Annotated in this window: 58 protein-coding genes and 1 pseudogene (1 of these 59 cut by a window edge); 35 read left to right on the forward strand and 24 right to left on the reverse strand. The window is 64.1% G+C overall.

The features are described 5' to 3' along the window. The first annotated feature begins 141 nt into the window (after positions 1-141). Genes RAD16_RS11935 through RAD16_RS11945 form a run of 3 tightly spaced genes read left to right on the forward strand, consistent with a single transcriptional unit; the run spans position 142 to position 3,112 of the window. Positions 142-525: an Hsp20/alpha crystallin family protein gene (locus RAD16_RS11935; protein WP_194466963.1), complete on the forward strand. Its 384-nt coding sequence runs from the start codon at positions 142-144 to the stop codon at positions 523-525. Between the two features lie 8 nt (positions 526-533). Further along, complete coding sequence (gene lon, locus RAD16_RS11940) at positions 534-2,951, forward strand: endopeptidase La (protein ID WP_458158062.1); 2,418 nt, start codon at positions 534-536, stop codon at positions 2,949-2,951. Between the two features lie 5 nt (positions 2,952-2,956). Continuing rightward, entirely contained in the window at positions 2,957-3,112 is a 156-nt protein-coding gene (locus RAD16_RS11945) for a hypothetical protein (RefSeq protein ID WP_458158063.1), read from the forward strand. A 70-nt stretch (positions 3,113-3,182) separates the two neighbouring features. Here RAD16_RS11945 and RAD16_RS11950 read toward each other — a convergent pair whose 3' ends face one another. The 4 genes from RAD16_RS11950 to RAD16_RS11965 all read right to left on the reverse strand — a co-directional run bounded on the left by RAD16_RS11950 (position 3,183) and on the right by RAD16_RS11965 (position 7,334). After that, the gene (locus RAD16_RS11950; protein ID WP_008139488.1) at positions 3,183-3,485 is read right to left on the reverse strand and encodes an HU family DNA-binding protein; all 303 of its coding nucleotides are present in this window, start codon (positions 3,483-3,485) and stop codon (positions 3,183-3,185) included. A gap of 346 nt (positions 3,486-3,831) precedes the next feature. After that, the gene (locus RAD16_RS11955; protein ID WP_458158064.1) at positions 3,832-5,064 is read right to left on the reverse strand and encodes an acetyl-CoA C-acetyltransferase; all 1,233 of its coding nucleotides are present in this window, start codon (positions 5,062-5,064) and stop codon (positions 3,832-3,834) included. Positions 5,065-5,309: 245 nt separating this feature from the next. After that, positions 5,310-6,773 (reverse strand): GH1 family beta-glucosidase, encoded by a 1,464-nt coding sequence (locus RAD16_RS11960; protein ID WP_458158065.1) that lies wholly within the window; start codon positions 6,771-6,773, stop codon positions 5,310-5,312. 153 nt (positions 6,774-6,926) lie between these two features. Next, positions 6,927-7,334 (reverse strand): hypothetical protein, encoded by a 408-nt coding sequence (locus tag RAD16_RS11965; RefSeq protein WP_458158066.1) that lies wholly within the window; start codon positions 7,332-7,334, stop codon positions 6,927-6,929. 158 nt (positions 7,335-7,492) lie between these two features. On the opposite strand from RAD16_RS11965, the pseudogene RAD16_RS11970 reads away from it, so the two are divergent. Next, positions 7,493-7,912: pseudogene (locus RAD16_RS11970) on the forward strand (GntR family transcriptional regulator); the annotation flags it as partial. A gap of 23 nt (positions 7,913-7,935) precedes the next feature. Here the strand turns inward: RAD16_RS11970 and RAD16_RS11975 are convergent. The 5 genes from RAD16_RS11975 to RAD16_RS11995 all read right to left on the reverse strand — a co-directional run bounded on the left by RAD16_RS11975 (position 7,936) and on the right by RAD16_RS11995 (position 13,005). Next, complete coding sequence (locus RAD16_RS11975; RefSeq protein ID WP_458158067.1) at positions 7,936-8,205, reverse strand: hypothetical protein; 270 nt, start codon at positions 8,203-8,205, stop codon at positions 7,936-7,938. Positions 8,206-8,385: 180 nt separating this feature from the next. After that, entirely contained in the window at positions 8,386-8,619 is a 234-nt protein-coding gene (locus tag RAD16_RS11980; protein WP_458158068.1) for a hypothetical protein, read from the reverse strand. Continuing rightward, positions 8,616-8,915 carry a hypothetical protein gene (locus RAD16_RS11985; protein WP_458158069.1) on the reverse strand — a complete coding sequence of 100 codons (300 nt, stop codon included), beginning with the start codon at positions 8,913-8,915 and terminating at the stop codon, positions 8,616-8,618. The genes RAD16_RS11980 and RAD16_RS11985 overlap by 4 nt, the downstream gene beginning before the upstream one ends. Before the next feature lie 105 nt (positions 8,916-9,020). Then, on the reverse strand, positions 9,021-11,483 hold the full coding sequence (locus RAD16_RS11990) for a TonB-dependent receptor (RefSeq protein WP_458158070.1): 2,463 nt from the start codon (positions 11,481-11,483) through the stop codon (positions 9,021-9,023). Positions 11,484-11,646: 163 nt separating this feature from the next. After that, a complete protein-coding gene (locus tag RAD16_RS11995) occupies positions 11,647-13,005 on the reverse strand; it encodes a histidine kinase (protein ID WP_458158071.1) in 1,359 nt (452 codons plus the stop codon). Between the two features lie 209 nt (positions 13,006-13,214). Here RAD16_RS11995 and RAD16_RS12000 point away from each other — a divergent pair, with 209 nt between their 5' ends. Further along, entirely contained in the window at positions 13,215-13,835 is a 621-nt protein-coding gene (locus tag RAD16_RS12000; protein WP_458158072.1) for a response regulator, read from the forward strand. Between the two features lie 75 nt (positions 13,836-13,910). Next, positions 13,911-14,756 carry an S-formylglutathione hydrolase gene (gene fghA, locus RAD16_RS12005; RefSeq protein WP_458158073.1) on the forward strand — a complete coding sequence of 282 codons (846 nt, stop codon included), beginning with the start codon at positions 13,911-13,913 and terminating at the stop codon, positions 14,754-14,756. A 209-nt stretch (positions 14,757-14,965) separates the two neighbouring features. On the opposite strand, the gene RAD16_RS12010 is transcribed toward fghA, so the two are convergent. Further along, positions 14,966-15,538 (reverse strand): DUF3280 domain-containing protein, encoded by a 573-nt coding sequence (locus RAD16_RS12010; RefSeq protein WP_458158074.1) that lies wholly within the window; start codon positions 15,536-15,538, stop codon positions 14,966-14,968. A gap of 59 nt (positions 15,539-15,597) precedes the next feature. On the opposite strand from RAD16_RS12010, the gene RAD16_RS12015 reads away from it, so the two are divergent. The 6 genes from RAD16_RS12015 (at position 15,598) to RAD16_RS12040 (ending at position 20,451) form a co-directional block, all read left to right on the forward strand. After that, positions 15,598-16,779, forward strand: a complete 1,182-nt coding sequence (locus tag RAD16_RS12015) for an ABC transporter substrate-binding protein (RefSeq protein WP_458158075.1) — start codon at positions 15,598-15,600, stop codon at positions 16,777-16,779. Between the two features lie 8 nt (positions 16,780-16,787). Beyond that, the gene (locus RAD16_RS12020) at positions 16,788-17,756 is read left to right on the forward strand and encodes a YVTN family beta-propeller repeat protein (RefSeq protein WP_458158076.1); all 969 of its coding nucleotides are present in this window, start codon (positions 16,788-16,790) and stop codon (positions 17,754-17,756) included. Beyond that, positions 17,753-18,559, forward strand: a complete 807-nt coding sequence (locus RAD16_RS12025; RefSeq protein ID WP_458158077.1) for an ABC transporter ATP-binding protein — start codon at positions 17,753-17,755, stop codon at positions 18,557-18,559. Before RAD16_RS12020 ends, RAD16_RS12025 begins: the two co-directional genes overlap by 4 nt. Then, entirely contained in the window at positions 18,556-19,404 is an 849-nt protein-coding gene (locus tag RAD16_RS12030; protein WP_458158078.1) for an ABC transporter permease, read from the forward strand. Before RAD16_RS12025 ends, RAD16_RS12030 begins: the two co-directional genes overlap by 4 nt. Beyond that, positions 19,401-20,015: a hypothetical protein gene (locus RAD16_RS12035; protein ID WP_458158079.1), complete on the forward strand. Its 615-nt coding sequence runs from the start codon at positions 19,401-19,403 to the stop codon at positions 20,013-20,015. The genes RAD16_RS12030 and RAD16_RS12035 overlap by 4 nt, the downstream gene beginning before the upstream one ends. A 136-nt stretch (positions 20,016-20,151) precedes the next feature. Further along, positions 20,152-20,451 (forward strand): copper-binding protein, encoded by a 300-nt coding sequence (locus RAD16_RS12040; RefSeq protein ID WP_458158080.1) that lies wholly within the window; start codon positions 20,152-20,154, stop codon positions 20,449-20,451. Positions 20,452-20,714: 263 nt separating this feature from the next. Here the strand turns inward: RAD16_RS12040 and RAD16_RS12045 are convergent, their stop codons facing one another. Then, positions 20,715-21,272, reverse strand: a complete 558-nt coding sequence (locus tag RAD16_RS12045) for a PQQ-dependent catabolism-associated CXXCW motif protein (RefSeq protein ID WP_458158081.1) — start codon at positions 21,270-21,272, stop codon at positions 20,715-20,717. Next, complete coding sequence (locus tag RAD16_RS12050) at positions 21,269-22,150, reverse strand: substrate-binding domain-containing protein (protein WP_458158082.1); 882 nt, start codon at positions 22,148-22,150, stop codon at positions 21,269-21,271. The genes RAD16_RS12045 and RAD16_RS12050 overlap by 4 nt, the downstream gene beginning before the upstream one ends. 129 nt (positions 22,151-22,279) lie before the next feature. Here RAD16_RS12050 and RAD16_RS12055 point away from each other — a divergent pair, with 129 nt between their 5' ends. After that, a complete protein-coding gene (locus RAD16_RS12055; protein ID WP_458158083.1) occupies positions 22,280-23,206 on the forward strand; it encodes a quinoprotein relay system zinc metallohydrolase 2 in 927 nt (308 codons plus the stop codon). 73 nt (positions 23,207-23,279) lie between these two features. Further along, complete coding sequence (locus tag RAD16_RS12060) at positions 23,280-24,095, forward strand: quinoprotein dehydrogenase-associated SoxYZ-like carrier (RefSeq protein ID WP_458158084.1); 816 nt, start codon at positions 23,280-23,282, stop codon at positions 24,093-24,095. 13 nt (positions 24,096-24,108) lie between these two features. On the opposite strand, the gene RAD16_RS12065 is transcribed toward RAD16_RS12060, so the two are convergent. Continuing rightward, positions 24,109-24,468: a hypothetical protein gene (locus RAD16_RS12065; protein WP_458158085.1), complete on the reverse strand. Its 360-nt coding sequence runs from the start codon at positions 24,466-24,468 to the stop codon at positions 24,109-24,111. An 87-nt stretch (positions 24,469-24,555) separates the two neighbouring features. Here RAD16_RS12065 and RAD16_RS12070 point away from each other — a divergent pair, with 87 nt between their 5' ends. From RAD16_RS12070 to RAD16_RS12090, 5 genes are read left to right on the forward strand one after another with little or no spacing between them, the layout of a single operon-like run. After that, positions 24,556-25,536, forward strand: coding sequence for an ABC transporter substrate-binding protein (locus RAD16_RS12070; RefSeq protein WP_458158086.1), 981 nt, complete (start codon positions 24,556-24,558; stop codon positions 25,534-25,536). A gap of 1 nt (position 25,537) precedes the next feature. After that, entirely contained in the window at positions 25,538-26,275 is a 738-nt protein-coding gene (locus tag RAD16_RS12075) for an ABC transporter permease (protein WP_458158087.1), read from the forward strand. Further along, positions 26,265-26,993, forward strand: a complete 729-nt coding sequence (locus RAD16_RS12080) for an ABC transporter ATP-binding protein (protein ID WP_458158088.1) — start codon at positions 26,265-26,267, stop codon at positions 26,991-26,993. Before RAD16_RS12075 ends, RAD16_RS12080 begins: the two co-directional genes overlap by 11 nt. Before the next feature lie 47 nt (positions 26,994-27,040). After that, positions 27,041-27,838 carry a pentapeptide repeat-containing protein gene (locus RAD16_RS12085; protein ID WP_458158089.1) on the forward strand — a complete coding sequence of 266 codons (798 nt, stop codon included), beginning with the start codon at positions 27,041-27,043 and terminating at the stop codon, positions 27,836-27,838. Between the two features lie 28 nt (positions 27,839-27,866). Next, entirely contained in the window at positions 27,867-28,214 is a 348-nt protein-coding gene (locus RAD16_RS12090; protein WP_458158193.1) for a hypothetical protein, read from the forward strand. A 150-nt stretch (positions 28,215-28,364) separates the two neighbouring features. Here the strand turns inward: RAD16_RS12090 and RAD16_RS12095 are convergent, their stop codons facing one another. The 4 genes from RAD16_RS12095 to RAD16_RS12110 form a co-directional block, all read right to left on the reverse strand. Beyond that, complete coding sequence (locus RAD16_RS12095; RefSeq protein ID WP_458158090.1) at positions 28,365-28,574, reverse strand: hypothetical protein; 210 nt, start codon at positions 28,572-28,574, stop codon at positions 28,365-28,367. Positions 28,575-28,811: 237 nt separating this feature from the next. Further along, positions 28,812-29,717, reverse strand: a complete 906-nt coding sequence (locus RAD16_RS12100; protein WP_458158091.1) for a hypothetical protein — start codon at positions 29,715-29,717, stop codon at positions 28,812-28,814. Between the two features lie 24 nt (positions 29,718-29,741). Beyond that, the gene (gene pqqA / locus RAD16_RS12105) at positions 29,742-29,822 is read right to left on the reverse strand and encodes a pyrroloquinoline quinone precursor peptide PqqA (protein WP_012029362.1); all 81 of its coding nucleotides are present in this window, start codon (positions 29,820-29,822) and stop codon (positions 29,742-29,744) included. A 170-nt stretch (positions 29,823-29,992) separates the two neighbouring features. Beyond that, positions 29,993-30,385, reverse strand: coding sequence for an EF-hand domain-containing protein (locus RAD16_RS12110; protein WP_458158092.1), 393 nt, complete (start codon positions 30,383-30,385; stop codon positions 29,993-29,995). A 333-nt stretch (positions 30,386-30,718) separates the two neighbouring features. On the opposite strand from RAD16_RS12110, the gene RAD16_RS12115 reads away from it, so the two are divergent. From RAD16_RS12115 to RAD16_RS12140, 6 genes are all read left to right on the forward strand, one after another. Then, the gene (locus tag RAD16_RS12115) at positions 30,719-32,383 is read left to right on the forward strand and encodes a methanol/ethanol family PQQ-dependent dehydrogenase (protein ID WP_458158093.1); all 1,665 of its coding nucleotides are present in this window, start codon (positions 30,719-30,721) and stop codon (positions 32,381-32,383) included. Between the two features lie 10 nt (positions 32,384-32,393). Continuing rightward, entirely contained in the window at positions 32,394-32,750 is a 357-nt protein-coding gene (locus RAD16_RS12120) for a c-type cytochrome (protein ID WP_458158094.1), read from the forward strand. 8 nt (positions 32,751-32,758) lie between these two features. Beyond that, on the forward strand, positions 32,759-33,676 hold the full coding sequence (locus RAD16_RS12125) for a substrate-binding periplasmic protein (protein ID WP_458158194.1): 918 nt from the start codon (positions 32,759-32,761) through the stop codon (positions 33,674-33,676). A gap of 255 nt (positions 33,677-33,931) precedes the next feature. Beyond that, on the forward strand, positions 33,932-34,945 hold the full coding sequence (locus tag RAD16_RS12130; RefSeq protein ID WP_458158095.1) for an FUSC family protein: 1,014 nt from the start codon (positions 33,932-33,934) through the stop codon (positions 34,943-34,945). 109 nt (positions 34,946-35,054) lie between these two features. Next, a complete protein-coding gene (locus tag RAD16_RS12135; protein WP_458158096.1) occupies positions 35,055-36,044 on the forward strand; it encodes a Bug family tripartite tricarboxylate transporter substrate binding protein in 990 nt (329 codons plus the stop codon). Between the two features lie 137 nt (positions 36,045-36,181). Then, complete coding sequence (locus RAD16_RS12140; RefSeq protein ID WP_458158195.1) at positions 36,182-36,607, forward strand: hypothetical protein; 426 nt, start codon at positions 36,182-36,184, stop codon at positions 36,605-36,607. A gap of 52 nt (positions 36,608-36,659) precedes the next feature. Here the strand turns inward: RAD16_RS12140 and RAD16_RS12145 are convergent, their stop codons facing one another. Further along, complete coding sequence (locus RAD16_RS12145) at positions 36,660-37,631, reverse strand: helix-turn-helix domain-containing protein (RefSeq protein WP_458158097.1); 972 nt, start codon at positions 37,629-37,631, stop codon at positions 36,660-36,662. Positions 37,632-38,144: 513 nt separating this feature from the next. Between RAD16_RS12145 and xoxF5 the strand changes: the two genes are divergently transcribed. The 7 genes from xoxF5 (at position 38,145) to RAD16_RS12180 (ending at position 46,052) form a co-directional block, all read left to right on the forward strand. Continuing rightward, a complete protein-coding gene (gene xoxF5, locus RAD16_RS12150) occupies positions 38,145-39,953 on the forward strand; it encodes a lanthanide-dependent methanol dehydrogenase XoxF5 (protein ID WP_458158099.1) in 1,809 nt (602 codons plus the stop codon). An 80-nt stretch (positions 39,954-40,033) separates the two neighbouring features. Then, positions 40,034-40,552, forward strand: coding sequence for a c-type cytochrome, methanol metabolism-related (locus RAD16_RS12155; protein WP_458158100.1), 519 nt, complete (start codon positions 40,034-40,036; stop codon positions 40,550-40,552). A 61-nt stretch (positions 40,553-40,613) separates the two neighbouring features. Next, on the forward strand, positions 40,614-41,723 hold the full coding sequence (locus tag RAD16_RS12160) for an S-(hydroxymethyl)glutathione dehydrogenase/class III alcohol dehydrogenase (RefSeq protein WP_063688523.1): 1,110 nt from the start codon (positions 40,614-40,616) through the stop codon (positions 41,721-41,723). A gap of 34 nt (positions 41,724-41,757) precedes the next feature. Continuing rightward, on the forward strand, positions 41,758-42,321 hold the full coding sequence (gene gfa, locus RAD16_RS12165; protein WP_458158101.1) for an S-(hydroxymethyl)glutathione synthase: 564 nt from the start codon (positions 41,758-41,760) through the stop codon (positions 42,319-42,321). Positions 42,322-42,967: 646 nt separating this feature from the next. Then, positions 42,968-43,420 (forward strand): (2Fe-2S)-binding protein, encoded by a 453-nt coding sequence (locus RAD16_RS12170; RefSeq protein ID WP_458158102.1) that lies wholly within the window; start codon positions 42,968-42,970, stop codon positions 43,418-43,420. 1 nt (position 43,421) lies between these two features. After that, complete coding sequence (locus RAD16_RS12175) at positions 43,422-45,734, forward strand: molybdopterin cofactor-binding domain-containing protein (protein ID WP_458158103.1); 2,313 nt, start codon at positions 43,422-43,424, stop codon at positions 45,732-45,734. A 57-nt stretch (positions 45,735-45,791) separates the two neighbouring features. Then, complete coding sequence (locus tag RAD16_RS12180) at positions 45,792-46,052, forward strand: hypothetical protein (protein ID WP_458158104.1); 261 nt, start codon at positions 45,792-45,794, stop codon at positions 46,050-46,052. Positions 46,053-46,292: 240 nt separating this feature from the next. On the opposite strand, the gene RAD16_RS12185 is transcribed toward RAD16_RS12180, so the two are convergent. The 5 genes from RAD16_RS12185 to RAD16_RS12205 form a co-directional block, all read right to left on the reverse strand. Further along, a complete protein-coding gene (locus RAD16_RS12185) occupies positions 46,293-48,017 on the reverse strand; it encodes a methanol/ethanol family PQQ-dependent dehydrogenase (protein ID WP_458158105.1) in 1,725 nt (574 codons plus the stop codon). Between the two features lie 141 nt (positions 48,018-48,158). Continuing rightward, positions 48,159-48,812 (reverse strand): QcrA and Rieske domain-containing protein, encoded by a 654-nt coding sequence (locus RAD16_RS12190; RefSeq protein WP_458158106.1) that lies wholly within the window; start codon positions 48,810-48,812, stop codon positions 48,159-48,161. A 264-nt stretch (positions 48,813-49,076) separates the two neighbouring features. Beyond that, positions 49,077-49,541, reverse strand: coding sequence for a group III truncated hemoglobin (locus RAD16_RS12195; RefSeq protein ID WP_458158107.1), 465 nt, complete (start codon positions 49,539-49,541; stop codon positions 49,077-49,079). Between the two features lie 153 nt (positions 49,542-49,694). Then, positions 49,695-50,546, reverse strand: a complete 852-nt coding sequence (locus RAD16_RS12200; protein ID WP_458158108.1) for a 3-hydroxybutyryl-CoA dehydrogenase — start codon at positions 50,544-50,546, stop codon at positions 49,695-49,697. Between the two features lie 264 nt (positions 50,547-50,810). Continuing rightward, complete coding sequence (locus RAD16_RS12205; protein WP_458158109.1) at positions 50,811-52,289, reverse strand: FAD-binding oxidoreductase; 1,479 nt, start codon at positions 52,287-52,289, stop codon at positions 50,811-50,813. A 282-nt stretch (positions 52,290-52,571) separates the two neighbouring features. Between RAD16_RS12205 and RAD16_RS12210 the strand changes: the two genes are divergently transcribed. From RAD16_RS12210 to RAD16_RS12220, 3 genes are all read left to right on the forward strand, one after another. Then, the gene (locus RAD16_RS12210) at positions 52,572-52,793 is read left to right on the forward strand and encodes a DUF3551 domain-containing protein (RefSeq protein WP_458158110.1); all 222 of its coding nucleotides are present in this window, start codon (positions 52,572-52,574) and stop codon (positions 52,791-52,793) included. A 93-nt stretch (positions 52,794-52,886) separates the two neighbouring features. Then, entirely contained in the window at positions 52,887-53,399 is a 513-nt protein-coding gene (locus RAD16_RS12215) for a hypothetical protein (protein WP_458158111.1), read from the forward strand. A 273-nt stretch (positions 53,400-53,672) separates the two neighbouring features. Continuing rightward, positions 53,673-54,371, forward strand: a complete 699-nt coding sequence (locus tag RAD16_RS12220; RefSeq protein WP_458158112.1) for an ABC transporter permease — start codon at positions 53,673-53,675, stop codon at positions 54,369-54,371. Here RAD16_RS12220 and RAD16_RS12225 read toward each other — a convergent pair. Continuing rightward, on the reverse strand, positions 54,345-55,000 hold the 3' portion of the coding sequence (locus RAD16_RS12225; protein ID WP_458158113.1) for a substrate-binding domain-containing protein. 154 nt of this gene lie beyond the right edge of the window; 656 of the gene's 810 nt are visible here — the last part of the coding sequence; the start codon falls outside the window, past its right edge; its stop codon occupies positions 54,345-54,347. The two genes, RAD16_RS12220 and RAD16_RS12225, sit on opposite strands and share 27 nt — an antisense overlap.

Below are 55,000 nucleotides of genomic sequence, written 5' to 3' on the forward strand. Positions count from 1 at the left end.
CCGCGGCGTCGATGCGTCTGAGCGCGAGGGCCTCCTCTCGATCGAGGGGCCAGGCATGCCCAGGACGCACGATGCTGGAATTTGCGGGAACCATCACCATATCCCCGTTTTCCAACCGCAGCGCCTTCCCCGAGTTTTGCCATGCAACCCAAAAATCCCTTTGACTGGATGCTGTCCGAAGCCCTGGACCAGCTGACCCGCGCCGAACGGCTGCGGCAGCAGTTCGGCCGCCAGGACACCTGCTGGGAGCCGCCGATCGACGTGCTCGAGACCGAGCATGAGCTCTTGATCCTGGTCGCGCTTCCCGGCGTCAATCCGGACAATGTCGAGACGGTGATCCATGACGGCGTACTCGTCATCTCCGGCCAGCGCACGCTGCCGCCGGAGCTTCGCAACGCCCGCATCCACCGCCTTGAGCTGCCGCAGGGGCGTTTTGAGCGCCGCATTGCATTGCCCCTTGGCCGCTACGCCATCAGCCGCTTCGTGATGGACGGCTGCGTCGCACTGCGCCTCGCCAAATCCTGAGGTCGATCATGGCCACCGAACAGATGAATACCGCACAGACCAATTCCCAAAACACTTCTGAAAACGGCCCCGACGTGAAGATCCCCGAAGACGCACTGATCATCATTCCCGTGCGCGAGATGGTGCTGTTTCCCGGCGCCATCGCGCCGATCGCGATCGGCCGGCCGAAGTCCATCGCCGCCGCGCAGCAGGCGCTGCGCGAGCAGCGGCCGGTCGGCATCGTGCTGCAGCGCAGCCCCGAGATCGAGGAGCCCGGCCCGGACGACCTCTACCGGGTCGCGACCATCGCCAACATCGTGCGCTACATCACCGCGCCCGACGGCACCCATCACATCGTCTGCCAGGGCGTGCAGCGCGCGCGCATCCTCGACTTCCTGCCGGGGACGCCGTTCCCGGCCGCACGCATCCAGCAGATCCCCGAGCCGACCACGAATTCGCCCGAGATCGAAGCGCGCGCGCTGAATTTGCAGCGCCAGGCCATCGAGGCGATCGAGCTGCTGCCGCAGGCGCCGCCCGAACTGGTCGCGATGTTCCAGAGCACCACCGCGCCCGGCGCGCTGGCGGATCTGGCGACCTCGTTCATGGACATCAAGCCGCAGGACAAGCAGGAGGTCTTGGAGACCATCGACCTCGCCTTGCGTGTCGAAAAGGTGTCGAAGCACCTGGCCGAGCGGCTGGAGGTGCTGCGCATCTCCAACGAGATCGGCCAGAAGACCCGCGCCACCTTCGACGAGCGGCAACGCGAGGCGATCCTGCGCGAGCAGATGGCGACCATTCAGCGCCAGTTGGGCGAAGGCGACGGCAAGGCCGCCGAGGTCGCCGAGCTGACGGCTGCGATCGCCAAGGCCAACATGCCGCCGGAAGCCGACGCGCACGCCAAGAAGGAGCTGCGCCGCTACGAGCGCATGCCGGAGGCCGCCGGTGAATCCGGCATGGTCCGCACCTACCTCGACTGGCTGATCGAGCTGCCGTGGGCGCTGCCCGCGGAGAAGCCGATCGACATCACGGAAGCGCGCCGCATCCTGGATGCCGATCACTTCGGCCTGGAGAAGATCAAGAGCCGGATCATCGAATATCTGGCGGTGCGCAAGCTGGCCCCGCAGGGCAAGGCCCCGATCCTATGCTTCGTCGGCCCGCCCGGCGTCGGCAAGACCTCGCTCGGCCAGTCCATCGCGCGTGCGATGGATCGCCCCTTCGTGCGCGTCAGCCTGGGCGGCGTGCATGACGAGGCCGAGATCCGCGGTCACCGGCGTACCTATATCGGCGCGCTGCCCGGCAACATCATCCAGGGCATCAAGAAGGCGGGCGCACGCAACTGCGTCATGATGCTGGACGAGATCGACAAGATGGGTCGTGGCGTGCAGGGCGATCCCTCTGCCGCCATGCTGGAGGTGCTCGACCCCGAGCAGAACGGGACGTTCCGGGACAATTACCTGGGCGTGCCCTTCGACCTGTCGCGCGTCGTCTTCATCGCGACCGCCAACATGCTGGACCAGATTCCCGGTCCGCTGCTGGACCGCATGGAGCTGATCAGCCTCGCCGGTTACACCGAGGAGGAGAAGCTGGAGATCGCGCGGCGCTATCTGGTGCGGCGTCAGCTGGAGGCCAATGGCCTGACGGCAGACCAGGCCGAGATCGAGCCGGAGGCGCTGAGACTGGTCGTCAAGGGTTACACCCGCGAGGCCGGTGTGCGTAACCTCGAGCGCGAGATCGGCAAGGTGTTCCGCCATGCCGCGGTGCAGGTCGCCGAAGGCTCGGCCGCCAAGGTCGTGGTGACGACGAAGGACATCGGTACAGTGCTCGGCCAGCCGCGTTTCGAAGGCGAGATTGCGCAGCGCACCAGCATTCCCGGCGTGGCCACCGGCCTTGCCTGGACGCCGGTCGGCGGCGACATCCTGTTCATCGAGGCCTCGCGCGTGCCCGGCCGCGGCGGCATGATCCTGACCGGCCAGCTCGGCGAGGTCATGCGCGAGAGCGTGCAGGCTGCGCTGACACTGGTGAAGAGCAAGGCTCCGCAGCTCGGCATCGATCCCTCGGTGTTCGAAAAGAGCGACATCCACGTTCACGTCCCCGCGGGTGCAACCCCGAAGGACGGACCGAGCGCGGGCGTGGCGATGTTCACGGCGCTGACGTCGCTGCTCACCAATCGCACGGTGCGGAGCGACACGGCGATGACCGGCGAGATCTCGCTGCGCGGCCTGGTGCTGCCGGTCGGCGGCATCAAGGAGAAGGTGGTGGCTGCGGCCGCCGCCGGATTGAAGCGGGTGATGCTGCCGGCGCGCAACAAGCGGGACTACGACGACATCCCGAAGAGCGCGCGGGACAACCTCGAATTCATCTGGCTGGAGCGCGTCGACGAGGCCATCGCCGCAGCGCTCGAGCCTGCTGAAGCCCAAGTCGATGCGAACGTCGAAGCGGCGGAGTGAATGCGATGAAGAAACTGTTGGAAGAAGCGAAGCGTTCGCGGAAGACGCAGCGGCTGCGCCAGCTGCTCGGCCGTGCCATCGACCGGGTGCGCGATGCGCTTGCAGGACCCCAGCCGCGGCTTCAGCCGATCCCGGTCCGGGTGAAGCGCCGCAAGGGTTGAGCCCTCCGTCTCAGCCCTCGCGGCTGCCTCAAACAAAAGGCCCCCTCCATGCGAGGGGGCCTTTGCGTTCTTAGGCCACGGCGTCCTTGGCAGCCTTGACCGGGCGGGCGCGGACGATCTTCCGGGCCGGCTTGGCCTTGAACATCATCTCTTCACCCGTGAACGGGTTGGTGCCCTTGCGCGCCTTCGTCGCGGGCTTCTTGATGACCACGAACTTGGCGAAGCCCGGCACCAGGAACAGGCCGTTCTTCTTGAGCTCCTTGTGACCGACGTCGGTCAGCGTCTCCATGACGCTCTTGACATCGCGCTTGGAAAGCTCGGTGGCGGTCGCAATCTTTTCGATCAACTGCGATTTGGACATTTGGGCTGGCATCGTGTCTCCTCTGATTCGTTGCCGGTTGCATATTAGACCAACCGGCGAAGGCCTATAGCCTTCTGCACAGTTTTGTCGCGATTTTACGGGCTTTTTTGGCCCCCTGTGGCAAAAAACCCTGCATTTTAGCTGCTTCCTGAACGGAAGAGGCCTCGGGCAGCGGATTTTACCTTGTTTCAAAGGCCCGCACGCAACCTTGCTAAAGCTGATTCGCTGCTTTCGACAAGCGACGGCCGGCCTCTTTGTGCAGGCAGGAGCGCGTTTCACCCTAGAAAATAAGGCTAGATCGCATCGTAGCCGCTCTTTCTCCCTGTTTTTACGGGGAGAAAGAGGTGTAGGAGACAGCCTAGATGCGCTCGATAATGATGGCCGGCGCCATGCCGCCGGCGGCGCACATGGTGACGAGACCGCGCTTGAGATCGCGCCGCTCGAGCTCGTCGAGCACGGTGCCGATCAGGATCGAGCCGGTCGCGCCGATCGGATGGCCGAGCGCGATCGAGCCGCCATTGACGTTGACCTTGGCGCGGTCGAGCTTGAGATCGCGGATATATTTCTCCGCGACCACCGCGAACGCCTCGTTGATCTCGAACAGGTCGATGTCGTCGATGGTGAGCCCCGCCTTCGCCAGCACCTTGCGCGTCGCCGGCACCGGCGCGTTCAGCATCAAGGTTGGCGAGTCCCCCATGTTGGCCATCGCGACGACGCGGGCGCGGGCTTTAAGGCCATGCGCCTTGGCGTAGGACGGTGACGCCAGCAGGATCGCAGCAGCGCCGTCGACGACGCCGGACGAGTTGCCGGCGTGGTGCATGAAATCGATGTCGAGATCAGGATATTTTTGCAGGATGAGGCCGCGATAGGTCGTGCCCTTGTCGTCGAGCGCATAGTCGGCGATGGCGGGGAATGCGGGCTTCAGCGCCGCCAGCCCCTCCATCGTGGTTTGCGGCCGCGGATATTCTTCATGGTCGAGCGCGAGGCTGCCGTCCTCGCGATGAACCGGCACGAGGCTCTTCTTGAAGTGACCGTTTGCGATCGCATGCGCCGCACGCTTCTGGCTTTCCAGGCCGAGCGCGTCGACGTCCTGGCGCGTGATGCCTTCCATCGTCGCGATCGCGTCCGCGCAGACGCCCTGATGCGATTGCGGATGACGTGCGCGCAGGCGCAGATTGCCCGAGTCCATCATCATCGGACCGCCGCCGCGGCGCCCGTCCATCGACATCATCTCGCAACCGCCGGCGATGACGAGGTCTTCGCTGCCCGACTTGATCGAGGATGCCGCCATGTTGACGCTGGTGATGCCCGAACCGCAGAAGCGGTCGAGCGTCACGGCGCTGGCGCGCACGTCATAGCCGGCATCGAGCGCCGACATGCGGCCGAGATCGCCGCCTTGCGTTGCGACCTGCGCGCTGCAGCCCCAGACGATGTCGTCGACATCGGCGGTGTTGATGCCGGTGCGATCGGCCAGCGCGCGCAGCACGGTGGCACCGAGCTGTTGCGGATGAATGCCCGAGAGTGCTCCCTTGCCGGCCTTGCCGACGCCCCGCGAGGTGCGGCAGGCATCGATGATCAGCGCGTCAACCATTGGCGTTGTCCTCTTGTTATGAGTGTTGAGGCGGTTTTGAATCAGGGGGAGAGTGGAGTCAATGCGGGACTCCTCCCCTTCGCATCTGCGCGCTCGTGCGAGCGGCTGGATTTTACGCGCAGCGGAAAATCCAGGTGAAAGAGAGCTTCAGCAAGGACGGTGACGGACTTGCGGAGAGTCCCCCTCACCCGGAATTGCTACCGCAAATTCCGGCCTCTCCCCGCGTGCGGGGAGAGGCGAAGAGATCACGCCCCCGCCGCGTTCTTCGCGATCACGTTGCGGTAGTAGCTCGCGCTGAGCTTCGGCGTGCGCACCTGGGTGTCGAAATTGACGTGGTACAGCCCAAAACGTTTGTTGAGGCCGAACACCCACTCAAAATTGTCCATCAGGCTCCACAGGAAGTAGCCGCGCACCGGCACGCCCTCGGCGGTGGCCCGCTGGAGCTGGGAGAGATAGTTGCGCAGGTACATGACGCGATCGGTATCGTAGATCTTGCCGTCGGGCTGGACGACGTCGTCGCCGGAGGTGCCGTTCTCGGTGATATAGATCGCGTCCGTCTTCCAGATCTTTGCCGCCAGCTTCGGCACCCAATACATCGTCTCCGGCGCGATGCGGAGCCAGTCCGAGCTCATGTGGGGGAACGACTTCGGGATCGGCAGCGGCATGAAGCCCGCGCCTTGGTCGGACGGCACCACGTAGTTCTGCGGCGCGTAGATGTTGAGACCGAGGAAGTCGACCGGCGAGGAGATGATCTTCAGCTCCGCGTCGGTGTATTTCGGCGCGTCGGCGCCGGCATATTTCAGGAAGGCGTCCGTATACTGCCCCGTCATGATGACGTTGAGATAGCCGGCATTCATCTCGCGCAGCGCGATCTCGGCGGCGCGGACATGCTCGGACGTATCGAGGGCGGGAACGCAGACGTCGATGTTCTCGGCCGGTCCGACCCTGGTGCCGCGGCGCCCGCGCGCCCGTATCGCCTGCACGGCAATCCCGTGCGCAAGCGCGGTGTTGTGCCTGACCTGGTTGACCTCCGCTTGCGGCAGCGTCACGCCGGGCGCGTCGATGCCGATGCCATAGCCGAACTGGACGAAGCGGCCGCTCTCGTTCAGCGTGAACAAACTCCTGACGCGATCGGTCAGGCGCTCGGCGACATAACCCGCATAGTCGCCGAAGATCTTGCAGGTCTCGGTCGAGCGCCAGCCGCCAAACCGGTCCTGGAGCGATTGCGGCAGATCCCAATGATAGAGCGTCGCCCACGGCTCGATGCCGTTCTTCAAGAGCTCGTCGACGAGGCGGTTGTAGAAGTCGAGCCCCTTCGGATTCGGCTTGCCGTCGCCGTCCGGAAACACCCGTGGCCAGGCGATCGAGAAGCGATAGGCCTTGCAGCCGAGGTCCCGGATGAGCGCGATATCCTCCTTGTAGCGGTAATAGTGCTCATTGGCGCGATCGCCGGTGGTGCCGTCCTCGATCTTGCCGGGGATCCGCACGAACTTGTCCCAGATCGAGGCCCCTCGCCCGTCCTCGTTGACCGCGCCCTCGATCTGATAGGACGAGGTCGCCGTGCCCCAGACGAAGCCCGCCGGGAAACCACTACCGCCACTGCGTTGCAACGGCGGCTTGGCCTCCGCGATCTCCAGAGGAGTTGCCATTCCGGCTGCGGACAATCCCGCCAGCTTGGCAAACTGGCGACGCGAGACTTTGTCCGACATGTGATGCGGCTCCGAGGGTGATGCGCTGGCGGCGGCACAATGACGACTCGCAGCCGTTTTGAGAAGCGCCGGCACTGAAGTGTGAGAATGCAGAATTGCGCTGCCGGCGGAGCGGCATGTCGATGCAGGCGTGCGGCCAACTAGCGCCCGCCGTCAGCGGGAGCGCTTCGGCAGCTTCGGGAGCTTGTCGGGATTGAACGCCGGGATCGGCCCGGTTGGTTCAGGCGCCGCCGCCGGCTGTTCCGTCAGGATGAGCGTTCCCTCGAGGACGACTCCCGGCGCCTGTCCAGCCGTCGCCGTGTAAGTCGCGATCTTACCGGGGCACGTCCCCGATATGTCCAGTGTGAGTTCGTCATAGACGCCAAAGACCGTGGCACGTCCCTCGGTATGACGCTTCGTCGACACGGTCGCGATGAAGCGCTCGCCGTCGATCCGACACGAGCCGTGATACGTCATCAGGCTGTCGCGGCCCCATATCTGGCCGTCTGCGACATGGACGATGCCGGTGCCTTGGTCAAACGGCGTCTTGTACCACGCCGCGTAGGTACCGTCCTTCAGCATGGGAGCTGTCTCCCCTGGTATTCTCGTGCCGATCATCAGCACAGTTAGCGCTAAGAATGCGTTAATCGTGCGGCCCGTGCCAATCCGGATGATCCGCTTATGTCAGCGTGACGTCCCAATGATGACGCCTCTGCTGCGGCGCGATGCCGCTCTCTTGGTGCTGGGTCGAAGGCCTGGCGCTCCGCGAGTCCATGCAGAATGCGACCCAGAGCTGGGAAGAGGCCCTGCTGGTCGCGCATCACCGGCTCGACCGCACGCCGCGATCGCTCAAACCCGACACGTTCGAGGACAATCCGGATTGGGAGAAGGTGCACCGCGCATTCCACGCGACGCTGATTGGTCTTTGCGGTTCACGCCCCCTGCTCGGCTTCTGCGAGCAACTGGCCGACCGGCTCTATCGTTATCGCATGATGTCGATTGCGAAGGCCTATCCGGCGCGCAAGGTCGGTGCCGAGCACAGCGATATCCTTCAGGCGGTTCTTGCCAAGGACACCGACCAGGCCGTGCGTCTGCTTCAGCAGCATTATCAACGCACGGCCGACGTCATCTACTCCGATCTCGACGGACTGCTGGCGTAGCTCCGCCGCAAGCCAAGAGCGATTTACCGCCGCACGCCGACGCGGTTGACGCCGCCGTTCAAATTGGTCGCGCTCGCCGTGCCGGCGCGCACAGCAGCGCGTGCCACCGGACGCGGGCGAAGCACGACGCCGGCCCTGGCCACGCAGCTCGGCGGATAGTCGACGTACTGGCAATAGACCACCGCCCCGGCCGGTGTCGGACTAAGCGTGAGGCTCGCAAATCCCAGCAGCGCGCTGGCTGCGATGCCTGCAATGGTCACGGACTTGATCGAAAGGCGCTTGCTGCGATGCATGATGATCCTCCCCTAGGGCGCTTGCGAACCGACAGGCGACGAAAAGCCGCCGCAAGCGACGCTCGGTATGACGTGAGTACTGGAGGGAAGATGACGTTGACATAAATCAACGGCGGAGTGAGGTCAGGCGACGCACCTGCTTTCGGGGACTTTCCCGAACGGACAGGACGCCGCTTGATCTTACGGCACGTCGCCCCTGCTCCGGCTCCCGCCGATGCTGTGCGGCTTGTTGAGGAAGAACTCGCGATTGCCGAGAGCGGCCTCCGCGTATTGGTCGATCGCGACCTGGATCGCCTCGATATGCATCCGGCACCACCCCTCATAGCAAGACAGGCGCCGCACATGATCGAGTGCCCGGAGAAATTCCGGCGGCTCCTGCATGTCGGAGAAGTAGGTGATCCTCTCTGCTGTCATGCCCGCGCCACCTCCCGCGGCGGTGCAACGCGTCGCAACTCCAGACGAACGCGCGGTGGCATCGGCCGCCGGCGCGGAACGAAGAGGCTGGCGACGACGATCGGGTCGGTGTCGCCGAGCGCAGTCCGCTCCCGGACCAGCCCGCTCATCACGGTGCGCATCTTCATGACCTCCTCGGCGACGAAGGTGCAGTCCTCGTCCCGGTTGATCTGCTCATGCATGATGGCCTCGGCCTCACGCATGCTGACGCGCAATGCCCTGATAACTCTGCGGATTTCACTGATGCGGTTGTCCATGGCTGGCTCCTTGGCTGGACGCCCAGCATAAGAACAAATCATGAACATCTAGTCAATCGGCCTAAGGTAGAAGGTTGCGATGCCGACACCCCGTCACGGCCGCGATCAGAACGTCACCCGCATCCCCGCATAGAACGCGCGCGGCCTTGCCGGGCTCAGCGAGCGCGGGTCGGTGAACTCGGCGCCGCCATTGGTGAAGTTGGGCAAGGCTTCTCTGTCAAAAAAGGTTCCTAGCGTGGAGTAGCGGCGGTCAAAGATGTTATCAACGCGACCATAGAGCTGAACGTTCTTGGTGACCTGATAGGACGTGTGGAGATTGAAAACGGCGTAAGATGGCAACTGCGGAAACTGGTTCGACTCGTCGCCGACGAAGTATTGGCCCGAAACAAAGAGCGCATCACCACCAACCTTCCAGACATCGGTGACTGCATATTCGACGCTGGCCTTGATGAGGTGGCGAGGCAGGCGCGGAATCTGGTTGCCGGGCAAGACCTGGATATGTCCATCAGCATCGGCGAACGGGCTCTCCGAGCCAAGCGTCAGCGCATCGAGGAAGCGCGCATCAAGAAACGCATAGCTTGCCTGGAACTGCAGCACGTTCGACTTCAGGCTCACCTCGGCTTCGATCCCCTGCCTGCGGGTCCGGCCGACGTTCTGGAAGAAGCCGAAGCCCGTCAAGCCCGGGATCGGGGTCGCGACGATGTCATCGTAATTGGTGGCCCGGAAGGCGCCGATCTTCCATCCGAGCGAGCCAATGACCAATTCCTTCGTGCCGCGGAGGCCCGCTTCTACAGTTTTGGATACCACTTGCTGTAGCGGGGGATCCGCGACCAGGAATTGTCCGATGATACACGGCCTCGTTGGATCGGCGCAGCCGAGCTCGAGCGGCGTCGGCACTCTGTTGGCTTCGGAATAGCCGGCATAGGCGGTCACTTCGGGCGTGATCTTGAAGGTGCCGCCGATGATGGGATTGAAGCGATCGTATTGGTGATCGCCATTGAGCGCCGTGCCGAGTTGATCCATCAGGGAGATATGGGCCGCATTGAACCGTCCACCTCCGGAAACCGCAAAGCGATCCGTCACGTTGAACGTGTCCAGCGCATAAAGTCCCTGATACTGATTGACGGTGCGCAGCGACACCGGGCCAATTGATGTCGGTTCGCCGGACGCACCCAGGAATATCCCGCTGCCCGTGACGACATAGTTCGTGCCTACGGTTCCCAATTCGGTGCTACCCGTGAAGTGCGTGTTGCTGAGGTCGTAGCTTGCACCCATCACGAAGCGGTTCTCATGACCAAACAGCTGATCTGTGTTGGTCGCCTGCCCGGATATGCCGAACGAGGTCGACTTTGTGCTGGTGCGATCGATCTGGCCGAGAATGGCATCAGGCCCAAAGGTATTGTCGAGCTGCACGCCGTTCACGCCAAAGGCCGGGACGTCATCAACGCCAAAGCACAGCAGCGTTGGGTCATCGCAAGGCAGGGTATCGGTCGGGTTGCCGTCGACGGTGCTTTGCTTGAAGCGCCGCAAGCGTGCTGTGCCTTCAAAGGTCCAGGTCGGCGTCGCCTCCACCTTGCCGGTCAAATTGAGATAGGCGACCTTATTGGAGACGGTCTGTGGCGTCGTGTAGGTGGCGCCCCAATATTGCTGGAGCAATTCAGCCGGAACGGTACTGGGACCCGCCAGGGAATTGTTGGCGACGCCGCCATTGAGATGAAATTCGTTGCCTTCGAAGCGATATCCGACGTCGCCGTAGAAGCGCCGGACGTCCGATGATGAGAAATTGCGGAAGCCGTTGTCGTGAATGCCTTCGAGCGCGCCATAGACGGACCAATTTTTGTCGACCTGCTTGCCCCATTGCGCAGAGCCCTGAATGCGGCCGAATGAGCCGCCCATGATGTCGATCTCGGCACCCTGATAGTTGAAGCCGTTCTTCATCTGCAGGTCGATGGCGCCGCCGAGCGCATTGAGGCCGTACGCCGGATTGTTGGTCACCACGACGGCTGATCGGATAGCTGCCGTCGGAATCAGATCCCAATTGACGATATCGGAGAAGGCTTCGTTGATGCGTACGCCGTTCTGATAGACGGCCAGACCTTGTGGCGTCCCGGCCAGAGGTGAAGCGACGTAGCCGCGAAACTGTACATCTGGCTGGAAGGGATTCCCGGTCACCTCATTGATGCTGACGCCGGGCACGTATCGCTGCAGGGCAACGGCGATATCTGGCGAATTGGTGCGCCTGATCTGGTTGGCATCGACGGCGTTGATCGCCGATGGGACCTTGTCGACGTCGAGACCCCGGCCAGTGCCCGGCGCGGTCGGGTAGACGTAGAGGCGCGTCTTGGGACGGTTTGACGACGATACCCCCGCGCGCGCGACCGGTCGCGACGGCGCGCTGCGCCTTACGGTGGCCGGTGGTGCCGCCACCTCGACCGCCGGGAGATTCTGAACGTTGGTTTCCTCGTCCTGCGCGGCCCCGGCAGGCCCCGCGAAGATCAATCCCGACAGCAGCCCCGTCGACACCGGGGCCATCCACACATGACGCTTGAACAAAAGACGCTCGCCCATCCCAGCCTTCCCACCCGTGACCACCGGCTGTTGTGATTTTCGCCGTTTGGTCGAGACGAGTGTATGCGGCGGCAACAATCGCGCCAGCCACAAAAGGTCGGGCAATATCCGCACCCGTTTTCCCGACTAAATCGGGAATTTTTCCCGATTGCCTATGATGCGATCAGGCCGCAGCGGTCGGCACCAGCGCCTCGACGGTCAATCCGCCCTCGCCCGAGACGACATTGAGCGTGCCGCCGAGCGCCAAAATGCGCTCGCGCATGCCGACAAGGCCGAACCCGAGCTTCTGGCCCGGCTCCATGCCGCGGCCATTGTCGCTGACCCGCACCCGGGCGCAGAGGCGGCCGTCGCGCGTGAGCTGGTCCGCAGGTTCAATGACGACGTTGACCGCGGTCGCGCCGGCGTGGCGGAACACGTTGGTGAGCGCCTCCTGCACGACGCGGTAGATGGTGAGGTCGGCGGTCTCTCCGGTCGCCCCCAGCCGCGGCGAGATCGTGGTTTCGATGGTGACGTCGGGGTGCGATTCCCGCCACAGTCGCGACAGCGATTCGAGCGCCTGGCCGAGGCCAAGCTCGGCAAGGCCGACGGGCCGGAGCCGCTGCAGCACCCGGCGGGTGAATTGCTGGAGCGCGTTGATCTGCTCCAGCAAGGCGCCGCCGTGCTTTCGCACGGCGTCCGCACTCGGGGCACGCCCGTCCGCGAGCTTTGCCAACGCACTGGCATGCGCGCGCAACGAGAACAGATACGGGCCGAACTCGTCATGCAGCTCGCGCGCGATCTCCTTGCGCTCGATGTCCTGCAGCGACACCGTGCGCTCGGCCAGGCGCCGCTTGTCCTCGACCGCCTCGCCGAGCGTTGCGGCAAGATGGTTGAGCCTGGTGCAGATCGCCGCCAGTTCAGGCGCACCGCCCGGGGTAACGCGCGCGTCATAGTGCCCGCCCTCGATGTCGGCCATCGTCCCCGCCAAGGACTGCAGCGGCGCCAGCGCCCGGCCGACCACAGTCATCATCAGCAGGAACAATGCGAGCGCGATCACCGTGCCGACCTCGAGCTGGGTCACGATGGCATCCCAGATCTCGGCGATCTCGTCATCGGGATGCGAGGTGATGCGCAGCGAGCCGGGCTCGCCGTGGATCGAGACGGGCACGCTGACCGCGGTCTGCTCGGGATGAACCAGGTTGACGAACCAGGCCGGCGGGCCGCGCGTATCCTCGTCGGCATCGGGCCGGGGCGGCGTCAGCGGGTTCCCGCCGGAATCGAGCAGCGCGATGCTGACATGGCGCAGACGGCTGAGATCGCGCGCGATCTGGTTCAGCCGCGCATCCGGATCGGGTGCCTCGTTGAGGTCCGACACGATCATCTCGATAAACTCGCGCGCAAGCCGGATCACGCTCTGGTCCTCGGCCTGCACGCGAGGGCCTGCCTCCGCGACCTGGCGGCCGATGTTCACAGCGAGCCCGAGCGCCAGCAGCAACGCCAGCAACACATTGATGCGCGCACGCAAGGATAGGTTTTGCCACATTGGTCTCGTCCGTGCCCCGCGAAGGCTGGCCCGCGCCTGTCCGATGACGTTGACAGAGGCGAAGCGCCCGATATCTAATCGAAAGCGTACAGCAATCCCGGCCGGGTTGCATGAGGCGACATGAAACGCACGCGGCGTTCTCATTCGGTATCATGCGGCGCAAAACAGGCAAATCCTATCACAGGGAGCGGCTGTCACGGGGAACGCCTATGCGCATTCTGATCGTCGACGATCACCCCATTGTCGCCTCCGGCTGCCGTGCCGTGCTGGCCGACGAGGGCGAGATCGAGATTTTGGAGGCCGCCGACGCCGAGGACGGCGAATGCGTCTTCATCGTCGAGCGCCCCGACCTCTGCGTCATCGACATCAACCTGCCGACCGTCTCGGGCTTCGAGCTCGCGCGGCGCATCCTCGAGCGTGCGCCCGAGGCCCGCATCATCATGTTCAGCATGAACGACGACCCGGCCTTCGCCGCGCGCGCGATCGAATGCGGCGCCAAGGGTTATGTTTCCAAGACCGGCGATCCCGACGACCTCGTCGAGGCGATCCGCACCGTCGGCAACGGCGGCACCTACCTTCCGAGCGCGATCGCGCGCAGCATCGCCTTCGCAGGTCCCACGCTGGCGCAGAGCCCGCTGTCGAAGCTGAATGCGCGCGAGATGGAGATTTTGCGGCTGCTCAGCGCCGGAAAGAGCCTGTCCGAGATCGCCTGGCTGGTGCAATCGTCCTACAAGACGGTCGCCAACACCTCCTCGATCATGCGCCAGAAGCTCGGCGTGAAGACCTCGGTCGAGCTGGTGCGATTGGCGATCGACAGCGGCGTCGCCTGACGGTACGCACCGCCACAAATTCGGTCACACGAGAGTTGCAATGTTGATGTGGTTAGATGCCACGGAGCAAAAGGCATGACGATCCAGACTGTCTCGACCAATACATCCTATGGCGGCGTACAGGGCGTGTATCGCCATGCGAGCCAGGCGACCGGAACCGACATGGTGTTCTCGGTCTATGTTCCCCCGCATGCCGCCGGCGCCAAGCTTCCCGTGGTCTGGTACCTCTCCGGCCTCACCTGCACGCATGCCAACGTCACCGAGAAAGGCGAATTCCGCAAAGCCTGCGCCGAGCTCGGCCTGATCTTCGTTGCGCCTGACACCAGCCCGCGCGGGCCTGATGTGCCCGGCGATGCCAACAATGCCTATGATTTCGGCCTGGGGGCCGGCTTCTATGTCGACGCGACGCAGGAGCCGTTCGCGCGCAACTATCGCATGTGGAGCTACGTCACCGACGAGCTGCCCAAACTTGTGGCGGGAAATTTTCCCGTCGATGCCAAGCGGCAATCGGTGATGGGCCATTCGATGGGCGGTCACGGCGCGCTCACGGTGGCGCTGCGCAATCCGCATCGCTACCGCGCGGCCAGCGCATTTGCGCCGATCGTGGCGCCCTCACAGGTGCCCTGGGGCATCAAGGCGCTGACCGGCTATCTCGGACCGAACAAGGATGCCTGGCGCAACAACGACACGGTGGCGCTGATCGAGGACGGCGCGAAATATTCCGGCTTCCTGGTCGATGTCGGCGAGGCCGATAATTTCCTGAAGGAGCAGCTCAAGCCGGAGCTGCTGGAGGCCGCCTGCGCCAGGGCCAACATCCCGCTGACGCTGCGGCGCCAGCCGGGCTACGACCACAGCTACTATTTCATCTCGACCTTCATGGGCGATCATCTGCACTGGCATGCGGAGCGATTGAAGGGATGATTTTTGCGCGCCAAGTGCACGATGCCTTCTTCCTTCTCCCCTTGCGGGAGAAGGTGGCGCGAAGCGCCGGATGAGGGGTATCTATCCGCACGTCTCAATCAGAATTGGACTCGCGGAGAGATACCCCTCACCCGTCTCGCCGCTACGCGGCGAGCCACCCTCTCCCGCAAGGGGAGAGGGGTGCAGCGGAGCACGCGGAGGGAAAGAATCTACTCCCGCTTCCCGTAATTCGGCGCCAGCAGGCGGTTGCGGATCAGATAGCTCATCGTGCGCGACCAGGATTCATCAGTGTTGCCGCGCATGTCGGCGCTGGCTGCAGTGATCATGTTGCCGGTCTTCACGTCGCGCAGATAGATGTTGAGGTTGATGATCAGGTTCGAGACTTTCTGCACCATGCCGGTGATCTCGAGTTCAGCCCCCAACTCCCCCGCGAGCTTGAGATCGCAGCCGCCGCAGGCCTGTAAGTTCGCGTGACGGGCCGCGTCCCTGACCGGCGCGATATCGAGCACCCGGAACTTGCCTGACTCCGTCAGCTCCTTGCGGAGCTGCTCGCTGATGCGCAGCAGCCGCGCCTCCTCGGGCTTGGAGCCGTAGAATTCGCCGGGCAGGCTGGTGTCGATCAGCTCGAAATCGAACACCGCCAGCTTCGGCGGATCGGCAAGCGCGGCCGAGCCGGTCAACAGCAAAGCTATAAAACATATCAGCGCTCGCATGATCGTGATTCCCGACCTCGCGCGTGCGGGGACGAAATGCGGGGTTGCATGCCCTGACAAATCGGTCATGCTTTAGCAGAGACAATTCTCCACCGGCGGTCAAGCCGGGGAGAACGCCTGGAGGAAACATGATCCGATGGTTGGTCGGCCTGATCGGCTTGAGTCTCGTCGCGACGAGCGCGCTCGCGGCCGACCCGACCCAGATCGGCGTCGGCTATCTCGGCATCGCCGGCACCAGATCAACGCTGTCGCTGGTCGAGCAGCCCGCCGAGAATGACGGCGTCGCCGGCGCGCGCCTCGCCATCGAGGACAACAACACCACTGGAAAATTCCTCAACCAGCGCTTTACGCTGGAGGAGCGCCGCATCAAGGAGGGCGAGGACGCGGTGCAGGCCGCGACCGACCTCGCGGCGCGCAACGGCTTCATCATTGCCGACTTGCCGGCCGACGCGCTGCTGAAGGTCTCGGACGCCCTGCGCGACCGTGGCACGCTGCTGTTCAACGCCGGCGCCATCGACGAGCGGCTGCGCGAGGCCGATTGCCGCGCCAACGTCATCCACACTGCGCCGACGCGCGCGATGCTGGCCGATGCGCTCGGCCAGTACCTGGTGTGGAAACAGTGGAAGCGCTGGGTGCTCGTGGTCGGCTCGCATGACGAGGACAAGCTGTTTGCGGACGCACTCCGGCGTACCGCCACACGCTTCGGCGCCAAAATCGTGCAGGAGAAGACCTTCGATGACAAGGGCGGCGCGCGCCGCACCGATAGCGGCGTCACGCTGATCCAGCGCCAGATGCCGGTGTTCACGCAGCAGTTGCCGGCCTACGACGTGCTGGTTGCCGCCGACGAGAGCGAGGTCTTCGGCGCGTACCTGCCCTATCGCACCTGGGACCCCCGTCCCGTCGCGGGCTCGGCCGGCCTCGCGCCGCGCAGTTGGGACGCATCGCAGGATCAGTGGGGCGCAATCCAGATGCAGAACCGCTTCGTCAAGCTGAACGCGCGGCGGATGACCCCGCTCGACATGCAGGCCTGGATAGCGGTGCGCATGATCGGCGAGGCCACCTCGCGCACCAATTCCGGCGACGTCAAGAAGGTCACCGACTTCATCAAGGGACCTGATTTCTCGGTCGCCGCCTTCAAGGGCACAAGGCTGACTCTGCGCGACTGGAATCTCCAGCTCCGCCAGCCGATCCTGCTGGTCGACGGCCGCATGGTGGTGTCGGTGTCGCCGCAGGAGGGTTTCCTGCATCAGGTCTCCGAGCTCGACACGCTCGGCTACGATCGTCCGGAGAGCAAATGCAAGCTGAAATGAGGACTCAGATGTTACGCATGTGGCGCGTGGGGTTGCTGTCCGGAGTGGCGCTGGCGGCGGCGCCCGCACATGCGTTCATCGCCTATGTCTCGAACGAGAAGAGCAACACGGTCTCGGTGATCGACACCGATAGCTGGACCGTGACCAAGACCATCAAGGTCGGTCAGCGCCCGCGCGGCATCGATTTCACCCGCGACGGCAAGTTCGTGATGGTCGCGGTCGGCGATGACGACACCATCCAGGTGATCGACGCCAAGACGCAAAGCGTGGTGGACAGCCTTCCCTCCGGGCCCGACCCCGAGCTGTTCGCGCAGGATGCCGCCGGAAAGATCCTCTACGTCGCCAACGAGAACGACAACACGGTCACCGTGATCGACCTCGATAAGCGCACACGCCTCGGCGACATCCAGGTCGGCGTCGAGCCCGAGGGCATGACCATCAGCCCAGACGGCAAGACGCTGATCAACACCTCCGAAACGACCAACATGGCGCATTTCATCGACACCGCCTCGCGCCAGATCGTTGCCAACGTGCTGGTTGACGCCCGGCCGCGCTTTGCCGAGTTCAAGCATGACAGCTCGGAGGTGTGGGTGTCCTCGGAGATCGGCGGCACGGTGTCGATCATCGACCCCGCAAAGCACGAGGTGATCGGCAAGGTCAATTTCGAGATTCCGGGCTTGCGGAGAGAGGCCATTCAGCCGGTCGGCATCGGCATGACCAAGGACGACAAGACCGCCTTCATCGCGCTCGGCCCCGCCAACCGCATCGCCGTCGTCGACGTCGCCTCGCGCAAGGTGACGAAATATCTGCTGGTCGGACAGCGCGTCTGGCACATGGCCTTCACGCCTGATGAAAAATACCTGCTCACCACCAACGGCGTGTCGAACGACGTCTCCGTCATCGACGTCGCCGCGCAAAAGGTGATCAAGACCATTCAGGTGGGCGAGCTGCCCTGGGGTGTCACGATCGCGCCATGACCAGCCCAGCCCCCATCACCGAACCACAGGCGGCGCCACGGCCCGATCCGGCGGCGGTGCCGGCGCTGGCGATCGACCGCGTCAGCCATTCCTATGGCTCGCGCCGGGCGCTGATGGATGTGTCCTTCAACGTGCAGGCTGCGAGTTTCACGGCGCTGCTCGGCCTCAACGGCGCGGGCAAGAGCACGCTGTTCTCGCTGATCACGCGCCTGTTCGGCATCCAGACCGGCCGCGTCTCCATCTTTGGCCACGACATCAGCAAGAGTCCCGGCGAAGCGCTGCGGCTGCTCGGCGTCGTGTTCCAGCCGCGCACGCTGGACCTCGATCTGTCGCTGACGCAGAACCTGCTCTATCACGCCGCTCTCCACGGCATCAGCCGCCGCGACGCCGCCACGCGCAGCGCCGAGCTGCTCGCACGCATCGGGCTCGACGAGCGCGCCGCCAGCAAGGTGCGCGATCTCTCCGGTGGACAGATGCGGCGGCTGGAGATCGCGCGCGCCCTGTTGCATCGGCCAAGGCTGCTTCTGCTGGACGAGCCGACCGTCGGCCTCGACGTCAAGGCGCGCGCCGACATCATCAGCCATGTGCGCCAGCTCGTAACCGAGCAAGGCATCGGTGTGCTCTGGGCGACGCACCTGTTCGACGAGATCCTGCCCGGCGACGACCTCGTGGTGCTGCACCAGGGCAAGGTGCTGGCGCAGGGACCGATGAACCGCGTCATCGCCGAGGCCGGCGCGCAGGACGTCAACACCGCCTTCATGCGCCTGACCGGCGCGCAAACCATGCCGGGAGGCGGCGCATGAGCAGCATCACCACGCGTGAGGCGCAGCACGGCTTTTCGGCCTCGGAATACATGACCTGCCTCACCGGCATCGTCTGGCGCGAGGGCCTCCGCTTCCTGCATCAGCGCGAGCGCTTCGTCTCGGCGCTGGTGCGGCCGCTGGTGTGGCTGTTCATCTTCGCCGCCGGCTTCCGTCAGGTGCTCGGCATCTCCATCATCCCGCCCTACGAGACCTATATCCTCTACGAGGTCTATATCGCGCCCGGGCTGATGGCGATGATCCAGCTCTTCAACGGCATGCAGTCCTCGCTGTCGATGGTCTACGACCGCGAGATGGGCAATATGCGCACACTGCTGGTGAGCCCGCTGCCGCGCGGCTTCCTACTGTTCTGCAAGCTGCTGGCGGGGACCGCGGTGTCGCTGCTTCAGGTCTATGCGTTCCTGCTGATCGCCTGGTTCTGGGACATCACGCCGCCGCCATCAGGCTATCTCACCGTGCTGCCGGCGCTGGTGCTGTCCGGCCTGATGCTGGGCTCGCTCGGCATGCTGATCTCCTCCGGCATCAAGCAGCTCGAGAATTTTGCCGGCGTGATGAACTTCGTGATCTTCCCGATGTTCTTTGCCTCATCGGCGCTCTACCCGCTCTGGCGGGTGCAGGAGGGCAGCCCCTATCTTTATTACATCTGCGAGGCCAATCCGTTCACCCATGCGGTCGAGCTGATACGGTTTGCGCTGTACGGACAGGTCAACTGGATCTCGCTGGCGGCGGTGGCGGGCTGCACAATCGTCTTCATGATCGGCGCGATCTATGCCTATGATCCCTCGCGCGGGCTGGCGCGACGGGGGCCTGCGGGAGGCGAAGGATGACTTTTCGGGTTCTGGCCATGGCGGTTCTGGCACTAGGGCTCGCGAGCATCGCCGCGCGCGCGGCCGATCCGCGCTATCCCAGCTGGCCCTGCGCCCAGGCCAAGGTTCCCGAGATCTCGCTCGCCGCCGTTTGGGCCGGCCCGCCGCTCGACGACGCCGAAACCAAATGGAAGAACGATGCGAAGATCACCGCGCTGGTCGCAAAACTGTCGGCACGCAAGACGCCGATGGACGAGGCCGAGAAATCGGTGAAGGAATTCCTGGCCGGCTCCGCCGCTGCCAAATCCGCCAATGCAAAGATGCTGTTTGCCGGCCTGTTCGACACGCTCAATGCGCAGCGCTCCCAGGTCATGAGCGGGCTCGAACGCGTCAGCCGCAAGCAGCGCGATGCCGCCGACAAGATCCGCGAGGAAACCATTCAGCTCCAGGCCCTACAGGGCGCAAGCTCGCGCGACGACACCAAGGTCGAGGCCCTCAGCAACGAGCTGATCTGGAAGACCCGCATTTTCGAGGACCGGAACAAGGTGGTGCGCTTCGTCTGCGAGGTTCCAACCGCGATCGACCAGCGTCTGTTCGCGCTCGGACGCGTCATCCAGCAGGAGATGGAATAGCGTCAGCCTCGCTGACGGCTCGTAAAGAGTTCCCGCAGGTTCAATGCCAGCGGTAACCTTTGCCGCGCTATCTGCCGGAACCAAATCGCTCTAGGATGTCTTGTCGCTGTGAAGCTCGAAATGCCGGGAGGCCTCGATGGGAACCACGAAATTCAGCCTCGCAGGCGCTGCGGTCATCAGCATGATCGCATCCAGCGCCTTCGCCGACGACATGACCGGAATGGTCACCAGGATCGATCGGCTCAACAATACGATCTCGATCCAGCAGACGCAGAAGGGCACGGTCGGCGGCAGCGCAGGCGGCGCCGGCCCGTTGCAGCAGTTCAAGGCGAAGGACGCCGCGATGCTCGATGCGGTGCATGCCGGGGATCGGGTGACGTATTCGGCCACCGACAATAACGGCACGGGGACGCTGACCAAGCTGCAGAAGCAGTAGGGCTGAGTCTTCACCTCTCCCCATGCGGGGAGAGGTGTGTGCATCACCGCGCGTCGAGCGGTCGATATACGCGAAGCTGCACCCACATCGTCATTGCGAGCGCAGCGAAGCAATCCAGAGTCGCTCCGCGGAAAGATTCTGCTTCGCTGCGCTCGCGATGACGAGGAGAAAGCTGCGCATCTCTCCGACGTCACCCTCGCGGAGACTCCCCCTCACCCCCTCTCCCCGCAAGCGGGGCGAGGGAGCGCACCCGCACTCGATCATTACTGCTCCGGCCGCGGTTCGGGCTGCGCCTCCTCGGTCGGCAGTTTCGCGCGCTCCCAGGCGTCAGTGCCGTCGGGATACCAGGCGATGTTGGAATAGCCGTAAGCCAAGGCGCGCTTGGCGGCGTTCCAGGACATCCAGCAATCGGCGAGGCAATAGATCACCAGCAGCGCCGCCTTGTCGTCGCGCGAGGCACGCGCCAGACCGCGCTGGAAATAATCATCCATGGCCGGCGGCAATGCGCCGTAGCCGGTATCCGGCAGCCATAGGCTACCAGGAATGTTTCTGTGCGGCATATCGCGCCACACCGTGCCTTCGGGCAGGTTCTTCGGCTTCGGCGCGCGCGGCAGCACGTCGATAAAGGCGCCGCTCTTGGCTCGCCAGATCGCCTCGGCCTCCGCGGTGTCGAGCACGCGCGCGCCCGCGAGCGTCGCCGGCACCGGCGCGCGATAATTGTCGGTGCGATAGCCCTCGGGCTCGAACGGCTCCTGCTGCTGCGCGAGCGCCGGCGCCGCCAACAGGGCGGCAACCAGCGCAGCGGCAACGCGCCGCCTCATGGCGTCTTCTTGGCCGTCTCCGCGCCGAGCGGCTTGTCACTCTCGTCCAGCAGCGGGACGCCGAAGTCGAGCAGGATCTTGTTGATCTCGCCCTGATTCTCCTGGATCAGCTTGTTGAGCTGCCGCTTCCAGTTCTGGTCGGCCGGCCGCACGCCCATGCCGATACGATAGACCAGCTTCGGCCCCGAGGTTTCCTTCACCAGCGGCGTGACATGCAGCGAGCCTGCCTTCTTCGCGTAATAGCCTGCCATCGGTCCCCACAGCACGCCGGCGTCGATCTTGCCGGCCGCGAGGTCATCGATCATCGCCTGCGCGGAATTGTCGTAGCGCGTGTCGATCATCAGCGGATACGGCTTTGCATCCCCCATCAGGCCCGCGAGCGCCATGTTGGTGGCCGGCGGCGTGCCGGCGACGATGCCGACATGCTTGCCCTTCAGCCGCGCATCCTCGAGCGTGTCGACCTCCTCGAGCCCGCCGCCCGCTTTCGAGACCAGCGCATAGGACGTGCGGTAATAGGGATTGGTGCCCTGCACCAGATCGTCGCCCTGCGGAAAGCCCATGATGACGTCGCAGCGATGCGCACCCAGCGTCATCCGCACGAAACCGGTCGCCTGCGGAAAGAACACGTAGTCGAGCTTCTTCTGCAGCTTGTCCGCGAACAATTCGGCGAGCTTGTTCTCCAGCCCCTCGCCCTTCTCGTTGGAGAACGGCAGATTGCGCGGATCGGCGCAGACACGCAGCACTTTTGGGTCGACCAGCTCGAACGAGAGGTCGCCCGTCTCGCTCGTCTGCGCCACGACGACATCGCCAAGCGCGCAGGATGCGACCAGGACCAAAAGTGAAAACAACCAGCGACGATGTCGTCCGGCCTCCGTCATCGCGCTTCCTCCTCATTTTGTTTGAATGTTATCCATGCAACGCATGACGCGCCATGTTTTGCCAAACTTTGCGCTGGCTTCATGTTGCTGCAGTGCAATGCGCGCAACCCTTTGAACTGAGGCGGAAAAGTGTCTCGCATCGCTCTCGTGATCGCAGCCTTGTCCCTGCTGGGGCTCACAACGCTAGCATGCGCCGGGGGAGCCGAATTGCCTGTGAGCGAAGTCGCGCCGGGAATCTTCGTGCACTCCGGGACCATTGCCCTGATGACCCGCGAGAATGAGGGCGACATCGCCAATGTCGGCTTCATCGTCGGCGAGGACGCGGTGGCCGTGATCGACACCGGCGGAAGCCTGCGCGTAGGCGAGGCGCTGCTGGCGGCGGTACGGGCCCACACAGGGAAGCCGATCCGCTACGTCATCAACACCCATGGCCATCCCGACCATGTCTTCGGCAATGCGGCGTTTGTCGCGGAGGGGATCAGCTTCGTTGGTCACAGCAAGCTCGCCCAGGCGCTGGCAACGCGCGGGTCTTATTATCTCGATAATTTTCGCCGCATCATGGGCAGTGAATTAATCGATCCCGTGAAGATCGTGCCGCCAACTGTGTTGGTTAAAGATACGCTGGCGCTCGATCTGGGATCGCGCCGCCTGACCTTGCGGGCATGGCCGGCCGGGCACAGCGACAATGATCTCACGGTGTTCGACGAGATGACCAGGACGCTGTTCGCGGGCGATCTGGTCTTCCGTCGCCATATTCCGGTGATGGACGGCAGCATCCGCGGCTGGCTCCGTACGATCGGGGAACTCGAGACAATCCCAGCGCAGCACGTCGTCCCCGGTCACGGCCCTGTGAGTGACTTGCCTGCCGCACTAGCCGACGAACGGCGTTATCTCGCGACGCTGCTGGCGGACGTGCGGGCGTCGAACAAGAAGGGCGAGCCGATCCGGACCGCAGCCGACAAGGCGGCCGCCGGGGAGCGGCCGAACTGGGAGCTGTTCGACGACTACAACGCCCGCAACGCAACCGCAGCATTTTCGGAAATTGAATGGGAGTAGCGGGCGCGCTACTCTGAAGGCAACGGGATCAGCTACGCTGCCCGGACTGCTTCGTCCGCTCGGGATCATGACCATGACGGGATGCACTCGTCGCCTGCTGATCGCCGCACTGCTCGGCATTGCGTTCGCCGTGCCGGCGCAGGCTGAGGAGGCCTATGATCCCTGGCCGGGCCTGGTGCAGGACATCTTCAGCAACCGTCCGATGAACGACGGCAGTGACGTCATCGGCATCGAGATGCCCTATCGCGCCGAGGACGCTGCGATCGTCCCGGTGACCCTGCGCAGCAAGCTGTCGCCGGCAGATAGCCGCCGCATCCGCTCGATCACGCTGGTGATCGACCGCAATCCCGCGCCGATGGCGGCGAAGTTCGAGCTTGGCGCGGATGCCAATGTCACCGAGATCTCCACGCGCGTGCGGGTCAACAACTACACCGACGTGCACGCGGTCGCCGAGCTCAGCGACGGCCAGCTCTACGTGTCGAAGGTGTATGTGAAGGCCTCGGGCGGCTGTTCGGCACCCGCAGGCAAGAATGCCGAGGAAGCCAACAACCGCCTCGGACAGATGCGCTACCGCCAGTTCGCGCGCGAGGAAGCGCCGGCGAGCCGCGTCCGCGAGGCGCAGATCATGATCGGCCATCCCAACAATTCCGGCCTGCAGATGGACCAGATCACGCAGCTCTATATTCCCGCCTTCTTCGTCAACCAGCTCAAGCTGACGCAGGACGACAGCCCCGTGCTGTCGATGGAAGGCGGCATCTCGATCTCGGAAGATCCCAATTTGCGCTTCACCTACGTCTCGAACGGCGCCAAGCGCTTCCGTGCGGAGGCCAAGGACACGGACGGACACGTATTCCGTAACGAGTGGGATGTGGAGAAGCCGGGGACTTAAGTCCCTCGGACCGTCAGAAGCACCTCACCTCGGCTTCTGCCTGCGCGCGGCGCAAATCATTCACCGCCGAATTCGCCTGCTCCGAGGTCCGGAACTGGACGCCGAGATTGCCGCGTACCTGGGACATGCTCAGCGCGGTCTCGGCGGTGACGTAGCGGTCGTAGGATACAATTGAAGCCACCACGTCGATCGAGCAGGAACATTGCTCGATCGACTGCCGCGACTCGCCGTTGGCCTTCATGCAGCCATAGACGTATTCGGCGCGCGCCGACGTCGGATAATCATTGGCCTCCTCGGCCCGCGCCATGGAGGCGGTCGCCGCCAATACCGCCAATGCGGCGACAATCGGTCGTAGCTGTCCCTCCAGATTCATGAGCGTCCTCCCGCTGGTTGCGACGGAAGCTATGCTATGCCTATTGTCCTGAAAAGCACTCGTTTCGAGGAAACGGCTCACAAGGCGATGAGAATTTTGGGACGACCATTGGCGCTGGCGGTGACGCTGGCCCTGACGCTGACCACACCGGGCCGCACTGCGGAGACGATCCGCCTTGCAGTGCAGAAGACCGGAACATTCTCGTGGGAGCTGGCCACCATTCGCGCCGCAGGCCTCGACAAGGATGCTGACCTCTCGCTCGACGTGACCGAGCTTGCGAGCCCCGAAGCCGGCAAGATCGCGCTGCGCGCTGGCAATGCCGACATCATGCTGTCGGACTGGCTGTGGGTGTCGCGCGAGCGCGCGCTCGGCGCCAAGCTCACCTTCTATCCCTATTCCAGCGCGCTCGGCGCGGTGATGGTGCCGGCGTCCTCGCCGCTGAAGACGCTCGCCGATTTGAAGGGCCGGAAGCTCGGCGTCGGCGGCGGCGCGATCGACAAGAGCTGGCTGCTGCTGCAGGCACGGATGAAGCAGGACGGCATCGACCTGAAGTCGGACGCAACGATCGCCTATGGCGCCCCGCCCCTGATCGCCGCCAAGGCGCTCGACGGCGAGATGGATGCGAGCCTCAATTTCTGGAATTTCTGCGCCCAGCTCGAGGCCAAGGGCTTCAGGCGCCTCGCCGGAATCGAGGACATTTTGCCGAAGCTGGGCGCCAAGGGCGCGGTCTCGGCCGTCGGCTATGTCTTCGACGAGAATTGGGCCGCCAGCCACAAGGACGCCGTGGCGCGCTTCATCGCGATGACCCGCAAGGCAAAGCAGTTGCTGACCAGCTCGGACGCGGCCTGGGAGAAGATCGCCCCACTCACCGGCACGAGCGATGCCACCATGCTGAAGACCTATCGCGATCGCTATCGCGACGGCATTCCGCGCCGGAGCATCGCCGATGAGGAGGCCGATGCGCGCGTGCTCTACCGCGTGCTGGCCGACATCGGCGGTCGCGATCTCGTCGGCCCCGCGGCCGAGCTCGATCCCGGTACCTTCTATCACGCAGTCCCCGGAGACTGACGTGCTGCGCTTGCTCTCGTTTGCCCTGCTTCTCGTGATCTGGTGGATTGCTGCGCTGTTCGTCGGCGGCGCAAAGCTGCCCTCCCCGCCTGATGTGCTGCAGGTGATGATCGCGGAGGCATCGAGCGGCGCGCTGTTTCTCCATCTCGGCGCCACGCTGGCGCGCGTCATCCTCGCCTTCGTGCTGGCGATGTCGCTCGGCAGCGCGATCGGTTATCTCATGGGCCGCGTGAAGCTCGCCGACCGGCTGGGCGATCCCTGGCTGATCCTGCTGCTCAACCTGCCGGCGCTGGTCGTGATCGTGCTGGCCTATATCTGGGCCGGGCTGACCGAGGCGGCCGCGATCGCGGCGATCGCCATCAACAAGCTGCCGACCGCCATCGTCACCTTGCGCGAAGGCACGCGCGCGCTCGACCGCTCGCTCGACGAGATGGCGACCGTGTTCGCGATGCCGCGCTGGCGCGCGTTTCGCCACGTCGTGCTGCCGCAGCTTGCGCCCTATGTCGCGGCCTCGGCCCGCTCAGGTCTGTCGCTGGTCTGGAAAATCGTGCTGGTCGCCGAGCTCCTCGGACGGCCGAACGGCGTCGGCTTCGAGATCGGCGTCGCCTTCCAGCTGTTCGACACGCCGCGCCTGCTGGCCTATTCGCTGACCTTCGCCGTCGTTGTGCTCGTCATCGAGACCTTGCTGGTGCAGCCGTTCGAAGCCCGCGCAACACGGTGGCGGCCCCGTGCGGCTTGAGGTCCAGATCGCGGGCAAAACCTACAGGAGCGCCGCGGGCGATACGCACGAGGTGCTGGCGCCGGTCAGCTTCGCGCTCCAATCGGGCGAGGTCGGCGTGCTGATCGGCCCCTCCGGCTGCGGCAAGAGTACGATGCTGCGCATCATCCTCGGGCTCGACCGCGATTTTCAGGGGCGCATCGCGCGGCCGCCGGAGGCGCGCATCGGCATGGTGTTCCAGGAGCCGCGGCTATTACCGTGGCGCTCGGTCGAGCAGAATGTGCGGCTGGCGGCGCCTGACGTCAGCGACGCAAAACTGTCGGAGCTGTTCAAGATCCTCGAGCTGGACGCGCATCGCAGCCACTTTCCCGGCGAGTTGTCGCTGGGCCTTGCCCGCCGCGTCGCGCTGGCGCGCGCGTTTGCGGTCGAGCCCGACCTGCTTGTACTCGACGAGCCCCTCGCCTCGCTCGACGATGCGCTCGCCGGCCGCCTGCGCGACGAGATCGCGACGCTGGTGGCGAGCCGTCCGGTGATGACGCTGCTCGTCACCCATAGCCTCGACGACGCCGTACGTCTTGGCGACCGCCTGTTCTTCCTGTCGCCGCGGCCAGCTCGGATTCTTGCCGAGGTGCCGATCACCATCCCGCGCGCCGCGCGGGGTGAAGCCGAGATCGCCGCAATCAAGGCCGGTCTGGTGGGGCGGACGCAGGGCGAGCAGACCGGGCGAGATCTCTCATAGGCACCCGCGCCGCCTGCGTGCTAAAATCGACGTGAAAGCGGAGCCTGATGATGAAGGCAACAGCCGCCCTGACAGCGCTCGGCGTGGTGCTCGCCGCACAAACGGCCACCGCACAGGACATGATGCGCGATGTCGACCTCACCTCGCCTGCGATGGTGTCGGCCGAGATGAGCCGGGCGGAGGTCGAAGCCATGCTCGCAAGGACGAGCGCGACCATGCCCGCCGACTTCACCGGCAAGCGGCTTTCGGGCCTCGACCTGTCGGGCCTCGATATGTCCGGCGCCATTTTTCGCGCGGCGCGCCTGAACAAGACCAGGCTCGCGGGCGCTCACCTCGATCGCGCGATCCTGGATCAGGCCTGGCTGCTGGAGGCCGATCTCACCGGTGCGAGCCTCAAGGGTGCCAATCTGTTCGCCGCGCAAATGGCACGCGCCCACCTTGACGGCGCCGATCTGACGGGTGCGCGCATCACCGCCGACCTCACCGGTGCAAGCCTCAAGGGGGCCTCGATCGCGGAGGCGCAACTTGGCGCCGACATGCGCAACCAGTCGATGGGGCTGATGCGTGCCGTCCTGCGCTCGGCCAATCTAACAGGCCTCAACGCACGCAACGCCGACCTCTCGCGCGTCGATCTCGAATTCGCTGTGCTCAAAGGCGCCGATCTCACCGACGCCTCGCTCAAAAGCGCCCAGCTCGGCGGCGCCGACCTCAGCGGGGCAACCGTCATCGGCACCGATTTCGAAGGTGCCGATCTCGTCTCGACCAGGCTGATCGCGCCGATCGGTCTTGACCGCGCCAAAAATTTCGACAAGGCAAGAAACAGCGAGCGCGTCATCAGGGAATGACGGCGTGATGTGGGAGGAGCGGCTGATGATGCGTTGGGGTCTGGCTTTGATCGTCATGATGGCATGCGCCGGCGGAGCCGCCGCGCAGAGCAAGGGCAAGGGCATCCGGCTCTGGAATCTGACGACCGAGACGATTTCCGGCTTCCAGCTTTCGCCGGCCGGCAAGACCGACTGGGGCCCGAATCAGTGCCTGAACGACAAAGACAAGGAGGTCGACCACGACGAGCGGCTGCGCATCACCGGCGTCGAGCCGGGCCGCTACGACGCGAAGGTCAGCTATCCCAATTCACGGCAATGCATCGTCCATGATATCGAGATCAAGGCCGACGCGGTGTTCTCGATCGCCGACAAGGATTTGAAGGACTGCAGCAAGTAGCGACCAAACCCTCATGGTGAGGAGCGCGAAGCGCGTCTCGAACCATGAAGGCCCGGCTGATGCAGCCCGGCCTCGATCCTTCGAGACGCCGCTTCGCGGCTCCTCAGGATGAGGGGCTAGACTGCCCGGGACTCGGCCAACGCCCGCAGATCACGCCTTGTCATTCGGGTGCGGATATTCGCAGCGCCAGCGCACCGCCTGCCACTTCGGGTGTTCGCCGACCCATTGCGCGATATAGGGCGGCGCGGCCATCGCGCATTGCGCCGGTGAGCCGCCATAGTTGAACACCAGGTGCTGCTCCTCGCAGGTCGCAGGCGAGAGCACCGCACACACAGTCACCACAAGGTCGATCGGATTCATGCCGGGATCCTTACGCGGGCGCGATGGAGGTTAGCACGAAGGGTTACGTTCCAGGGAGCGGGAAGTTTCAATATGGGCGGCGGGTTTTCCTTCTCCCCGCTTGCGGGGAGAGGGTCAGGGTGAGGGGGCTCTCCGCGGGGACGCAATCAGTTAAGCTCGTGGAGAGTCCCCCTCACCCGTAATTTGCTGCGCAAATTCCGGCCTCTCCCCGCAAGCGGGAGAGGCGAAGAGCCCGCACTAGAAGTTAACGCCGAACACCAGCCGCGCCTGATGCCGCTCGAAATTGACGAGGTCGAGATTGCCGCCTGATCCCGCCGGGCGGCCCCAGGCCTGCATGCTCCAGCTCAGCGTAAGTCGCGACTTCTCGGATAGCTGGAAGTACGCGGTGGGACCAACGAACAGTGCCTGACCCGAGAACTCGCCGAGACCGATGCCCTCATATTGCCGGAAGTAGCGCATCTCACCGCCGAGCAGCACATTGGGGCGCACGCGCACCATGCCGCCGAAGGCGGCGCCGATGGTGGAGCTCTTCTCGGACAGCCCTGCCACCTCGAAACGCGCCCATTCCGGCTGATAGATCAGATTGAGCGCGCCGATGACGAAGTTCGGAACGAGCTCGCGGTCGAAGGCAAGCGTGAAGTCGGTGCCGTACATCCGCCCCTTGGCGCCGCTGGTCTCGTCGATGCGGTCGCCATGGAGCTCGGCGGCAATTGTGAGCCCGAACGGCGCGCGCTCGCGGTCGAGCAGCCGATAGCGCAAATCGAGCGAAGCGCCCTGGAAATTGAACTGGCGGCGGTCGTCGAGATCGGGGACGCCGGTGATGTCGTGGAGGGTCGCGGTGCCGCCGACCTCGATGCGGAAGTTCGGCAGCGGGACAACCTCGATCTCCACTTCCTGCTGGAGGGCGCGATAGGTGCCGCCGCCCTTGCCGAAGCGCCCTGTCGTCTCGGTCTGGAATTCGCGCTCGCCGGGATTGCCGACATCGGTCCCGATCATGAAGCCGAAGATGTGCTCGGTATCAAAACCCTCTTCGGCACCGGCACATGCGGGCGTGAGCGCAATCGTGCAGGCAATAATGGTCCGGAATGTCTGGGCTCTCGCGCGCATCCCGAACACTACCACGGCTTCGACGGCATTTGCCATCGAAGCCGCGGCAGGTCGTCAGTCTTACTTGCGCGCAGCGCAGGCGTACATGTTGATTTCCATGCCGACCGGCACTTCCACGATCTTCGGAGCTTTCCAAGCCATTCGGGTCTCCCCAAGTATTGAGCGCGACATCGCGCGGGGCAAAACCTAGGGCTGCGTCAGGCACAGCGCAAGTCTGGAATCAAAGCGCCAACACAGCGAAGTGCCGCATAACGCTCGCGAATTTCCCTCTCGGGCAAATCGTCTTCGCTCCCAGTCAAGCGCCGTGTCTCTCACCGCAACAGCCGCAACAGCGCGCGGCCTGCGCGCGAATTCAGCTCCTTCGCATCCAGCGTCCCGTCCTTGTCGGGATTGGCGGCGTTGAAGCGCTGCTCGACCACGGCCAGGTATTCGTCGAGCGTAAGAGTCCCGTCGTGATCGGGATCAGCGGCCGCGAGTTCTTTCGCCGTTAATCGTCCGCGCAATTCGCGCGCGTCCAGCGTGCCGTCGTGATCGGGATCGAGCTTGGCGAACAATGCGGTGGCGGCCTTCTTCACCTCGGCGAGATCAAGCGTGCCGTCATTGTCGGTGTCGAACATTTTGACGGCGTTGCCGGATGCCGACCAGGCCGGACCGGACAGCACGGCAAGCGTGAGCGCAAGCGCAACAGAGCGACGCGATATCATTCAGACCTCCCTGACCAAGAGCCCCGATTCGAGCGGGATCGAGACACTTAAGTCCGCATGCGGCTCCAGGTTCAAGCCCGGAATTGGAAGCGACTCGAGAAATGGAACCCGGATACGCGCGCTTCTCGCATCGCGCCAATCTTCGCGCGATGGAAATTGGTGCAGCGCATTCGCGCAAGACGAGCAAAATTCATCGAGGATTACCGCGCGCAGCCTGGCATCTGGCGTCCAACATATCGGCGACGTGTTTTCGACTTTCGTATTGACGGGTTTTGCGTTCGGGCGGAGTGTTGCACTCGCAGCGTCAAAAGGCGCGCATATTGGGAGGAACGGATGAAACGCTTTGCGATGGCCGCGAGCCTCGTCATGCTTGCATCGACGTGTGCAAACGCCCAGACCACCGAGCAGCTGGTCAAGGGTGCGGCCGATACATCGAACGTTCTCAACTACGGGATGGGCTATAATCTGCAGCGCTTCTCGACGCTGAACCAGATCAACAAGGACACCGTCAAGAATCTCATCCCGGTCTGGAACTACTCCTTCAACGACGATCGCAGCGAGGAATCGCAACCGCTGGTGTATCAGGGCGTGATCTACGTGACGTCGCACAATGCGACCATGGCGGTGGACGCCAAGACCGGCAAGCAGATCTGGAAATCCAAGATCGAATATCCCGCCGAGACGCCGCGCATCGTCTGCTGCGGCATCATCAACCGCGGCGCAGCGCTCTACGACGGCAAAGTGTTCCGCACCACGCTCGACGCCAACGTGATCGCGCTCGATGCCAAGAACGGCAAGGAGCTGTGGCGGCAAAAGGCGGCCGACATCAAGGAAGGCTATTCGATGACGGTGGCCCCGCTGGTCGCCGATGGCGTCGTCATCACCGGCATCTCCGGCGCCGAGTTCGGCACCCGCGGCTTCATCGACGGCTGGGATCCGGCAACGGGCAAGCACCTCTGGCGCACCCATTCGATCCCCTCACCGGAGGAGCCGGGCGGCGACACCTGGAAGGGCGATACCTGGAAGCTCGGCGGCGGCTCGACCTGGATCACCGGATCCTACGATCCCGAGCTGAACACGGTCTATTGGGGCATCGGCAATCCCGGGCCGTTCAACTCGGCGGTGCGTCCCGGCGACAACCTCTACACCTGCTCCGTGCTGGCGATGGATCCCAAGACCGGCAAGATCAAGTGGCACTACCAGTTCTCGCCGAACAACCCGTTCGACTATGACAGCGTCGCCGAGATGGTGCTCGCCGACATGAACGTCGAGGGCAAGCCGACCAAGGTGCTGATGGACGCCAACCGCAACGGCTTCTTCTACGTGCTCGACCGCACCAACGGAAAGCTGCTCGCGGCCAATCCTTACGTGAAGGTGAATTGGGCAACCGGCATCGACATGAAGACGGGACGCCCGATCGAGACGGACGTTTCGAAGGATGCGCGCGACGGCAAGAAGGTCACGGTCTATCCGTCGATCCTCGGCGGCAAGAACTGGGAGCCGATGTCGTTCAATCCGCAGACCGGCCTCGCCTACGCCAACACGCTCGCCTTCGGCGGCAGGTACAAGACCGAGCCCGTCACCTTCAAGCAGGGTGAATGGTATCTCGGCATGGACCTCACCGACCTCTGGGAATGGGGTGACGGCGCGCGCGGCCATCTCAAGGCGATCGATCCCATGACCGGGAAGGCGAAATGGGAAGCACCAAGCGACATCCCGCGCTTCTCCGGCGTGCTGTCGACCGCGGGCGGCGTCGTGTTCACGGGCGCGCTGACCGGTGAGTTCGAAGCCTTCGATGCCGACAGCGGCAAGAAGCTCTGGCAGTTCCAGACCGGCTCCGGGATCGAGGGACAGCCGGTGACCTGGCAGCAGGACGGTGTGCAATATGTCGCGGTGACGAGCGGCTATGGCGGCGTCTACTCGCTGTTCTCCGGCGATGAACGGCTTGCCAACGTGCCGCCGGGCGGCTCGCTGTGGGTCTTTGCGGTCAAGCAGTAACCACGGTGCGATGCTGAGAGAAGGACCTCACAAGACGGTGGCGATCCTCGCCACCGTCGCGGTGCTCACGGTCGCGCTTGCGGCGACCGTTCGTGCCGCGGACGACGCAACCGGCAATCCGCTGCAGGCGCAGATCGACCATGGCAAGTCGACCTATGCCTCGAAATGCTCGCACTGCCATGGCCCCAACATGATGAATTCCGGCACCATCACGCCGGACCTACGCATTTTCCCCGACGACAAGACGCGCTTCGTCACCACCGTGAAGAACGGCAAGAACAACAAGATGCCGCCCTGGGGCGACATCCTCAGCGAGGATGAGATCGGCGATCTCTGGGCCTTCGTCTCAAGCCGGAGGAAGCCGTGAAGGGCTGGATGACGGCGTGGAGCCTTGCCGCAGCGCTCGCAGCGACAGCAACGCTCGCGCGCGCCGCCGATGAGCCGCTGAAGGTTTGTTTCGACGAGGACCGGCCTCCGCTCTCGGTACACCACAAGGGCAAGCCGGACGCCGGCTTCGACGTGCTGCTGGCGCAGGCGATCGCGGAGCGGATGGGACGGCCGCTGAAGATCCAGTGGTTCGAGAGCAAGCTGGATGAGGATTCCAGCCCGCAGCTCGAGGCCAATGCGCTGCTCTCCGACGGCCGCTGCTCGCTGGTCGGAGGCTACGCGCTGACGACGGATTCCCTGGTCAAGCCCGGCATGAAGACGGCGCGCCTGCCCGACTTTGCCGGCGCCACCCGCGACGACCGACGCCGCCGCGTTGCGCTCGGCGTGCTGACGCCGAGCCAGCCTTACGTCTATTCGCCGATGACGGTCGTGCTCGGGCCGAAGGCGAAAGGCCGCAAGATCGGCGATATCGGCGACCTCGCCGGGCTCCGTCTCGTCATCGAGAGCGGATCGCTGGGCGACGCGATCCTGATGACGTTCGACAAGGGGCGCCTGATCGACAGCATCACCCATCTCGTCCCCGGCCGAGACGACCTGCTCGGTGCACTTCAGCGTGGCGACTATGACGCGACCTTGATCGACCTCGCGCGCTTCGACGCCCACCGCGCCGCACATCCGGACACGACGATCACGGCGTCCGGCTATTACTATCCGATCGGCGCCAATCGCGGCTATGTCGCCCTCGCCAGCGACGGCGCCTTGCTCGATGCGGTCAACAAGGCGCTGACGGGACTTGCCGCCGAGGGCAAGGTCGCCGAGTTCGGCAAGCAGGCCGGGCTGACCTATCTGCCGCCGCGCGAACCCGCGATTTTGGGCGATGTCTGGATGAAGATCATTCAGAGGTGACGGGAGACGCCTCGTGTGCCGCCGCGTCCGCGGCACAAGACCGAAGTTTCGCGCGCGACCGCATCAACCTCGTCATTGCGAGCGCAGCGAAGCAATCTAGAATCTTTCCGCAGGTACCAGTCTGGATGCTTCGCTGCGCTCGCAATGACGGAGTGTGGAGTGGCGACCGCATACCTCTAGCCCAACGGCATCGACTCGCCTAGCGGCGCTCCGAAACGTATGATGGCTGCGTTTCATTTGCCCCTCTGGTGCCCCGTGAATTTCCCGACCGCCGCAGGCCTGCGCGACATCATCGCCCGCGAGATCAAGACCGCCGAGCTCTTGCGCGCGCTGATCGTTGTCGGCCCCATGGTCGTCGCCTATTTCATCGCGCGTGAGACGGCCCTGCTGAATCTCGGCCTCGTCGCAGTCTCGCTGCTCATTCCGGCGCTGAGGCAGCATTTTCCGCCGAAGGTCGTTGCGTGGCATTACCTCGCGATCCTCGTCACCTTCGCCGCACTCTTCCTGGCAGCCCCGGTCAAGCCGCTGTTCGTCGTGCTGACGGCGCTTGCCGGCTTCCTTGCAGTCGCGGGAACGCGCTATGGCGAGCACTTCCGTACGCTCGGCAATTGGGTGTTCATCCCTGCCGTCTATCTCGCCTGTGAAGTGCGGGAGGGCGTCAGCGCTTCGGAAGCGATGCGCCATGCCGGTGTGATCATCGTGTCCTCGCCGATCGCGCTGGCGCTGGTCTGCGGTATCCAGATTTACGATCAGCGGCGGCGCGGCAACGCCGCCACGTCGTTCGGACCGCCCGCGGCCGAGTGGTTTCTGCCCGCAGCCTCAACCGCCATGGCGGTCTTCGCCGCGGCGGCGCTAGTCGAGATCCTCAACCTTGCGCAGGGGCGGTGGGTGATGTGGTCTGCCGCGAGCGTCGTGGTCGGCGATCTCACCGCGTCCACCGGCAAGCTGAAGCAGCGCGCGATCGGCGCCCTTGTCGGCGTGCCGCTCGGCTTTCTCGCCGGCCTCGTTCTCCCGCAAAGCCGCGTCGGCTACGCGATCGCGGTGCTTGCGGCCACCCTCACCCTGATCTCGTTCTCCCGCTACATCGTCGGCTTCGGCCTGCGCTGTTTCTTCATAGCGCTCGCCGCATCCTTTGCCGGCGGCGCCAGCGGGATTGCGGAAGAGCGCATCGTCAATGTGCTGATCGGCGGCACTTTTGGCCTGATTGCGGTGGCTCTGACCGACCTCGTCTGGCAACGGATCACGCGGAAGGCACCATCGTCCGGGTGACGGAAAATGACCGCTGCGCGGCCTGATCGAATGCGCCAATCTGTCTCGCCTGCCGCCCATGGCAGCGCCAGCCCGATGCAGTAGGTTCGGCCAAAATCAGGAGGGAATCATGTCTGCCAAATTCGATCGCCGCCACTTCATCGCCGCCGGTACCACGGCACTCGCGATGCCGTTCGTTGCGCGCAGCGCCTCGGCGCAAGGCACTTGGCCGTCGCGACAGATTCGCATGATCTGCAGCTATCCGGCCGGCGGCCAGACCGATTTGCTCGCGCGCGCCTATGGTGAATTCATCTCCAAGCAGGTCGGCAAGACCGTCGTCGTCGAGAACAAGCCCGGCGCCGCTGGCGCGATCGGCACGGCGGAGGTCGCCCGCGCCGAGCCCGACGGCCACACCATGCTGTGCTCGATCTCGACCACCTACATCATGAACCGCGTGGTGATGAAGAATCCCGGCTACGACATGGACAAGGATTTGACGCTGGTCAGTGTCATTCCGGGCGCCGGCCTGCTGCTCGTCGCGAACCCTAAGACGGGCGTCAAGACGCTGGAGGATTTCGTCGCCTTCGCGCGCAAGAACGGCAAGGTGAATTTCGGCACCTACAGCGCGGGCTCGTCGCCCCACATGACGATCAACGAGCTGAACAAGCAGTACGGCCTCAACATCGAGCCGGTCCATTATCGCGGCGAAGCCCCGATGTGGACGGGCATGCTGGAAGGCACGCTCGATGCCGCCATGGGCAGCTATACGGCGGCGCAATCGGTGCTGCAGAGCGACCGCGGCACCGTGTTCGCCGTGCATTCGAAGAAGGTCGATGCGATCCCGGCCGTCAAGACGCTGCCCGAGCAGGGCGCGACGTCGAAATTCTTCACCGTGAGCGGCTTCTCCGGCTGGGCGGTGCCGAAGGCGACACCGCAGCCGGTGGTCGATCGCCTCGCCGAGCTCTGCGTCGCCGCCAACAATGATCCGAAGGTGAAGGAGGTGCTTGCAACCTTCGTGCTCGAACCCGCGATCGGCTTCAAGGAAACCAACGAGCTGTATCAGCGCGAGCTGCCGATCTGGATCGAGAGCGCAAAGTCGCTCGGCCTCGAGCCGGCTTGAGCCCCGCGGCTCCGCGGGCAGGCCTCCCTGCCCGGCCCGGCCCGGCCTCCGACCAAAGCCTAGTGTCGGAAATCGATTTGCCGGCTATGATGATGCGCTGCCGCCGGAAGAGCGGCGCGGACGAGAAGGTCGATCGCATGAAACCCGATGCCGTCGCCGTGGCCGCCCTGGTCATTCTGCTTTTTCCCATGGGCTATTTCCTGCTGGCATCTCCAGCTTTCCTACTCGTGAAGCTCGACATCCCTCCGGTCACGCAGCTGTTGCGCGGGATGTTCGACATCCAGTTCAGAATGATGAGCGTTTCCGGCGTCATCGGGACCGCGGCATTTCTCCTCGCCGGTCGGCCGCTTTTCGCAATCGGCATCGGCCTGATCGCGGCGTTCGCGATCTGGGGACGCAAATGGTTCATGCAACGGATGGATGACCACCTCGACGCCAGGGATGCCGGCGATATCGACGCCGTGCGAAGGCTGCGCCGATTGCACTGGAGCGGGATGCTCTGCAATGCGGTCCTGATCGCGGCTCTCGTGGCGAGCATTCCCTACGTTGCCACGACCGCGTGAGAGGATTGCGCGCGGTCTACGACGGCTGCGCACGGCGAGCCGCAAGCGCCGCCTAATTCTCGTCCACGGCGGCTACGGCGCCCTGCTGTCCCTTGTGGATCGAGGACGGCACCACGCCAAAATATTTCCGGAACACGCGGCTGAAATGCGATGAGCTGGAGAAGCCCCAGGAGAACGCGACGTCGGTGATGGTCTTGCCGCCGTGCGCCTCGAGCTCCTGACGGCAGTTCTGCAAGCGGGCCTGCCAGATGTAGTCGCTCACCGTGGTGCCGCGCTCGGAGAACAGCATGTGCAGATAGCGCTTGGAGCAGCCGAGCTCGGCGGAGATCTGGTCGATGCACAGATCCGGATCGCGCAGATGCTCGCGGATGAAGAACTGCGCGCGCACATACATCGCCTCGGGCCCGACGCGGTCGAACATCGTGTCGGCTTCGCGCAGCGGCAGCAGCAGCAAATCGATCAGCGAATCGGCGACGCCGACCGCGCTGTTCGCCGACAGCTTTGCCGCCTCGTCGAAGGTGGCATGGACGAAATCATGGGCGATCCGCCCCGTGCCGGTCTTCGCCGACAGCTTGCAGGCAGGCATGCGCTGCGAGGGAAATCCACGGTCGCGCAGCAGTGCCTTCGGCACGATCACGACGTCGTGGCGCGTGAAGGCGGGACTGATGATCGAATGCGGGCAGGAGACGTCATAGGCGATGATGTCGCCGGGGTTGATTTCGATATGGCGGCCTTCCTGCTCGAAATAGGACACGCCATAGGTCTGGAAGTGGATCTTGATGTACGGGTGTTCATTGGCCTTGGCGCGCGCCAGCGTGTGCGCGATGCGATGCTGGCTGACCTCGATCTGGCAGAGCTTCAGGCGCGAGACGCTGGTGTAGTCGATGCGGCCTTCGAGCGAGGACGCCTCCAACGGATCGACGTCGAAATACCCGCACAAGCTCGTCAGCCCGTCGATCCAGCTCTGGATCTGCCGCTTCGGCGTCATTCCGGTTGTCGAGAGTGTATGAATTGTGTCGGACATTAATCCAGCCACTGGTTTGATCCGGAATTTCGACGCGAATCGCAACCAGCTCTGCTGGAGCCCTCGGCCGTGATTGCGTGACGTTTACCTCGAAATTGAGCGGTCTTTTGCAACGAGCGCCATCGTTTCATTGCCACCCTTGAAAGTTAATCCTCCGCCTTAGTTGCAGCGCCGTCAAGGGGAACCTGAGCGTAGAACCTGGTCCCAAAGCGGTGCGGAAGCCGCTGAATTCGCTACTGCAAAATCAAAATCTTCGCGTCCGTGCGCTGTCAAGCAAACCGCCTTCTCTCTTGGGCAAGTTTCCCGATGACGAAGTCGTTAGGGATTGCGACAGGAACAACAAGAACGGGCCGCTCCTGCACGTGGACCCGTGGCTCTCATCAGGAGGAGGAAACCCACAGCATCGTTTCTGGTCCCAAACGTGACCGCCCTGCACGAGCAGACGCCGGACGAGAAGCCCGGTGATTAAGCAATGCTTCGGAAACAATAAACGAGACCAACGGAGGAATAACTATGCGCAAGGTGCTACTGGCGACCTTTCTTGGCTCCGCGGCGGCTCTCGCCGTCGGGGGCGCGTCCGCCAATGACGAACTGAACAAGATGTCGCAGAACCCGAAAGACTGGGTGATGCCGACCGGCGACTACGCCAATACCCGCTATTCCAAGCTGAACCAGATCAACGCACAAAACGTGGGCAAGCTCCAGGTCGCCTGGACCTTCTCAACCGGCGTGCTGCGCGGCCACGAAGGCGGCCCGCTGATCATCGGCAACGTGATGTACGTCCACACGCCGTTCCCGAACAAGGTCTACGCCATTGACCTTTCCAACGAGAACAAGATCATCTGGAAGTACGAGCCGAAGCAGGATCCGAACGTCATCCCGGTGATGTGCTGCGACACGGTTAACCGCGGCCTCGCCTTCGGTGACGGCAAGATCTTCCTGCATCAGGCCGACACGACCTTGGTCGCGCTCGACGCCAAGACCGGTCAGGTTGCATGGACCGCCAAGAACGGCGATCCGGGCAAGGGCGAGACCGGCACCTCGGCGCCGATGGTCGTCAAGGACAAGGTGCTGATCGGCATCTCCGGCGGCGAGTTCGGCGTGCAGGCCCACATGTCGGCCTACGACATCAAGACCGGTAAGCTGGCTTGGCGCGGGTTCTCTGAAGGCCCGGATGACCAGATCCTGGTCGACGCCGAGAAGACCACTGCGCTCGGCAAGCCGATCGGCAAGGACTCGAGCCTCAAGACCTGGCAGGGCGATCAGTGGAAGATCGGCGGCGGCGCCACCTGGGGCTGGATCTCCTACGATCCCGAGCTGAACCTGATCTATTACGGATCGGGCAATCCCTCGACCTGGAATCCGAAGCAGCGTCCCGGCGACAACAAGTGGTCGATGACGATCTGGGCGCGTAACCCGGACACCGGCGTTGCCAAGTGGGTCTATCAGATGACGCCCCACGACGAGTGGGACTATGACGGCGTCAACGAGATGATCCTCTCGGACCAGTCGATCAACGGCCAGGCCCGCAAGCTGCTGACGCATTTCGATCGTAACGGCCTCGGCTATACGCTCGATCGCGCCACCGGTGAGCTTCTGGTCGCCGAGAAGTACGATCCGAAGGTGAACTGGACCTCCGGCGTCGACATGGACAAGAGCTCGCCGACCTATGGCCGTCCGAAGGTGCTCGACGCAGCTTCGACCGACAAGGCCGGTGAAGATCACAACGTGAAGGGCATCTGCCCGGCCGCGCTCGGCACCAAGGACGAGCAGCCGGCAGCCTACTCGCCGGACACGCAGCTGTTCTACGTTCCGACCAACCACGTCTGCATGGACTACGAACCGTTCAAGGTGAGCTACACCGCGGGCCAGCCCTATGTGGGTGCGACGCTCTCGATGTATCCGCCGGCTGGTGAAAGCCACATGGGCAATTTCATCGCCTGGGACGGCAAGACCGGCAAGATCGTCTGGTCGAACAAGGAGCAGTTCTCGGTCTGGTCGGGTGCGCTCGCAACCGCCGGCGGCGTGGTGTTCTACGGCACGCTCGAAGGCTATCTGAAGGCGGTCGACGCCAAGACCGGCAAGGAGCTCTACAAGTTCAAGACTCCCTCCGGCATCATCGGCAACGTCACCACCTATGATAACGGTGGCAAGCAGTATGTCGCAGTGCTCTCGGGTGTCGGTGGCTGGGCCGGCATCGGTCTCGCCGCAGGCCTGACCGATCCGACCGCCGGTCTCGGCGCAGTCGGTGGCTACGCAGCCCTCAGCAACTACACGGCGCTCGGCGGTACGCTGACCGTGTTCTCGCTGCCGGCGAACTAGCCCAACCTTCGTGTCGCTCCGGCGCGTGGATCAACTCCACGCGCCGGCTCGTCTCACCTGATGGCTTCGAGGACAATCTCTTGCGTAAAATCTGCTCTGCTATTGCCGTGATCATCTTCGTTGCTTCGGGAGGAATTGCTGCTGCGGAAGGTCCGGGCGACCCGACCGCCGTGAAGAAGGAAGACGACGGGAAGTGGCTCGATAAGGAAGGCACCCCGACCTACAAGATCACGGACGGCACGGTGGACTGGTTCACCTATTCCGGATACCGCCGCTATCACTCCGACTGCCACGTTTGTCATGGCCCCGACGGCATGGGGTCGACCTACGCACCGGCGTTGAAGGACTCGGTCAAGAGCATGAGCTATGGCGACTTCCTCGGCGTCGTCGCCTCGGGCCGCAAGAACATCTCGACCGCGCAGGAGAACGTGATGCCGGCGTTCGGCGACAATCCCAACGTCGCCTGCTACATGGACGATCTCTACGTCTATCTGCGCGCTCGCTCCGACGAGGCGTGGGGCCGGCAGCGCCCCTCCAAGAAGGAGGACAAGACGGAGGCCTATACCAAGGCGGAAGACGCCTGCATGGGCCATAAATGAACGTTACGGGGACTGCCAAGACTACTTCTTGGCGTCCTTTCGAGAATTTGAGGAGTTACCTATGAAGACACGTGCCGCCGTCGCTTTCGAAGCCAAGAAGCCGCTCGAGATCGTCGAGCTTGATCTGGAAGGACCGAAGGCCGGCGAAGTCCTGGTCGAGATCAAGGCGACGGGCATCTGCCATACCGACGCCTACACGCTCGACGGCTTCGACAGCGAGGGAATCTTCCCGTCGATCCTGGGACATGAGGGTGCAGGCATCATCCGCGAGATCGGCCCCGGCGTGAGCTCGGTGAAACCGGGCGACCACGTCATCCCGCTCTACACGCCGGAATGCCGGCAGTGCAAAAGCTGCCTCAGCCAGAAGACCAATCTCTGCACCGCGATTCGCGCGACGCAGGGCAAGGGCGTGATGCCCGACGGCACCAGCCGTTTCTCCTACAAGGGCAAGCCGGTCTACCACTACATGGGCTGCTCGACCTTCTCGAACTTCACCGTGCTGCCGGAGATCGCGGTCGCGAAAATCCGTGAGGACGCGCCGTTCGACAAGAGCTGCTACATCGGCTGCGGCGTCACCACCGGCGTCGGCGCCGTCGTCAACACCGCGAAGGTCACGCCAGGCTCCAACGTCGTGGTGTTCGGCCTCGGCGGCATCGGCCTCAACGTGATCCAGGGCGCCAAGATGGCAGGCGCCGACAAGATCATCGGCGTCGACATCAACGACGCCAAGGAGGATTGGGGCCGCCGGTTCGGCATGACCGAGTTCGTCAATCCGAAGAAGGTCACCGGCGACATCGTCCAGCATCTCGTCGGCCTCACCGACGGCGGTGCCGACTACACCTTCGACTGCACCGGCAACACCACGGTGATGCGCCAGGCGCTGGAAGCCTGCCATCGCGGCTGGGGCACCTCGATCATCATCGGCGTTGCCGAATCCGGCAAGGAGATCGCGACCCGCCCGTTCCAGCTCGTCACCGGCCGCAACTGGCGCGGCACGGCGTTCGGCGGCGCGCGCGGCCGCACCGACGTGCCGAAGATCGTCGACTGGTACATGAACGGAAAGATCCAGATCGATCCGATGATCACCCACGTGCTCAAGCTCGAAGAGATCAACAAGGGATTTGACCTCATGCATGAGGGCAAATCCATTCGTTCCGTCGTCGTGTACTGAATCGAAAAGCGTCACCCCCAAGGAGGATCGACCCATGACTGTTGCACTCCACCCATCGATCGACAACGGCCTCAAACAGGGCAGCGGCAGCTTTGCCGGCGGCACTCTGGTCTGCAAATGCAGCGACCATCCCGTCAAGGTCGGCATCAAGGGCGACGTTGCCCACAACCACGCCTGTGGTTGCACCAAGTGCTGGAAGCCCCAGGGCGCGACGTTCTCCGTCGTCGCCGTGGTGCCGCGCCAGAACGTGACCGTGCTCGAGAACGGCGACAAGCTCCAGATCGTCGATCCCTCCGCGGTGATCCAACGCCATGCCTGCAAGGCCTGCGGTACGCACATGTACGGCCGCATCGAGAACAAGAACCACCCGTTCTACGGCCTCGACTTCATCCATCCCGAGCTGTTCCAGGAGCAGGGCTCGCAGGCGCCGCAATTCGCCGCCTTCGTGTCCTCGGTGATCGAATCCGGCGTCAAGCCGGAGCAGATGGCCGGCATCCGCTCGCGGCTGAAGGAAATCGGGCTCGAGCCCTATGACTGCCTGTCGCCCGCGTTGATGGACGCGATCGCGACCCACGTGGCGAAAGCCAAGGCGGCTTAAAATATGCGGCTTGAAAGAAGGCGGCCTGAGCAAGGCAGCCTGAACACAGACCCTGCCCGTCCGCCCGCTGGCCCGACCAACGCCAGCGAAGCGGACGGGCCCGGCCCTGGAACGAATCGCGGCGATGCAGCCGCCTCTGCACGGCGCGTATGCGTGAGGGCCATCGGCTCCTCAGTCCTGGTCTCTGAATGACTGCGCAGTGCCGCCAACTTCCCGTTCGAAGTCTACGGTCACTGCGTTTCTCCCTCCCTCGACTGAGGCATCCTGCTTCGTCCGCGCAGTCTTTCTGGCGGACGAAGCTTTTTTCGTTGCAGGCCGTATCTGCGCAAGCGCGGCGCGATGTCGCGCCCAGCTTTTGACAAACCTCCGATGCAATCTTTTCCCTGTGAGAACACTCGGCTGTGAACGCCGGGCCGGCACGATCCCTGCTAGGGTCGCGCCGTCACGATGCCGCACGACGTTCAATCAAACAAGAACAACACGGGGAGGTATCGAGCACATCCAGACATCGCCATTGGCGTTCCTGCCTCCCTCCGGGATTTGCCCGCGCGGATAACGGCAGGACGTGGCGGTACGACGCACGAACCACCACCGGCCAGGCCGGCGGGTTTGAATTAGACATGCTTATGAAGAGCGAGGGACCATCATGATCAAGGTGAAGATCAACGGCCAGGAACAGAGCTGGGACGGCGACCCGGATCTCCCGCTACTCTGGTTTCTGCGCGACGAGGCCGGGCTTACCGGCACCAAGTTCGGCTGCGGCCAGGCCCTGTGCGGCGCCTGCACGGTCATCGTAGACAAGGAAGCCGTGCGCTCCTGCATCACGTCGATCAACGACGTCGCCGGGCGCGAGATCACGACGATCGAAGGATTGCATCCGAACGGCGATCACCCGGTCCAGAAGGCCTGGCGTCAGGTCAACGTGCCGCAATGCGGCTTCTGTCAGGCCGGCCAGATCATGCAGGCCGCGGCACTCTTGATGGATAACCCCAAGCCGTCGCACGAGCAGATCCGCGAAGCGATGTCCGGCAACATCTGCCGCTGCGGCTGCTACCAGCGCATCGAGAACGCAGTCCATCTCGCATCGACGGGGGTGTGACATGAATTTCATCGACAATCCCGGCAAGCTTCGTGGCTTCGAAAAGAACGTCCGTGTCGAGAAGATCTCGCGCCGCAGCATCCTGAAGGGTCTCGGCGTCACCGGCGGCTTCGTGCTTGCCGCCCCCGTGATGTCGCGCCAGGCTTTTGCCTATGAGACCGGCGCCGGCAAGATGCCGCATGGCGTCGTGGTCGATCCGCGCGTGTTCGTCGCGGTCGCTCCCGACGGCACCGTCACCATTCTCGCCCACCGCTCCGAGATGGGCACCGGCGTACGCACCAGCCTGCCGCTGATCGTGGCCGAGGAGATGGAAGCCGACTGGTCACGCGTGAAGGTGCAGCAGGCCCATGGCGACGAGGTCAAGTTCGGCAACCAGGACACCGACGGCTCGCGCAGCACGCGGCATTATCTGATCCCGATGCGCCAGATCGGCGCCTCGGCCCGCACCATGCTGGAGCAGGCCGCGGCCAAGCGCTGGGGCGTGCCCGCGACCGAGGTGAAGGCCGTCAACCACGAGGTCGTCCACAGCGCCAGCGGTCGCAAGCTCGGCTTCGGCGAGCTCGCCGCCGATGCCGCCAAGGAATCGGTGCCTGCTATCGAAGGCCTCAAGCTGAAGGACCCGAAAGACTTCCGCTATCTCGGCAAGGGCCAGATCGGCATCGTCGATCTCCATGACATCACGACCGGTAAGGCAAGCTACGGCGCCGACGTGCGACTGCCCGGCATGAAGTATGCCGTGATCGCGCGCCCGCCCGTGACCGGCGGCACGCTGGTCAATTTCGATCCGGACGCGGCGCTGAAAATTCCCGGCGTCGAGAAGGTGATGAAGGTCCAAGGCTGGCCGTGGCCCTCGAAATTCCAGCCACTCGGCGGCGTGGCCGTGATCGCGCGCAACACCGGCGCTGCGATCAAGGGCCGCGACGCGCTGAAGCTGACCTGGGACGACGGCGCCAACGGCAAATACGACTCGGTTGCCTATCGCAAGGAGCTCGAGGACGCCGCGCGCAAGCCGGGCCTCGTCGTGCGCCAGGAAGGCGACGCCGACGCCGCGCTCAAGAGCGCCGACAAGGTCATCGTCGGCGAATATTACCTGCCCCACCTCGCCCATGCCAGCATGGAGCCGCCGGTCGCGGTTGCCGACGTCAAGGGCGACAAGGCGGAGATCTGGGCGCCGGTGCAGAGCCCCGGCGGCACCCGAGAGGACGTCGCCAAGACGCTCGGCATTCCCGAGGGCAACGTCACCGTCAATGTGACGCTGCTCGGCGGCGGTTTCGGCCGTAAGTCGAAATGCGACTTCGCGCTCGAGGCCGCGCTGCTCTCGAAGGAGCTCGGCGCGCCCGTGAAGGTGCAGTGGACGCGTGAGGACGACGTCCATCACGACTTCCTGCACACCGTCTCGGTCGAGCGCATCGAAGCGGGGCTCGACAAGAGCGGCAAGGTGATCGCCTGGCGCCACCGCAGCGTGGCACCGACCATTGCCTCGACATTCGCAGCCGGTGCAAAGCACGCAGCGCCCTTCGAACTCGGCATGGGCCTCGTCGACATGCCGTTCGAAATCGCCAACATCTCCTGCGAAAATCCGGAAGCCGCGGCCTTCACCCGCATCGGCTGGTTCCGCTCGGTCTCGAACATCCCGCGTGCGTTCGCGGTGCAGTCGATGGTCGGCGAGATCGCCGCTGCGACCGGCCGCGACCAGAAGGAGACGCTGCTCGCGCTGATCGGCAGCCCGCGCATCGTCAAGCCGGCCGTGAAGGACATGTGGAACTACGGCGAGCCACAGGACAGCTACCCGATCGACACCGCGCGCCTGCGCAAGGTGGTCGAACTGGTCGCCGAGAAGGGCGAGTGGGGCCGCCAGGTACCCAAAGGCCACGGCCTCGGCATCGCCGTGCACCGCAGCTTCGTCAGCTACATCGCAACGATCGTCGAGGTCGCCGTCGACGACAAGGGCAAGCTGACGGTACCGCGGGTCGACACCGCGATCGACTGTGGCACCTATGTCAACCCCGAGCGCATCGCCTCGCAGATCGAGGGCGCGGCGATCATGGGCCTGAGCCTCGCCAAATATGGCGAGATCACCTTCAAGGACGGCAAGGTGGAGCAGAAGAACTTTGACGACTTCCAGGTCATCAGGATGGACGAGTCTCCGCTGGTGACGAACGTCTATATCGTTCCGCCCGGATCCGACACGCCGCCGAGCGGCGTCGGCGAGCCCGGCGTTCCTCCCTTCGCGCCGGCACTGATGAATGCGATCTTCGCGGCGACCGGAAAGCGCATCCGAAATCTGCCGCTCGGCAAGCAATTGGAGGCGTAGAAGAAGGAACACGAGGCGGCCTCACGCCGTTTCCATCGATCTGACAGGAGCAGATCGATGACCAAAATTTCAAGGGCGCTCGCAGTCTCGTTGCTGTCGGGCGCCTTTTTCTTAGCCGCCGCGGCTGCGTTCGCCCAGAGCACCGCCGCGCCGCCGACCACGGCAACGCGCCCCACCCCGCCGGATCAGAACTCGCTTCCCAACGCCACCGCGCCGCCCACCTCGACCACCCAGACCACCGGACAGAGCAATAGCGATCCCAAGGTTCAGGAGATGAACCAGAAGGAAAAGGACAAGGTGGACAGGCAGGGGAAGTAGTTACCTGACGGCTGCGCATGGATGCGCCCTCTCCCCTTGCGGGAAAGGGCAGCGACGCTGATTGCGACAATCTCGCTTGGGTGAGGGGGCCGTCTCGGCGGAGAGAGACCTCTCGTCCGGCGCGCGTGCGCGCGCCACCTTCTCCCACAAGGGAGAAGGGAAGAACGCAAAATGCGGCGGACGTTGCCGTCCGCCGCATTTGCCCCCGACGCTCCGCTACTTTCGATCCGCCCGCGGAGCTTATTTCTTCAGCGCGAACACCCAGATCACGCCGCCTTGCGGCACATTGGACTCGATGCCGATATTGTTGGTGGCGAGCGCGTCCTGGATGCGCTGCGCGTCCACGCCCCATCCCGACTGGATCGCGATGTATTGCGTGCCGTCGATCTCATAGGACACCGGCATGCCCATGATGCCGGAATTGGTCTTCTGCTCCCACAACAGCTCGCCCGTCTTGGCGTTGAAGGCGCGGAAGTTGCGGTCGTTGGTGCCGCCGGCGAAGACGAGATCGCCCGCGGTCGCCGTTACCGAACCGAACAGCTGCGATTTCGGGAAGTTGTGCTGCCACACCTTCTTGCCGGTGGCGGGATCCCAGGCCTGCAGCTCGCCGAAATGATCGGCGCCGGGCTTCGCCTTCAGGCCGATGTCCTCAGGCTTGGTGCCGAGCCAGAGTTCACCCGGCTTGAGGGGAAGCTTCTCGCCGGTGAACCCGCCGCAGAAATTCTCGTTGGCAGGCACGTAGACGAGGCCGGTCTTCTGGCTGTAGGCCGCCGACGGCCAGTCCTTGCCGCCCCACAGCGACGGGCAGAACTCGACGCGCTTGCCGACAACCGGCTTGTGTGCGGGATCGACGATCGGCTTGCCGCTCTCATCGATGCCCTTCCACACGTCGGTTGCGACGAACGGCCAGCCTGCAACGTAGTTGATCTTGGACGGGGTGCGCTCGAGCACCCAGAAGATCGCGTCGCGGCCTGGATGGATCAGGCTCTTGATGTTGCGGCCGTCGCGCTGCAGGTCGACCAGAATCGGCGCTTCGACCTCATCCCAATCCCAGGAATCGTTCTGATGGTACTGGTGATAGGTCTTGATCTTGCCGTTGCTCGGATCGAGCGCCAGCACCGACGAGGTGTAGAGGTTGTCGCCGGGATGCATTTCGCCGGGCCACGGCGCGGCGTTGCCGACACCCCAATAGATCGTCTTGGTGTCCTTGTCGTAATTGCCGGTCATCCAGGCCGAGCCGCCACCGTTCTTCCAGTCGTCGCCCTGCCAGGTGTCATGGCCGGGCTCGCCTTCGCCGGGGATGGTGAAGGTCCGCCACAACTCCTTGCCGTCGTTGGCGTCATAGGCGGCGACATAGCCGCGGACGCCGAACTCGCCGCCGGAGCCGCCGACAATGACCTTGCCGTCGACGATCAGCGGCATCAGGGTCATGTACTGGCCCTTCTTGTAGTCCTGCACCTTGGTGTCCCAGACCACCTTGCCGGTCTTGGCGTCGAGCGCGACGACGTGGTCATCGGTGGTGGCGAGATAGAGCTTGTCCTCCCAGAGGCCGACGCCGCGGCTGGTCGGATGCAGCTGGAACAGATCATCCGGAAGCTGCCGCTTGTAACGCCAGTACTCATCGCCGGTTTTCGCATTGATCGCGATCACCTGCCCCATCGGGGTCGCCACGAACATCACGCCGTTGTTGACGATCGGCGGCGCCTCGTGGCCTTCGACGACGCCGGTGGCGAAGGTCCAGACCGGCGTGAGGCTCTTCACGTTCGATGTGTTGATCTGGTCGAGCGGGCTGTAGCCCTGCCCGTCATAGGTGCGCCTGTAGAGCATCCAATTGCTCGGTTCCGGATTTTCCAGGCGCTGCTGGGTGACTGGTGCGTAACTCTCGATCGGGCCGGCGATTGCGGCGGTCGAGGCAAGACACGTGAAGGCGACGAAGCCGGACAGATACCATTGCTTCCTGGTCATCGACGTTTTCTTGGACGCTTTCATGGACGTTCCCCTTTTTCATCCGTGTGAATTCTTGTTTTGAATTCTTGTCGTTCGTCCCGCCGTCCGCCCCTCGGCGGATGCGGCTTCTCGTGACGCGGGCATACCCCGCACCGTCCATCATCCTGGCTGCGCGCCACCTACCTTTCCCAAGAAGTTGCCGGCGACGCTGAGCGACCCGTCAGCAAGCGACAGCGGCAGCGCCGCGAGCCGTCGCGGCGCCGGCCCGAACACAACCTGCGCGCCCGCGCGAGGATCGTATTCGGAATTGTGGCACATGCACTTGAACACGTCCTTGTCGCCGACATCGCTCTTCACCCAGGCAGTGACGGGACAGCCGGCATGCGAACAGATCGCCGAATAAGCGAGGATGCCGTCGACGGCGCGCGCCTTGGTCTGTTCGTCGAGCTCGGCCGGATCGAGCCGGATGATGAGGATCTCATTGAGGCGCGATGCACTGCGCACGACCGACGTCTTGGGATCCTTCGGCCAGGCATGCACCGGCGGGCCGCCGGCTTGCAGATCGGCCGCGGTGATGAGCTTTCCTTCCTGTTCGCCCTCGGAGAAAACGAGTTGGTCGCCTTTCTGCGGCCGCTCGTCCGAACCGGGCGGATCCTCGCCTGCATGCACTTGCGCGGAACAACCGAGACAGGCGGTGGTGACAAGCGCACCGAGCAGCAGCGTTCGCCGCGTCTGCTCCATGCCCGCGTCGACTTCGGGTTCCGCGATGCTCTCGGATGATGATGAAGTGTTGTTGATTGATGCGCGCGCCATGCCCGCTAGCAGGCGCTGGAACTCTGCCGAAAACAAGGCGAAGAATTGGCGCCGCAGTGCATCAATATGTCTTTGCTCGCTTTGATTGAGCGAGAATGAATGCGACCAAACGCGTTTTCGCGAGTTCTACGTCGCACCATGCGAGCGGCATGATGATTTTGCAGATCAGACCGATGATCTTGGAATTGGTGCAGCGCGTTGTTAACAGCTCGCTGCAACCTCGAAGTGATTCAACTGCACGTTCTGCAGGCAGCTTCGCCGTAGTCAGGACCTGAGCACGTGACGCGGCGAAGCGATGCGGCCTGCGATGGTCGCCGATGCCATTTCAAAACTGTCGGCGATGCGCCGGGCCTTGTCGATGAAGAGCGCGGCCGCCGCAGGCGGACAGATCTCGCGCGCGGTCTGTTCGAACAGGTCGAGCCAACGATCGAAATGATCGCCGACCAAGCTCAGCGGCATATGCGCCCGCATCGGCGAGCCGTGATAGCGGCCGCTCATGAGCACGACCGACGACCAGAAATCCTTGAGCTTGTCGAGATGCTCGTCCCAATTCTGCACGACCGCGAACACCGGCCCCAGCAGCGCATCCTCGCGCACGCGTCCGTAGAAGCGGGTCACGAGTTCCCCGATCATCTCTTCGTTGATCCCCGTGCGCTCGATCGCATCCTGGGTCAGCAGGTTCCGCCGCACGGCCGCAGCTTCCCGCTCGGCCTTCAGTCGATCCGACATGTCCTTCGTTTTCCGTTTCGTTGTTCCCGGGAGCCGCCCGTTCGACATTGTCGGGCCCATTGCGCGCGGCGTCTTTGTCGCAGCGCAAATTGCGGGGTCGAACGGCGGGCGTTTGGAGCCCGCCGCCGGCACCAAGATGATCAGATGAGCTGATCAGGCGCCGTAGGTATAAAAGCCCTGCCCGGTCTTGCGGCCGAGATGGCCGGCATCGACCATTTCCTTGAGCAAGGGGGCCGGACGATATTTGGGGTCGTTGAAGCCCTTATAAAAGACCTCCATTACCGACAGCATGGTGTCGAGGCCGACGAGATCGGCCAGCGCCAGCGGCCCGATCGGATGGTTGCAACCGAGCTTCATGCCGGCGTCGATCTCTTCCGCCGTCGCGATGCCCTCCTGGAGCGCGAAGATCGCCTCGTTGATCATCGGGCACAGGATGCGGTTGACGGCGAAGCCCGGGCTGTTCTTGGCGGTGATCGCCACTTTGCCGACGCGCTGGGCGAAATCGAGCGCCTTGGCGTGGGTATCGTCCGAGGTCTGCAGGCCGCGGATGAGCTCCAGCAGAGCCATCACCGGAACCGGGTTGAAGAAGTGCATGCCGATGAAACGGTCGGGGCGATCGGTCGCGGCGGCAAGCTTGGTGATCGAGATCGACGAGGTGTTGGTCGCAACCAGCGTGCGCGGCGACAGCGTGGCGCAGAGGTCCTTCAGGATCTTGACCTTGAGCTCCTCGTTCTCGGTAGCGGCCTCGATGACGAGGTCGCAGTCGGAGAGCTTGGCGCGATCGGTGGTGCCGGTGATGCGCTTGAGCGTCGCCTCGCGATCCGCCGCCGACATCTTCTCCTTCTTGACCAGGCGCTCGAGGCTGCCGCCGACGGTCGAAATACCGCGGCTCACCGCCGCATCGGAAATGTCGACCATCACGACCGAAAGCCCGGCCGCCGCGCAGATCTGCGCGATGCCGTTCCCCATGGTCCCTGCCCCGATGATGCCAACGGTCTGGATCATTGCCTCTTATCCTTCATCCTTGCGGGCGTGCCGGTCGCGGCCCCGCCCATTGGTCCTGCATCAGGGTCTAGCACCGCCCACGGGCGGGTGCGACCTGATCCTGCCCCTTCCTTAAAGCATCCATGGCGGGAATAAAGCCGCCCGTCGGCGGCGAAAGGCCATGACTTGGCGCTTCCGCGGCCGGTTTTTGCCCGGATTTTGTGCCGTTTCCCGCCCGACGGACCGAGGCCGCGGGGACCCGGCCTGATCAGCTGAGGCCACGTTTCAGGGAAGCCGGAGCACCTTGCCCGGATTCATGATGTTCTTCGGGTCGAGCGCCCGCTTGATCGTCCGCATGATGTCGAGCTCGGTCCTGGAGCGGTAATGCGAGAGCTCGTCGAGCTTCTCGATGCCGATGCCGTGCTCGGCCGAGATCGAGCCGTCCATGGCGGTGATGAGGTCGTTGACGGCTCGCGTGATCGCCGCGGAATACTGGCCGAGCGTGGCGCGATCCATGCCCTTCGGACCCATGAACGAGAAGTGCACATTGCCGTCGCCGATGTGACCGAGTGGATAGGGACGGATCGTCGGCAGGATGTCGAGAACGGCCTTGAGCCCCTGGTCGATGAACTCAGGGATTCTGGAGATCGCGACCGACACGTCATAGCTCAGGCCCGGCCCTTCGGCGCGTGAAGCCTCGGCCACGCTCTCGCGAATGCGCCACATGTTGCGCGACTGCGCTTCGGTTTGCGCGATCACCGCATCCAGCACCCGGCCCGCCTCGAGCTGGTCGGCCAGGAACTGCTCCATCTTCTCCGACATGCCCGTGCCGCCGTCCGGTCGCGGCCGTGCCGACGACCATTCGAGCAGGAGATACCATTCGGTCTCTGCCTTGAGAGGATCCTGGATCCCGGGAATATGGCGCAGCACCATGTCGGTGCAGGCGCGGCTCATCAGCTCGCAGGAACCGACATTGCCGTCGGACGCTGCATGCGCCTCCGACAGGAGCTCGATGGCTGCCATGGGATCGCTGATCGCGAGCCACGCCGTGCACACATCCTTCGGCGTGGGCCAGAGCTTCAGCACCGCCTTGGTGATGATGCCGAGCGTGCCTTCGGCACCCATGAACAGGTGCTTGAGGTCATAGCCGGTGTTGTCCTTCTTGAGCGCGCGCAGCCCATTCCAGACTTCACCGTTGGCCAGCACCACCTCGAGACCCAGCACCAGATTTCGCGCGTTGCCATAACGCAGCACCTGCACGCCGCCGGCATTGGTGGACAGATTGCCTCCGATCATGCAGGAGCCCTGCGCACCAAGGCTGAGCGGAAAGAGGCGGTCATGACGCGCGGCCGTTTCCTGGAGCGTCTGGAGGATGCAGCCCGCCTCCACGGTCATGGCGTAGCCGACCGCATCAACATGCAGCACATGGTTCATGCGACCGAGCGACAACACAATGCCGCTGTGCGCAGGCCACGGCGTGGCCCCACCCATCAGGCCGGTGTTGCCGCCCTGCGGCACGATGGCAATGCCGTTGTCGTAGCAGAGCTTGACGACGGCGGAGACTTCCGCAGTGCTCGCCGGACGCACGACCGCCGCGGCCTGCCCCGCCAGCTCGCCGCGCCAATCGGTCACGAACGGCCGTTTGTCGTGCTCGTCCAGGATCAGACCCTTGTCACCCACGATGGCCCGCAAGCGGTCGAGAATGGCAGGTGTGACGGGTGCGGACGGAATGGAGGGAGCGGTGGGAAGGGCTGCACCCGGCATGTTTTCCTCTCTTTGCGGCTCTTCTGCGCAGCCTTTGGCGGCGCGCCGGCCTTCATTGTTGTCTTCAAGTCTAGACGTTTGCGTAACGAGCCTAGCATGAAGATCGCGACCGCGGGAACGTCGCGGGCCCGGATTCCTTGATCCAGATCAATCGGTTGATGGAGCACCGCGCGAACGCTGTGCGCTGAGACAGGCCGGATTGCGGGCTTCAATGCGACTCTGCAAGCCGAAACTGGTCGTCGCAACACGCCGGTCTCAGCCCAGAGCGACCTGGAGGCTTTCATGTCCCGTTACCTGATCGGCGTTCTCTTCCTCATCTTCTGTTTCGCCGAAGCGAGCCCCGCGCATGCCGGGCGCTATTGCCTGCAGGGGCATCATTGGGGCTATCCCGGCAATTGCAGCTTCGCGACCCACGACCAGTGCCGGGCATCGGCCTCGGGTACGCGGGCGCATTGCGGGCTCAATCCGCGCTATGCGCATCAGCGCCGCGTGCAGCAGCAATGAGCTTTGTCGCAAGCGACCGCACACAAAAGTCACACGACAATTTAGTGACATAGACCACATCGCGACTGTGCCCGGGCTGTTAGCCTCGCGCACATGACCAAACACATCAAGCTGCCAATCATCCTCACCGCTCTGCTCGTCGCCGCGCAATGCCTCGCCGCCGAGACCAAGGGAGCCGGATCAACCTTCGTTTCGCCCGTGATGACGAAATGGATCGACGCGTACAAGGCCAAGACCGGAAACGTCGTCAGCTATCAAGCCGTCGGCTCGAGCATCGGCGTCGGCCTGATCCAGGCGGCGGCCTCGAGCGCCGACTGGAAGGCGGAGAAGGATTTCCATCTCGTACTCACCAACGCGCCCGGCGAGGACGCCTACCCGATCACGGCGACGACCTTCGTGCTGATGCCGAAGGCGCCGAAATCTCCGGAACGATCGGCCGCCGCCATCGACTTCGTGCGGTGGTCGCTGGAGCGTGGAAGAACCCAGGCCGAGAGGCTCAACTACGTTCCGCTGCCGACCGCCTTGGTCGACCAGATCGAACGCTACTGGCAGCAGAGCCTGACGGTTTCCCCTGCGGTCTCGGCATCGGCCTGCGTCAAGCGCTGAGGCTGGAGAATCCGAAGCCCTGCCGCCGGACCGCTCTCGACCTCCAAGGCGAGCAGTCCGGCGGCGCCCTTGTGCAGAGGCGCTGGATCCTTCTGGAAATTCCGCGGTGAATCGTGATCTAGTCGGCGAAAGGCCCGTTGCCGGCTCGCCGCGGCGAGACTGCGCAAAGGCCCTTGAGAGGCAGCCGAGATGCTGCCGTGCCCGGGACTTACGAATGGACGCGATGAGGATTTCGGCGCTGGATCCCTTGCCGTCGCAACAGCGCGCGGCCGGATGAACGACTTCGCGCGATCCATCGCCGCCGCCTTCGCGCTGATCGGCGACGCCGACGCCGAACTGCTCGGCATCGTCGGGCTGTCGGTCCGCGTCAGCCTGACCGCCAGCATCATCGCCCTGCTGATCGGTGCGCCGATCGGGGCACTGCTTGCGATCACACGTTTCCGGGGCCGACAGGTCATCATCGTACTGACCAATGCGCTGCTCGGACTGCCGCCTGTCGTGGTCGGACTCGCGCTCTATATTCTGCTGTCGCGATCCGGCCCGCTCGGGGCGGCCGGCCTGTTGTTCACGCCGACCGCCATGGTGATCGCGCAAACGCTGCTCGCGACGCCCATTGTGGTGGCGCTGGTGCACCGGCCGGCGAGCCTGCTCTGGGCAGAGTATGGCGACCTCGCGCGGATCGACGGATTGTCGGCACTGCGCAGCATGGCGCTCCTGTTCGCGCTGGGACAGACCTCACTGCTGACGGCCTTTCTCGCGGCCTTTGGGCGCGCGATCGCCGAGGTCGGCGCCATCATCATCGTCGGCGGCAACATCCGCGGCTTCACGCGCACGATGACGACCGCCATCGCGCTGGAGACAAGCAAGGGCGACCTGCCGCTGGCGCTGGGGCTCGGGCTGATCCTGCTCGCGCTCAGCGTCTTCGTGTCGACCGTCGCGTTCCTGCTAGTGGGACGCGTTGGGGAAAAATAGCTGCTCGCCGCCGACCTTGTAGCCGGCGATCGCATCCTGCCCCTTCGGCGAGATCAGCCAGTCGATGAAGGCCTGCCCGTCTTTCGCCTTGACGTTCGAATGCTTGTCGGGATTCACCAGCATGACGCCATACTGGTTGAACAGCCGCTTGTCGCCCTCGGTCAGGATGGCGAGCTCGCCGCGGTTCTTGAACGACAGCCAGGTGCCGCGATCCGACAACAGATAAGCATTCGCCGACGAAGCCATGTTCAGCGCCGGCCCCATGCCCTGGCCGATCTCGCGATACCAGCTGTCCTTGCCGGCAGCGATATCGACGCCCGCGTCCTTCCACAGCCTCAGCTCCGCCGCATGCGTGCCGGACTTGTCGCCGCGCGAGATGAATGGAGCCTTCGCCGCGGCAATCTTGCGCAGCACATCCGCGACGTCCTTGCCGCCTGCGATCTTCGCGGGGTCGCTCTTGGGGCCGACGATGATGAAATCGTTGTACATGACGTCGAAGCGCTTCACGCCCTGCCCTTCGGACATGAACTTGTCTTCGGCCGCCCTGTCGTGGACGAACACCACGTCCGCATCGCCGCGCCGTCCGATATCCAGCGCCTGACCGGTGCCGACGGCAACGACCTTCACCT

The sequence above is a fragment of the Bradyrhizobium sp. 18BD genome (assembly GCF_054185225.1).

Bases quoted from the DNA above. Each gene is read 5' to 3' on its own strand.
- RAD16_RS11935 (WP_194466963.1), top strand. From the start codon at position 142: ATGCAACCCAAAAATCCCTTTGACTGGATGCTGTCCGAAGCCCTGGAC.
- lon (WP_458158062.1), top strand. From the start codon at position 534: ATGGCCACCGAACAGATGAATACCGCACAGACCAATTCCCAAAACACT.
- RAD16_RS11945 (WP_458158063.1), top strand. From the start codon at position 2,957: ATGAAGAAACTGTTGGAAGAAGCGAAGCGTTCGCGGAAGACGCAGCGG.
- RAD16_RS11950 (WP_008139488.1), bottom strand. From the start codon at position 3,485: ATGCCAGCCCAAATGTCCAAATCGCAGTTGATCGAAAAGATTGCGACC.
- RAD16_RS11955 (WP_458158064.1), bottom strand. From the start codon at position 5,064: ATGGTTGACGCGCTGATCATCGATGCCTGCCGCACCTCGCGGGGCGTC.
- RAD16_RS11960 (WP_458158065.1), bottom strand. From the start codon at position 6,773: ATGTCGGACAAAGTCTCGCGTCGCCAGTTTGCCAAGCTGGCGGGATTG.
- RAD16_RS11965 (WP_458158066.1), bottom strand. From the start codon at position 7,334: ATGCTGAAGGACGGTACCTACGCGGCGTGGTACAAGACGCCGTTTGAC.
- RAD16_RS11975 (WP_458158067.1), bottom strand. From the start codon at position 8,205: ATGCATCGCAGCAAGCGCCTTTCGATCAAGTCCGTGACCATTGCAGGC.
- RAD16_RS11980 (WP_458158068.1), bottom strand. From the start codon at position 8,619: ATGACAGCAGAGAGGATCACCTACTTCTCCGACATGCAGGAGCCGCCG.
- RAD16_RS11985 (WP_458158069.1), bottom strand. From the start codon at position 8,915: ATGGACAACCGCATCAGTGAAATCCGCAGAGTTATCAGGGCATTGCGC.
- RAD16_RS11990 (WP_458158070.1), bottom strand. From the start codon at position 11,483: ATGGGCGAGCGTCTTTTGTTCAAGCGTCATGTGTGGATGGCCCCGGTG.
- RAD16_RS11995 (WP_458158071.1), bottom strand. From the start codon at position 13,005: ATGTGGCAAAACCTATCCTTGCGTGCGCGCATCAATGTGTTGCTGGCG.
- RAD16_RS12000 (WP_458158072.1), top strand. From the start codon at position 13,215: ATGCGCATTCTGATCGTCGACGATCACCCCATTGTCGCCTCCGGCTGC.
- fghA (WP_458158073.1), top strand. From the start codon at position 13,911: ATGACGATCCAGACTGTCTCGACCAATACATCCTATGGCGGCGTACAG.
- RAD16_RS12010 (WP_458158074.1), bottom strand. From the start codon at position 15,538: ATGACCGATTTGTCAGGGCATGCAACCCCGCATTTCGTCCCCGCACGC.
- RAD16_RS12015 (WP_458158075.1), top strand. From the start codon at position 15,598: ATGATCCGATGGTTGGTCGGCCTGATCGGCTTGAGTCTCGTCGCGACG.
- RAD16_RS12020 (WP_458158076.1), top strand. From the start codon at position 16,788: ATGTTACGCATGTGGCGCGTGGGGTTGCTGTCCGGAGTGGCGCTGGCG.
- RAD16_RS12025 (WP_458158077.1), top strand. From the start codon at position 17,753: ATGACCAGCCCAGCCCCCATCACCGAACCACAGGCGGCGCCACGGCCC.
- RAD16_RS12030 (WP_458158078.1), top strand. From the start codon at position 18,556: ATGAGCAGCATCACCACGCGTGAGGCGCAGCACGGCTTTTCGGCCTCG.
- RAD16_RS12035 (WP_458158079.1), top strand. From the start codon at position 19,401: ATGACTTTTCGGGTTCTGGCCATGGCGGTTCTGGCACTAGGGCTCGCG.
- RAD16_RS12040 (WP_458158080.1), top strand. From the start codon at position 20,152: ATGGGAACCACGAAATTCAGCCTCGCAGGCGCTGCGGTCATCAGCATG.
- RAD16_RS12045 (WP_458158081.1), bottom strand. From the start codon at position 21,272: ATGAGGCGGCGCGTTGCCGCTGCGCTGGTTGCCGCCCTGTTGGCGGCG.
- RAD16_RS12050 (WP_458158082.1), bottom strand. From the start codon at position 22,150: ATGACGGAGGCCGGACGACATCGTCGCTGGTTGTTTTCACTTTTGGTC.
- RAD16_RS12060 (WP_458158084.1), top strand. From the start codon at position 23,280: ATGACGGGATGCACTCGTCGCCTGCTGATCGCCGCACTGCTCGGCATT.
- RAD16_RS12065 (WP_458158085.1), bottom strand. From the start codon at position 24,468: ATGAATCTGGAGGGACAGCTACGACCGATTGTCGCCGCATTGGCGGTA.
- RAD16_RS12070 (WP_458158086.1), top strand. From the start codon at position 24,556: ATGAGAATTTTGGGACGACCATTGGCGCTGGCGGTGACGCTGGCCCTG.
- RAD16_RS12085 (WP_458158089.1), top strand. From the start codon at position 27,041: ATGATGAAGGCAACAGCCGCCCTGACAGCGCTCGGCGTGGTGCTCGCC.
- RAD16_RS12090 (WP_458158193.1), top strand. From the start codon at position 27,867: ATGCGTTGGGGTCTGGCTTTGATCGTCATGATGGCATGCGCCGGCGGA.
- RAD16_RS12095 (WP_458158090.1), bottom strand. From the start codon at position 28,574: ATGAATCCGATCGACCTTGTGGTGACTGTGTGTGCGGTGCTCTCGCCT.
- RAD16_RS12100 (WP_458158091.1), bottom strand. From the start codon at position 29,717: ATGGCAAATGCCGTCGAAGCCGTGGTAGTGTTCGGGATGCGCGCGAGA.
- pqqA (WP_012029362.1), bottom strand. From the start codon at position 29,822: ATGGCTTGGAAAGCTCCGAAGATCGTGGAAGTGCCGGTCGGCATGGAA.
- RAD16_RS12110 (WP_458158092.1), bottom strand. From the start codon at position 30,385: ATGATATCGCGTCGCTCTGTTGCGCTTGCGCTCACGCTTGCCGTGCTG.
- RAD16_RS12115 (WP_458158093.1), top strand. From the start codon at position 30,719: ATGAAACGCTTTGCGATGGCCGCGAGCCTCGTCATGCTTGCATCGACG.
- RAD16_RS12120 (WP_458158094.1), top strand. From the start codon at position 32,394: ATGCTGAGAGAAGGACCTCACAAGACGGTGGCGATCCTCGCCACCGTC.
- RAD16_RS12125 (WP_458158194.1), top strand. From the start codon at position 32,759: ATGACGGCGTGGAGCCTTGCCGCAGCGCTCGCAGCGACAGCAACGCTC.
- RAD16_RS12135 (WP_458158096.1), top strand. From the start codon at position 35,055: ATGTCTGCCAAATTCGATCGCCGCCACTTCATCGCCGCCGGTACCACG.
- RAD16_RS12140 (WP_458158195.1), top strand. From the start codon at position 36,182: ATGAAACCCGATGCCGTCGCCGTGGCCGCCCTGGTCATTCTGCTTTTT.
- RAD16_RS12145 (WP_458158097.1), bottom strand. From the start codon at position 37,631: ATGTCCGACACAATTCATACACTCTCGACAACCGGAATGACGCCGAAG.
- xoxF5 (WP_458158099.1), top strand. From the start codon at position 38,145: ATGCGCAAGGTGCTACTGGCGACCTTTCTTGGCTCCGCGGCGGCTCTC.
- RAD16_RS12160 (WP_063688523.1), top strand. From the start codon at position 40,614: ATGAAGACACGTGCCGCCGTCGCTTTCGAAGCCAAGAAGCCGCTCGAG.
- gfa (WP_458158101.1), top strand. From the start codon at position 41,758: ATGACTGTTGCACTCCACCCATCGATCGACAACGGCCTCAAACAGGGC.
- RAD16_RS12170 (WP_458158102.1), top strand. From the start codon at position 42,968: ATGATCAAGGTGAAGATCAACGGCCAGGAACAGAGCTGGGACGGCGAC.
- RAD16_RS12175 (WP_458158103.1), top strand. From the start codon at position 43,422: ATGAATTTCATCGACAATCCCGGCAAGCTTCGTGGCTTCGAAAAGAAC.
- RAD16_RS12180 (WP_458158104.1), top strand. From the start codon at position 45,792: ATGACCAAAATTTCAAGGGCGCTCGCAGTCTCGTTGCTGTCGGGCGCC.
- RAD16_RS12185 (WP_458158105.1), bottom strand. From the start codon at position 48,017: ATGACCAGGAAGCAATGGTATCTGTCCGGCTTCGTCGCCTTCACGTGT.
- RAD16_RS12190 (WP_458158106.1), bottom strand. From the start codon at position 48,812: ATGGCGCGCGCATCAATCAACAACACTTCATCATCATCCGAGAGCATC.
- RAD16_RS12195 (WP_458158107.1), bottom strand. From the start codon at position 49,541: ATGTCGGATCGACTGAAGGCCGAGCGGGAAGCTGCGGCCGTGCGGCGG.
- RAD16_RS12200 (WP_458158108.1), bottom strand. From the start codon at position 50,546: ATGATCCAGACCGTTGGCATCATCGGGGCAGGGACCATGGGGAACGGC.
- RAD16_RS12205 (WP_458158109.1), bottom strand. From the start codon at position 52,289: ATGCCGGGTGCAGCCCTTCCCACCGCTCCCTCCATTCCGTCCGCACCC.
- RAD16_RS12210 (WP_458158110.1), top strand. From the start codon at position 52,572: ATGTCCCGTTACCTGATCGGCGTTCTCTTCCTCATCTTCTGTTTCGCC.
- RAD16_RS12215 (WP_458158111.1), top strand. From the start codon at position 52,887: ATGACCAAACACATCAAGCTGCCAATCATCCTCACCGCTCTGCTCGTC.
- RAD16_RS12220 (WP_458158112.1), top strand. From the start codon at position 53,673: ATGAACGACTTCGCGCGATCCATCGCCGCCGCCTTCGCGCTGATCGGC.